The organism is Brevibacillus massiliensis, assembly GCF_000311785.1.
GTDB classification, from domain to species: Bacteria; Bacillota; Bacilli; order Brevibacillales; family Brevibacillaceae; genus Brevibacillus_C; species Brevibacillus_C massiliensis.
This window is the reverse complement of record NZ_HE978546.1, coordinates 115,343-156,146: the sequence shown is the minus strand read 5'-3', so window position 1 is coordinate 156,146 and position 40,804 is coordinate 115,343. Positions and strand designations below refer to the sequence as shown.

At 54.6% G+C, this 40,804-nt stretch carries 33 protein-coding genes and 6 pseudogenes (1 of these 39 only partly in view); 30 read left to right on the top strand and 9 right to left on the bottom strand.

Annotated elements, in window-relative coordinates; all coding sequences use genetic code 11:
* Window positions 1-125: 125 nt before the first annotated feature.
* From tnpC to HGBM_RS21120, 4 genes and pseudogenes are all read left to right on the top strand, one after another.
* Window positions 126-1,705 (top strand): annotated as a pseudogene (gene tnpC, locus HGBM_RS28210) (IS66 family transposase).
* A 589-nt stretch (window positions 1,706-2,294) separates the two neighbouring features.
* Window positions 2,295-4,436: a hydantoinase/oxoprolinase family protein gene (locus tag HGBM_RS21130; RefSeq protein WP_019123086.1), complete on the top strand. Its 2,142-nt coding sequence runs from the start codon at window positions 2,295-2,297 to the stop codon at window positions 4,434-4,436.
* A 46-nt stretch (window positions 4,437-4,482) separates the two neighbouring features.
* Window positions 4,483-6,762, top strand: coding sequence for a hydantoinase B/oxoprolinase family protein (locus HGBM_RS21125; protein WP_019123085.1), 2,280 nt, complete (start codon window positions 4,483-4,485; stop codon window positions 6,760-6,762).
* Window positions 6,763-6,790: 28 nt separating this feature from the next.
* Entirely contained in the window at window positions 6,791-7,297 is a 507-nt protein-coding gene (locus HGBM_RS21120) for an acetone carboxylase subunit gamma (RefSeq protein ID WP_019123084.1), read from the top strand.
* Window positions 7,298-7,349: 52 nt separating this feature from the next.
* On the opposite strand, the gene HGBM_RS21115 is transcribed toward HGBM_RS21120, so the two are convergent.
* The gene (locus HGBM_RS21115) at window positions 7,350-9,287 is read right to left on the bottom strand and encodes a sigma-54-dependent Fis family transcriptional regulator (RefSeq protein WP_026074572.1); all 1,938 of its coding nucleotides are present in this window, start codon (window positions 9,285-9,287) and stop codon (window positions 7,350-7,352) included.
* A 240-nt stretch (window positions 9,288-9,527) separates the two neighbouring features.
* Here HGBM_RS21115 and HGBM_RS31915 point away from each other — a divergent pair.
* Window positions 9,528-9,785, top strand: a pseudogene (locus HGBM_RS31915) (aspartate ammonia-lyase); the annotation flags it as partial.
* A gap of 129 nt (window positions 9,786-9,914) precedes the next feature.
* Here the strand turns inward: HGBM_RS31915 and HGBM_RS21110 are convergent.
* Window positions 9,915-10,505: a DJ-1/PfpI family protein gene (locus HGBM_RS21110; RefSeq protein WP_019123082.1), complete on the bottom strand. Its 591-nt coding sequence runs from the start codon at window positions 10,503-10,505 to the stop codon at window positions 9,915-9,917.
* A 146-nt stretch (window positions 10,506-10,651) separates the two neighbouring features.
* On the opposite strand from HGBM_RS21110, the gene HGBM_RS21105 reads away from it, so the two are divergent.
* Window positions 10,652-11,518 (top strand): LysR family transcriptional regulator, encoded by an 867-nt coding sequence (locus tag HGBM_RS21105; protein ID WP_026074571.1) that lies wholly within the window; start codon window positions 10,652-10,654, stop codon window positions 11,516-11,518.
* On the opposite strand, the pseudogene HGBM_RS31910 reads toward HGBM_RS21105, so the two are convergent.
* A pseudogene (locus tag HGBM_RS31910) lies at window positions 11,490-11,681 on the bottom strand (hypothetical protein); the annotation flags it as partial. The gene HGBM_RS21105 and the pseudogene HGBM_RS31910 overlap by 29 nt on opposite strands.
* 238 nt (window positions 11,682-11,919) lie before the next feature.
* Between HGBM_RS31910 and HGBM_RS21100 the strand changes: the two are divergent.
* From HGBM_RS21100 to HGBM_RS30510, 4 genes are all read left to right on the top strand, one after another.
* Complete coding sequence (locus HGBM_RS21100) at window positions 11,920-13,080, top strand: iron-containing alcohol dehydrogenase (RefSeq protein WP_019123080.1); 1,161 nt, start codon at window positions 11,920-11,922, stop codon at window positions 13,078-13,080.
* A gap of 166 nt (window positions 13,081-13,246) precedes the next feature.
* Window positions 13,247-14,050 (top strand): phospholipase D-like domain-containing protein, encoded by an 804-nt coding sequence (locus tag HGBM_RS21095; RefSeq protein ID WP_019123079.1) that lies wholly within the window; start codon window positions 13,247-13,249, stop codon window positions 14,048-14,050.
* Between the two features lie 149 nt (window positions 14,051-14,199).
* On the top strand, window positions 14,200-15,426 hold the full coding sequence (locus HGBM_RS28205) for a helix-turn-helix domain-containing protein (protein ID WP_161605080.1): 1,227 nt from the start codon (window positions 14,200-14,202) through the stop codon (window positions 15,424-15,426).
* Window positions 15,344-15,709 (top strand): ABC transporter substrate-binding protein, encoded by a 366-nt coding sequence (locus HGBM_RS30510; RefSeq protein WP_161605079.1) that lies wholly within the window; start codon window positions 15,344-15,346, stop codon window positions 15,707-15,709. Before HGBM_RS28205 ends, HGBM_RS30510 begins: the two co-directional genes overlap by 83 nt.
* 135 nt (window positions 15,710-15,844) lie before the next feature.
* Here HGBM_RS30510 and HGBM_RS21085 read toward each other — a convergent pair whose 3' ends face one another.
* Window positions 15,845-16,528, bottom strand: a complete 684-nt coding sequence (locus HGBM_RS21085; protein ID WP_019123077.1) for a TerC family protein — start codon at window positions 16,526-16,528, stop codon at window positions 15,845-15,847.
* A 438-nt stretch (window positions 16,529-16,966) separates the two neighbouring features.
* Between HGBM_RS21085 and HGBM_RS21080 the strand changes: the two genes are divergently transcribed.
* From HGBM_RS21080 to HGBM_RS21015, 13 genes and pseudogenes are all read left to right on the top strand, one after another.
* A complete protein-coding gene (locus HGBM_RS21080) occupies window positions 16,967-17,263 on the top strand; it encodes a TFIIB-type zinc ribbon-containing protein (protein ID WP_019123076.1) in 297 nt (98 codons plus the stop codon).
* Between the two features lie 595 nt (window positions 17,264-17,858).
* Window positions 17,859-18,542 (top strand): annotated as a pseudogene (locus HGBM_RS28200) (methionine ABC transporter ATP-binding protein); the annotation flags it as partial.
* 82 nt (window positions 18,543-18,624) lie between these two features.
* Window positions 18,625-19,287 (top strand): methionine ABC transporter permease, encoded by a 663-nt coding sequence (locus HGBM_RS21065; protein ID WP_019123073.1) that lies wholly within the window; start codon window positions 18,625-18,627, stop codon window positions 19,285-19,287.
* Window positions 19,288-19,297: 10 nt separating this feature from the next.
* Window positions 19,298-20,116: a MetQ/NlpA family ABC transporter substrate-binding protein gene (locus HGBM_RS21060; RefSeq protein ID WP_019123072.1), complete on the top strand. Its 819-nt coding sequence runs from the start codon at window positions 19,298-19,300 to the stop codon at window positions 20,114-20,116.
* 51 nt (window positions 20,117-20,167) lie between these two features.
* A complete protein-coding gene (locus HGBM_RS21055) occupies window positions 20,168-21,652 on the top strand; it encodes a 4-hydroxyphenylacetate 3-hydroxylase family protein (protein ID WP_019123071.1) in 1,485 nt (494 codons plus the stop codon).
* On the top strand, window positions 21,624-23,063 hold the full coding sequence (locus HGBM_RS21050; protein ID WP_019123070.1) for a 4-hydroxyphenylacetate 3-hydroxylase family protein: 1,440 nt from the start codon (window positions 21,624-21,626) through the stop codon (window positions 23,061-23,063). Before HGBM_RS21055 ends, HGBM_RS21050 begins: the two co-directional genes overlap by 29 nt.
* A gap of 6 nt (window positions 23,064-23,069) precedes the next feature.
* Window positions 23,070-24,140, top strand: coding sequence for an LLM class flavin-dependent oxidoreductase (locus tag HGBM_RS21045; RefSeq protein WP_019123069.1), 1,071 nt, complete (start codon window positions 23,070-23,072; stop codon window positions 24,138-24,140).
* A gap of 16 nt (window positions 24,141-24,156) precedes the next feature.
* Window positions 24,157-25,233 carry an LLM class flavin-dependent oxidoreductase gene (locus HGBM_RS21040; RefSeq protein ID WP_019123068.1) on the top strand — a complete coding sequence of 359 codons (1,077 nt, stop codon included), beginning with the start codon at window positions 24,157-24,159 and terminating at the stop codon, window positions 25,231-25,233.
* Between the two features lie 188 nt (window positions 25,234-25,421).
* Entirely contained in the window at window positions 25,422-26,441 is a 1,020-nt protein-coding gene (locus HGBM_RS21035) for a sulfonate ABC transporter substrate-binding protein (RefSeq protein ID WP_019123067.1), read from the top strand.
* Window positions 26,442-26,521: 80 nt separating this feature from the next.
* Window positions 26,522-27,133: pseudogene (locus HGBM_RS28195) on the top strand (LLM class flavin-dependent oxidoreductase); the annotation flags it as partial.
* A complete protein-coding gene (ssuE, locus tag HGBM_RS21025; protein WP_026074570.1) occupies window positions 27,027-27,563 on the top strand; it encodes an NADPH-dependent FMN reductase in 537 nt (178 codons plus the stop codon). The pseudogene HGBM_RS28195 and the gene ssuE, both read left to right, overlap by 107 nt.
* A gap of 5 nt (window positions 27,564-27,568) precedes the next feature.
* Window positions 27,569-28,324 carry an ABC transporter permease subunit gene (locus HGBM_RS21020; RefSeq protein WP_019123064.1) on the top strand — a complete coding sequence of 252 codons (756 nt, stop codon included), beginning with the start codon at window positions 27,569-27,571 and terminating at the stop codon, window positions 28,322-28,324.
* A 23-nt stretch (window positions 28,325-28,347) separates the two neighbouring features.
* Complete coding sequence (locus HGBM_RS21015; RefSeq protein ID WP_019123063.1) at window positions 28,348-29,124, top strand: ATP-binding cassette domain-containing protein; 777 nt, start codon at window positions 28,348-28,350, stop codon at window positions 29,122-29,124.
* A gap of 81 nt (window positions 29,125-29,205) precedes the next feature.
* Here HGBM_RS21015 and HGBM_RS21010 read toward each other — a convergent pair whose 3' ends face one another.
* Both HGBM_RS21010 and adh read right to left on the bottom strand, forming a co-directional pair.
* Complete coding sequence (locus HGBM_RS21010) at window positions 29,206-29,583, bottom strand: DUF779 domain-containing protein (protein WP_019123062.1); 378 nt, start codon at window positions 29,581-29,583, stop codon at window positions 29,206-29,208.
* Between the two features lie 8 nt (window positions 29,584-29,591).
* Window positions 29,592-31,111, bottom strand: a pseudogene (gene adh / locus HGBM_RS28190) (aldehyde dehydrogenase).
* Between the two features lie 205 nt (window positions 31,112-31,316).
* Between adh and HGBM_RS28185 the strand changes: the two are divergent.
* Entirely contained in the window at window positions 31,317-32,801 is a 1,485-nt protein-coding gene (locus HGBM_RS28185; protein ID WP_019123059.1) for a sigma-54-dependent Fis family transcriptional regulator, read from the top strand.
* A gap of 55 nt (window positions 32,802-32,856) precedes the next feature.
* Complete coding sequence (locus HGBM_RS31905) at window positions 32,857-33,087, top strand: helix-turn-helix domain-containing protein (RefSeq protein ID WP_019123058.1); 231 nt, start codon at window positions 32,857-32,859, stop codon at window positions 33,085-33,087.
* A gap of 4 nt (window positions 33,088-33,091) precedes the next feature.
* Here HGBM_RS31905 and HGBM_RS20995 read toward each other — a convergent pair whose 3' ends face one another.
* The 3 genes from HGBM_RS20995 to HGBM_RS20985 are packed head-to-tail and all read right to left on the bottom strand — an operon-like array spanning window position 33,092 to window position 36,981.
* Window positions 33,092-34,543, bottom strand: coding sequence for a sigma-54-dependent transcriptional regulator (locus HGBM_RS20995; RefSeq protein WP_019123057.1), 1,452 nt, complete (start codon window positions 34,541-34,543; stop codon window positions 33,092-33,094).
* Window positions 34,512-35,822: a sensor histidine kinase gene (locus HGBM_RS20990; protein WP_019123056.1), complete on the bottom strand. Its 1,311-nt coding sequence runs from the start codon at window positions 35,820-35,822 to the stop codon at window positions 34,512-34,514. The genes HGBM_RS20995 and HGBM_RS20990 overlap by 32 nt, the downstream gene beginning before the upstream one ends.
* Window positions 35,823-35,832: 10 nt before the next feature.
* Complete coding sequence (locus HGBM_RS20985; RefSeq protein ID WP_019123055.1) at window positions 35,833-36,981, bottom strand: iron-containing alcohol dehydrogenase; 1,149 nt, start codon at window positions 36,979-36,981, stop codon at window positions 35,833-35,835.
* 221 nt (window positions 36,982-37,202) lie between these two features.
* On the opposite strand from HGBM_RS20985, the gene adhP reads away from it, so the two are divergent.
* The 5 genes from adhP to cysT form a co-directional block, all read left to right on the top strand.
* Window positions 37,203-38,216 carry an alcohol dehydrogenase AdhP gene (gene adhP / locus HGBM_RS20975; protein WP_019123053.1) on the top strand — a complete coding sequence of 338 codons (1,014 nt, stop codon included), beginning with the start codon at window positions 37,203-37,205 and terminating at the stop codon, window positions 38,214-38,216.
* Window positions 38,217-38,543: 327 nt separating this feature from the next.
* A complete protein-coding gene (locus HGBM_RS20970) occupies window positions 38,544-39,002 on the top strand; it encodes an RrF2 family transcriptional regulator (RefSeq protein WP_019123052.1) in 459 nt (152 codons plus the stop codon).
* Complete coding sequence (locus HGBM_RS20965) at window positions 38,977-39,177, top strand: YezD family protein (protein WP_019123051.1); 201 nt, start codon at window positions 38,977-38,979, stop codon at window positions 39,175-39,177. The genes HGBM_RS20970 and HGBM_RS20965 overlap by 26 nt, the downstream gene beginning before the upstream one ends.
* Before the next feature lie 97 nt (window positions 39,178-39,274).
* Entirely contained in the window at window positions 39,275-40,339 is a 1,065-nt protein-coding gene (locus HGBM_RS20960) for a sulfate ABC transporter substrate-binding protein (protein WP_019123050.1), read from the top strand.
* A gap of 62 nt (window positions 40,340-40,401) precedes the next feature.
* On the top strand, window positions 40,402-40,804 hold the 5' portion of the coding sequence (gene cysT / locus HGBM_RS20955) for a sulfate ABC transporter permease subunit CysT (protein WP_019123049.1). The gene runs 434 nt beyond the window's last position; 403 of the gene's 837 nt are visible here — the first part of the coding sequence; it begins with the start codon at window positions 40,402-40,404; its stop codon lies off the right edge, out of view.

Sequence of the window (40,804 nt, the reverse complement as noted above, 5' to 3'; positions counted from 1 at the left end):
TCAGGCACATCCAGAGGTGACCGCCCGAACGGTGATTTGAATCGATTTGAATCCATTCCCTAGATTGCCACACTTTTTTCCATTGGAACACAGGAATTCCAACCTTGTTTTGGAATCAATGAGCTATGAAAAAAACAGCGGAAAAGAAGACCCCCGATACAATTGAACATCTGCAGGAGTGGTGCCTCACGTTGGAGCAGCAAGTCGCTGAACTCGCAGCGAAAGTGAAATGGTATGAAGAGCAGTTCCGCCTCAGCCAGCAGAAAAAATTCGGCGCATCCAGCGAACGCACGCATCCCGAGCAGCTCCAGTTGTTTTAATGAAGCGGAGACTGAGGCCGATCCCGTACAGGAAGAGCCTACGATGGAAACCGTAACCTACCATCGTAAGAAACAACGCGGACAGCGCAAGGCTATGATCGAAGATCTTCCGGTTGAAACGATCGAATACCATCTGCCCGTTGCACAGCAGGTTTGCCCGTGCTGCAACGGCGCTTTGCATGCCATGAGTACAGAGATTCGCCAGGAACTGAACATCATCCCGGCCCGAAGTCAAAGTCGTCAAGCATGTGCGCCATGTCTACAGCTGCCGCCAGTGTGAGCGAGAAGCGCTTGAGACACCGATCATTACAGCTTCGATGCCAAAACCGGTGGCTCCGGGAAGTCTGGCTTCGCCTTCGATGCTCGCCTACATCATGAGTCAGAAGTATGTGGATGCCATGCCGCTGTATCGCCAGGAAAAGCAGTTTGCTCGTCTCGGAGTCACGTTATCCCGGCAGACGCTGGCGAATTGGATGATCCATGGTGCGAACCGTTGGCTTCAGCTCCTCTATGATCGGATGCATACGCATCTGCTCGCCATGGACATCCTGCACGCCGATGAAACACCTCTGCAGGTGCTGCGGGAGCCGGGCCGCTCGGCAGGGACAACATCGTACCTGTGGTTGTACCGCACGGGGCGGGAAGGTCCGGCCATCGTCCTGTACGATTACCAGAAAACGCGGGGCGGTGAGCACCCGCGCAACTTCCTGTCCGGGTTTCACGGGTATCTGCACGTGGATGGTTACCCGGGTTACCATAAGGTAACCGGTGCAACGCTCGTTGGATGCTGGGCGCACGCGAGGCGCAAGTTCGATGAAGCGCTAAAGGCACTGTCGGACGACAAGCAGAAGGCCACCGTCACCACCCGTGAGGGCCTCGACTTCTGTAACCGCTTGTTTGCCATTGAGCGTGACATCAAGGATGCCCCGCCCGAAGAACGTCTGAAAGTCCGAACAGAGCGCAGTCGCCCCGTGTTGGATGCTTTTTTGTCATGGCTTCGTACCCAGCGATCTCGTGTTTTACCAAAAAGCACGCTGGGAAAAGCGATTGCCTATTGTCTGAACCAATGGGAAAAACTTGAAGCGTTTTTGAAGGACGGGCGGCTGGAACTGGACAATAATCGGAGCGAGCGCTCCATCAAGCCGTTTGTGATCGGTCGAAAGAACTGGCTGTTCAGCAACACACCGCGAGGTGCCAAAGCGAGCGCGACCATCTACAGCATCATCGAAACGGCGCAGGAGAACGGTTTGAACCCGTTTGCATATCTCACGTGGTTGTTTGAAGAGCTTCCTCAGCTGACAGATCCGATAGATCCCGGGGCGCTGGACAAACTACTCCCTTGGTCGAATTCACTGCCGTCAAACTGCCGGATCGTCCAATCATAGATTACCTGAGTCCCTACCGGATCCATAGGTGGGGACTATTTTACGCTTACCGAGAATCAATGGGTGTTACCGGACGATTTTCTTGCCGTTTCGCGGCAGCTCGCTGCTATGATTCCTTGGTGGCGTGCAGGTACGGGGGCATTGCTAGTGTACATGTCCTACGATCAAGAATGACTGCTCGAGTTGTGTGCGGAGCTGAAATGTTAACGTGAGAACGGTTATGTAATGAAATCTTTGGAGATCCGTGGCGGGAACAAAGATTTGCGTGGGATTAATACCATCAGAAAGGGGCGTTTTCGTCCCTTTCAAACTGTCGACAAAGTACCTGTCGGCAGTTTTTATTTTGCTACATGAATGTTGCCTGGGCCAAGTCAACGTTTTCACCGGTGTAGTGCTACAATTGTAGCGAATCGATACAATCATTCTCCCAAAAAAGAGGAAGAGGCCTTGCTGAAATCCTCGTTGAGCAATGCATTCAGGCAATCGAGGTCGGCGGTAAGTGGCTGGCATCGTTTGTGCTTATATGTAGATGCAGCAAGAGCCGTTTCTCTTGTGAAAAAATATCGATTGAAGGGAGATGATTCACTACATGGCAAGCGTAAATGCGCAAATTCTGGCTATCGACGCCGGAGGCACCATGACTGACACCTTCATCATCAACGACAAAGGGGATTTTGTGGTTGGCAAAGCACAATCCACACCTGATGATGAATCAATCGGCCTCCTGAACTCGGCGCACGATGCCCTTTCCTACTGGGAGACCACGGTGGAAGAGGCTTTTCCCCATCTGGCGGCGGGTGTTTATTCTGGAACGGCGATGCTGAATCGCTTGGTTTCCAGGAAAGGTCGCCGAGTCGGGCTGATTGTCAACAAGGGTATGGAAGATTTTCACCGCATGGGAAGAGCGATCCAGGCGTATCTCGGGTACTCGTATTCGGACCGTCTGCATCTGAATACACACCGGTACGATCCTCCGCTGGTGCCGAGAAACTTGACACGAGGGGTTACAGAACGGGTCGATTTGTTTGGAAATGTGGTGATTCCGCTTTATGAACATGAAGTGGAACAAACTGTAGTCGATCTCTTGGATCAGCAGGTGGAGGCGATCGTCATCAGTTTCCTCCATTCCTACAGGTATCCTGCCCATGAGCGCAAAGTTCGCGACATGGCAAAGGAGATTATGAAAAAAAGAGGTATGGAGGTACCGGTTTTCGCTTCGGTTGACTACTATCCACTGCGTAAAGAGTCGCACCGGACCAATACCACCATTATCGAGGCATATGCGGCCGACCCATCCCGAGAAACACTATCGAAGATTGACAAGCGGATCAAGGAAAAAGGGGCCAAATTCGACTTGCGGGTTATGGCCAGCCATGGCGGCACCATCAGCTTCCAGGCGAATGAATTGGCACGGACGCTGGTGTCGGGTCCGATAGGCGGAGTTGTCGGGGCCAAATATTTGGGAGAGCACCTGGGAATACGGAATATCGCTTGTTCGGACATTGGGGGTACCAGTTTTGACATGGCTTTGATCACGCAGGGGGATTTGAGTATTAATACCAGTCCGGACATGGCCCGCCTGGTATTGTCTCTGCCGTTAGTCGCGATGGATACGGTAGGGGCCGGAGCCGGCAGCTTTGTCCGGATTGACCCCAACTTCAAGTCGATCACACTGGGACCTGACAGCGCCGGATACCGAGTAGGGGCATGCAATCCGGCGGGCTGCATTGAAACCGTAACCGTATCTGACTGCCACGTTGTGCTGGGACTGATCAATCCTGACAATTTCCTGGGAGGGGAGGTAAAACTGTATCCGGAGAGAGCCTATCGGGCGATCAAGGAACAAGTTGCCGATCCGCTGGGGCTGACGGTGGAGGACGCTGCCTACGGGGTGATCGATCTTTTGGAGTCACAGCTTCGAAATTACCTGGAGTCGATGATCCTCGGCAAGGGCTATTCGCCGTCCCAGTACGTTTGTTTCTCATACGGCGGGGGCGGGCCGCTTCATACCGCCGGCTACACCAAAGGACTCGGATTCGAAAATATTCTCGTACCGGCCTGGGCTGCAGGATTTTCCGCCTTCGGATGCGGGGCTGCCGATTTCGAATACCGCTATGACAAAACGCTTGACATTAATGTAAGCGCATTCCAACAAGAGCAGGAAACATCGTCCGCGATCAGCGAGCTGCAGCAATCATGGCAAGAACTGATGGAGAAAGTGGCCGACGAGTTCGAGAAGAACAATTTTCCACGCGCCCAAGTCAAATTCCGATTCTACTTCCGAATGCAGTATCAGGGACAATTAAACGATCTGGAAATCGAATCCCCGATCCACTCGTTGCGCACGGTACAGGATTGGAAGGAACTAGTTGAAGCCTTTGAAGAAACGTATGGCCGCGTGTATGCGAAAGCTGCTCGCTCTCCCGAGCTTGGCTATTCGGTGACCGGGGCGATTGTTCGAGGAATCGTTGAAGTGCCCAAGCCGAAAATTCCGGAAGAGCCGCTGAGCGGTGAAAAACCTCCGGCGGAGGCGCATTTGGGCGTCCGGCCAGTGTATTGGAAAGGGAAGTGGACAACGGCAGACATCTGGGAAATGGAAAAATTGAAAGCGGGGAACCGTATTAAAGGGTTTGCCATTGTCGAATCGTCCGCTACCACGTTTGTGATTCCGCCGGGTTATGAGACATACCTGGATCGCCATCGTATTTTCCATCTAAAGGAACCCAGGTAGTGGAAACAGTTCGCCGAGTTTTGAGAAAAGGGAGGAGGGATTGAAAATGGCAAACGCACAGACGGAAAAAGAAATTCAAAACAGAAACCGCCGTTCTATCGGCTTTCAAGGAAAAACGCTGAAACAAATGAGAGAGGAAATCGATCGGCTCAGCCGGGAGACTGGTCATTACGCCGGATTAGAGGAATTGCCATTCAAGAAATCGGAGCCGATTCGCTACGAGAAAATTTTTGCAAAGCTGCGCGGCGGTGTGGTCCATGCCCGTGAGACGGCCAAGCGGGTGGCCGCATCCCCAATCGTCGAACAAGAAGGGGAATTGTGTTTTACCTTGTACACGCCGGAAGCGGATTCCATCGTAACCTCCACGGGCATAATCATTCACGTGGGAACGATGGGTGCTGCGATCAAGTTCATGATCCAAAACGACTACGAAGAAAACCCGGGAATCGAACCGGGAGACATCTTTTGCAACAACGACTGCCAGATTGGGAATGTCCATCCTTGCGACGTACACACGATCGTACCGATCTTCTACGAAGATGAACTGGTAGGCTGGGTGGGCGGTGTTACCCATGTGATCGATGTGGGCGCGACGGCTCCCGGCAGCATGACGGTCGGGCCAGTGACTCGATACGATGACGGATATCAAGTGGCCTGCCGAAAAATCGGCAAAAACGACCAATTGCTAAAGGATTGGCTGATTGAGAGCCAGCGTTCCGTCCGTACCACCAAATACTGGCTGTTGGATGAACGGACTCGTGTCGCCGGTTGCCATATGATTCGTGACCTGGTGTTACAGATCATCAAAGAGGAAGGCATTGAGACATATCGACAGTTTATCCGGGAAGTGATTGAGGATGGCCGCCGGGGGTTTATCAACCAGCTGAAGTCGATGACCATTCCCGGTACCTATCGCGGCGTTTCGTTCGTTGACGTTCCCTATAAAAATCTGGATGTGCCGCCGTATGCACGCGTGAACACCATCATGCACGCCCCGTCCGAAATGACGATTTACGGGGACGGAAAATTGGAAATCGACTTTGAAGGGGCTAACCGCTGGGGCTGGCACAGCTATAACGCGACGACTGTCTCGATTACCAGCGGAATCTGGGTGATGCTCTCTCAGACCTTGATCCCGAACGACCGGGTCAACGACGGAGCCTACTATGCGAGTAGGTTTGGATTGCCTTACGGTTCCTGGCTGAACCCCGACGATATCCGCACCGCCCACAGTTACGCCTGGCACTTCCTCGTATCCGCTTGGAGCCCGCTATGGCGGTCATTGAGTCGAACTTATTTTGCCCGTGGCTATCTGGAAGAAGTGAACGCAGGGAACGCGAACACCAGCAACTGGCTGCAGGGTGGCGGGTACAACCAGTTCAATGAAAACCATGCGGTGAACAGCTTTGAATCGGCAGCCGAAGGCGTCGGTGCAAGCGCTGTCAAGGATGGTATCGATCATGCTGCTGCGGTGTGGAACCCCGAAGGGGATATGGGAGATATGGAAATTTGGGAGCTGGCCGAACCGCTCTTATACCTCGGACGTTCGATCAAGCCGAATACGGGCGGATACGGCAAATACCGGGGAGGCAACGGGTACGAAACATTACGGATGGTGTGGGGAGCCAAGGACTGGACGATGTTCTTCATGGGCAATGGCTACATGAGCAGCGATTGCGGCTTGATGGGGGGCTATCCGGCCGCATCGGGGTATCGCTTTGAAGCACATGGCACCAATCTCAAAGAATTGATCGAAGAGAAACTGCCTTTGCCGTTGGGCGGAGATCAAGATCCCGCTAATCCGCGATATGAAAAACTGATCAAAGCGAGAGAAATCAAGCGTGACAAGCAAGCGATCACAACCGAGGAGATTTTCGAGAATTACGACTTGTATCTGAATTACCTGCGGGGTGGCCCTGGTTTTGGCGATCCGCTCGAGCGTAAGGCGAAAGCGGTCGAAGCCGACCTCAACGAAGGCCATTTGTTGCCAGCTTATGCGGAAAAAGTGTACGGTGCTGTTATTGCGCAGGATCAAAACGGCCGTTGGGTGATCGATGAAGCGAAGACCGAACAACGCCGAGCCGAAATTAGAAAAGAGCGGATCCACCGAGGCAAGCCCACGCGTGACTGGATGAAGCAGGAACGGGAGAAGATTTTGCACAAAGAGGCGGCCATTCAAGTTCGTCACATGTATGCAAGCAGCTTTGCCTTGAGTGAAAAATTCACCAAACATTTTTGTAATTTCTGGGATCTGCCGAAAGATTGGATCATCAAGGAAAGTGAATTGGGAATACCGGTATTTGGAGCCCACAAGCAAATCCAATAAAGAGACGAGAGGCAAGGAGGTTGAACCAATGGCCAAATACGACAAGCGGACGGTTGAAGAACTGATTGACGGCACGATCGATTTTCACAAACTGAAAGAGATGCTCTCCAGTTTTAAAGATTCCGATCGGTTTGACACCTATCTCGGTATATTACAGGAGCGGGTGCAGTGGAAGGAGCGGATTCTCCTCCCGGCCGGCTTGCACTTGTACATCGTGCTGAAAGAAAACGGCGACCGCATCGTAAAGTGCGATTGCGGACATGAATTCTGCGACTACCGGGACAACTGGAAACTGCATGCCCTGATTTACGTCAGGGATACGGCAGAGAAACTGGAGGAACTCTATCCCAAACTGTTGGCTCCTGATCCGGAATGGCAGGTGATTCGGGAATATTACTGCCCGTCCTGCGGGGGGCAGTTGGAGGTGGAAAACGTCACTCCCTGGTACCCGGTCATCAAAGACTTCGAGCCCGACATTGACGCGTTTTACGAAGAATGGCTCGGACGTCCGGTGCCGCAACCGAACATGGGGTAGCGCCAACAGACAAAAAGCGATGGTCTGTTTCAGATCATCGCTTTTTGTGTGCCTACATTACACCAATGTTGTACTTTTTTAGTTTTCTGTACAGTGTTGAGCGTGCGATGTTGCAGCGCCGCGCCATTTCCGACAGGTTTCCCTTTGTTTCCTGGAATAATTGCGTGAGCAGCCGTTTCTCTTCCTGTTCCAAGGGTGTCATCGATCGGTTGGTCACGTTTGACCGGAGCAAATAACTGGGTAAATCCGACAATTGAATGCGTTCCCGGTCGGCAAACAGGACAGCGTGCTCGACCGCGTTTTCCAGTTCCCGGATGTTTCCCGGCCAATGGTAGTCGCGCAGGAAAGCCAACACGTCATCCTCTGTGGTTGTCACTCGCTTGCCGTGTTTTTCCGCAAAGTTTTGTACAAAGTGGTTGTACAACCGGAGGACATCATCGCCTCGTTCCCGCAGCGGCGGAAGCGCAAGTTGTACCACATTCAGCCGGAAATAAAGATCGGAGCGGAATTTTCCTGCCTGGACGAGTTGCTCCAGATTTTGATTCGTAGCAGCAATGATGCGTACATCGACAGGAATCGGTTTGGACGAACCAAGGCGGACGATCTCATTTTCCTGCAATACACGCAGCAGGTAAACTTGCAGATCTAACGGCATTTCCGCGATTTCATCGAGAAATAACGTTCCGCCATCCGCTTCTTCGAATTTTCCTCTTTTTCCGTTAGGATTTCCTCCCGTAAAGGTACCGGCCTCGTATCCGAATATTTCGCTTGCGATCAATTCTTTTGGAATGGCCCCGCAGTTAATCGCGAGGAATTCCCTCCGATGGCGTGGGCTTGCCCAGTGGATTGCCCGTGCGAAACGTTCTTTTCCGGTACCGCTTTCTCCCGTGAGTAAAATCGGGACATTGCTTGCGGCTACCACTTGACTCTTGGACAAGATGTTTTTCAATGCTTTTGATTCGCCAATGATGTGAGTCCAATGATCGGCTGGTATCGGTGAGGTTGACGATACAGGAGACGGTTTATGGAAATGCAGTAAGAAACCGACCCTTTTCCGTTCTTTGAATACACTCCCAATCGAAACTTTCAATTGCCGCGAAGGAAGATACATTTCGGATTGCGTATCGCCGAGGCTTGACAAGGCAATTTTCAGAGGCTCCATTTCAGGAAGGGACCAAAGCATTCGCCTCTTTTCCAACTGCAAAAGGGACAAGGCTTTGGGGGTTGCCTCAACCACTTGTAACGCCTCGTCCAGCAGCACAATCGGCTCATGGTACCGGTTATGCGTTACCTGATTGAAACGTGCTTGCAGATGATGAAGCGTTTCCCGGGCGGTTTCCTGAAATCGCTGCTCGATTGATTTGGCGGTCATGACTGCAGTTCCCAGGGAATGGGGTTGGGCAAGATCGGAGGGGCCGGTTAAATCAATCACTCCCAACAACTGTCCGGACAACGGATCATGTATCGGGGCGGCTGAACAGATCCAGGGATGGGCTCCTTGACAAAAATGCTCGTAAGAAAAAATCTGGATCGGTTGCTTTTCCGCGATGGCGGTCCCAATCGCGTTAGTCCCGGCAGATATCTCGCTCCAGTCAGCACCGATCACGAAGTTCATGAGTTCTGCTTTTTGTAATATCCGGCGTTCTCCATGCAGGTGAAGAATCCTTCCTTTACTGTCGCAGAGGGTGATGAGATAAAGGGTGCCTTCGATTTGCCTGGCCAAATCTTGCAGGATGGAGCGCGAAAGGTGGTAAAGGTGAGACTGCTTGTGCCAGTCTACCAATTGATCGTCAGTTATTACGATGGGTGCTTGCTTTTGGTGAGGATTGACGCCTATCTCTTGACAGCGCTTCCACGATCGGTATACATGCAACCTCATTTGTTGCGGATCGTGCTTTTCAAAAACAAAGCGATTCCACATGTCCTCAAGCATCTCCATCTTTTTTTGAATATGGTTGATTGAGTGAATAGCTATATGTAGATTAGCCATAACTCCCCCCCAAAAAAGGCGATATTTCATGCAATAGCCGACTTTATATATTATACCAAAATTTATTAGCGCTGCATTAATTATTTCTAATGATTCTTAAATATCACAATTTTCAGTATAAAACGGTCCGCTGCACAAAAAAATCCTTTACACGGGTAAGGCCAGGTAGTTTCCTGTCCAAAACCAATGATCACAAATCTCATTGGCAATGGGATTGCAACAACTGCTGTTGCTAATGTCTTCACCGAATACTGTTTGAGCGGTATTGAAGCAAATGAAGACAAGCTTGCCAATGATGTGGAAAGAAGTGTAGGCATTATTACGGCAGTGAATCCGCATCTAGGTTATGAAGCTGATGCGCGAATAGCGAGGGAAGCAATTCTTAGTGGTCAATCTAATCCGTACGGGAATTATGCTTAAAACGGTGTCTTCATTTTAGATCCCTATGAAATGACTCTTCCCGGGATTGCAGGTGAAGCATTGTTATACAAAAAATAGGCTTCTTTAAAAGGAGCAGGGGCATCTCTTAGCTGTCTACGGCTGCCGGGATGCCCCGAACATAAAATACATTTTCCGATTGCTGTGCTGACGCAGCAGAGATCACCCGGCTTGGAAGGCTCAAGGGTGTTAGCGGATGAACCCCATGAGCCGTTTTACATGCTCTGTATTTTCACGGGAAGTAAGCGACTCCAGAAGCGCAAAAGCCACATCGAAGGCAGTAGAGGGGTTGTAAGAAGTAATGATATTTTTGTCTACAACGATCGGTTGATCGGCAATGACATTTGCGCCCATTTCAGCCAGCTGTCTCTGTCTGAGTTGGCCGTTCAGGTTGTATGTGGTAGCGTTTCTCCCGTTCAGAATGCCGCTTTTTCCAAGCGCCAGCGCACCGACGCAGATGGAGGCGATGACTTTTCCCTGGCGATTGAAGGCGCGGATAAATTCGAGGACATCTTCTCTGAACGCATCGTCGTAAAAGCCTGCGGTTTCGAACCCACCCGGCAAGGCCAAGGCGTCAAATTCATCTGCGTCCACTTCGTCAAGCACTTTTTCAGGAATCACGGTAAAATAAAACGTACAGGTCAGCTCTCTCCGGGTCCCTACCGTGACCAGTTCGGTTGAGCCGTCGCCCTCAGCTTTGTTCCAACCGATCACATCTGTAAATACACTCGCCTCGACGGCCTCAAAGCCATTTGGCAGCAGCAAGCAAACTTTTTTCATTTCGTCAACTCCCAGTCTTTTGCATTTTTTGCAGTACCGGTACTACAGAGATCATATGATAGAATGTACGTATTAGTAAAATTGAAAGTTCTGATCATGTACTTTGGAAAATCTAATCATAACCAAGTGAAGGGGAGGGAGTCCCAATCGACATTCGCCAATTTCAAACCTTTAAAACCGTTGTCGATGTAAACAGCTTTACGAAGGCTGCCCAAGCCCTTCAGTACTCCCAGGCCACCATTACTTCCCATATCCATCAGCTTGAAGCGGAACTGGGTGTTCCCTTGTTTGACCGGCTGGGAAAGAAAATTCAACTGACTGCAATTGGCCAGGAATTGTACCCCTATGTAGAAGATCTGTTGACCACGTATTCAAAAATCAAAAATTTGTCGGCAGTCGGCGAGATGGTGACCGGCGATATTCGCATCGGTGCTTCTGAAACCATGATGATCTGCAGGTTGGGCTCTGTTCTGTCGTCGTATAAACAAAATTATCCCAAGGTAAATATTTCCTGTATCGAAGACGATTGCGTCCATCTGCGAAGGCGGCTCCATTCGGGGGAATTGGATATTGCGATCGTGCTGGAACCGAAAGTGAATGACCCCAATTTGATTGCGGAGGTCTTTTCGGAGGAACCGCTCGTCTTTATCGGCGGAGTAAACCTGGACATTGCAAACATAGAAGAAGCAGACGGGGAGTGTATCATTTTCAGCGGCAAGGACTGCTCGCTGCGCCGTTATTTTGAGCGGTTTTTGCTGGATAAAGGGATTGATGCCTCGAACCATTTGGAGTTTTCCAGCATGGAAGCGATCAAACAGTGCGTGGCCAACGGATTGGGGATCAGTTTGGTGCCCGCAGTTCGCGCGGAGGCATTGCTCAGGGAGCAAAAGGTAAAAAAATTAGGCTGCCGGGACAAAGAACCGCTGTTTTTGGCCCAGATGGTCTACCATAAAATTAAATGGCTGTCCCCGGCGCATCGGAAATTTATCGAATACGTCTTGGCGGAACGGTAAACGGGCAATCCCCACCTCTTTGGCGGCAGCTGGGAAAGTGTTCCGGCGTTGGCATATGAAGCGGGGGAGGCACCAACCAGCCCTTTTCTTTGTTGATGCGCAGCAGTCTCGTTCCGTAAGCCGTTTTCGACATGTGGAAGCGGCCAAGCATCCTCCCGATATCCAAATTGTTGCGCAAACCACAGGGGCCGCCTGGCTGTTGAAGCGGCTCTCGGCTATCGTTTGCAAGTGGTTCGCGGGTTCTTACGGGAATTTTATCCATGTTTCGAAAAGCCGGGATGCATGAAACCGTGATCTTCATGAGTGAAATTGCAAAAAATTTGCGCTGTTTTTGTGGTATACCCCGATCCCAGCTTGTATGATGAAACTACACAAGCCAGTAAAAGTCGGGAGGAAATCAGATGAATTCATTTAGCTACGATTGTTCCACACGCATTGAGATGGGAATGGACAAAGCTCTCCAACTGCCGCAGCTGCTGCGCTCCTTGCAGACGGGCTCATCTGTCCTGCTGGTCAGCGACCCCGGTGTTATCCGAGCGGGATTGGTCGCTCCGATCCAGACTGCCTTGGAGGAGGCGGGGTTCAGCGTATCACTGTTTGCGTCGCTCAGCCAAAATCCGCGGGATACGGAATGCTTGGCGGGGGCGGCAGTGTTTCGTGACGCAGCGGCTGACATGGTGGTGTCCATCGGCGGGGGCAGCGCGATGGACACAGGGAAAACGATCGCGCTGTGCGGGCCAAATGGCGGGACCCCGGCCGATTACGCGGACGGCAGGCTTCCCTATGACAACATCGCTCCGATCATTTGCATTCCCACTACGGCCGGGACTGGCTCGGAAGTGACTCGCTCTGCCGTCATCACCGAGTCGTCCAGCCACCGGAAAATGACGCTCAAGCACGCTGCCCTGCGCCCAACGCTGGCTGTGCTCGATCCCGCCCTGACGTTCAGCGTTCCGCCTTCCGTCACCGCTGCCACCGGTGTCGACGCCTTGGTTCACGCGATCGAGGGGTATACCTGCAGGGTGACCAATCCGATCTCGCAAGCTCTCGGCGCCCGTGCAATGCAAAAGATCGTTTCCGCGCTTCCGGCTGCATATGCCGATGGCCGGAACGAAGCGGCCCGCTATGACATGCTGGAGGGCAGTCTGCTCGCCGGTCTCTGTTTTGGCTCTGCCGACGTAGCGGCTGTTCACTGTCTGGCGGAAGCGCTTGGCGGACTGTACGATACTCCGCACGGGGTCGCCAATTCGGTGTTCTTGCCGCATGTCCTTCGGTACAACGCCGCCGAAAACAAGCCGATGCACGCAAGGCTGGCGCGGTACATGGGTTTTGCCGGGGATTCCGACGGGGACGAGCTCGCGGTCGAAAAGCTGATTGACGGCATCGAAGCCTTCACGGACAGCCTGGGCATCCCCAAGCTGAAGGATCTGCCGGGCATCCGCGTAGAGGATTTTCCGAAAATCGTGGAACTCTCCCTGCGCAACGGTTCAACGCCAAGCAACGTGCGGACGGTTACGGCGGATGATTACCTGTTTATCCTTGAGCAGGCGTATCGCTCGTAAGAAACGTTTTATTCTGGAGTTGGCGGATGGTGTTGGTATAGGAATCAACCACCCAGATCAGTTCGTTCAGCCAGCGAAATATCCGCTGCATACGCCGGAGGATTTTCCTTTTTGTTGCCATGAGGTAAAATAGGAAAGTATGGATACAACGAAAGGGAAGACAACAATGAAAAAGTTTTTATGGTCGATCGTATTGCTGTGTACAGTCCTCATGTTTGGTTGTTCGGCGCTGGGGGAGCCAGCTTCCGTAACGAAAACGGCCGATAACAAAATCGAATGGGCGTTTACCCAGGCTAAGCAGCATCCGGAGAAGCTGCTGATTGACGTGATCAACTCGGCGCAAGCATCGTTGGATGTCGCGATCTACAGCCTGACTCACCCAGACGTCGTCGCCGCGATCCGGGACGCCAAAAAACGGGGTGTGAACGTTCGGGTCATCACCGACAAGCAGCAGCTGGGCGGGAAATCGCAAACATCGGCGCTCAAAATCCTCGGCAGCGCCGGAATCCCGACGAAGATCAACACCCACAACGGCTTGATGCACCTCAAAATGGTGGTCGCCGACCAGAAAATCGCCACGACCGGGTCGTTTAACTACTCGAAGGCGGCCAGTACGGTGAACGATGAAGTGCTCGTCGTATTGCGTGATGAGACTGTCGCGAAAGCCTTCTCCCAACAGTTTGAAAACATGTGGAACGACCAGGACGCGTTTGAATCGATCGAACTGCGGATTGCTCAGGATACGAGTGTGCCCAGTGCCAATGAGGCGGCGGCATCCGATGATGCGGAGGAAACAGCGGATGAAAAGCCGACTGCCGGCTGCCTCGTTCCGAAGATAAAAGGAAACAAGAATTCGAAAATCTATCATCTGCCTGGAAGCCCGTCATACGACCAAACGACAGCCAATGTCGAGTATTTTTGCACAGAAGAGGAGGCGCAAAAGGCGGGGTACAGAAAACCGAAGAATTGACAGAGGTCAGGTAAAGAATGGCTGTCCCGAAAGTAGTGTTTAACGATAACTGCTTTCGGGACAGCTTTTTTTCGCTCATACAGAAAGAACTCTGCTATATTGATGTCAATAATGAAAATCATTATCAATATTTGCGAGGTGACAAAACCATGACCTTGGACACAAACGGCCGGGTGACCGGAGAGGAAGTGCCCCCGTTCGATTTTAGCCGGTTAACGGGAAAGCTTTGGGATGTCGAAATCGTTGCCGGAAGCAGCGGTTTTCGATTGGAGCAGCAGCTGACCGATTCTTATGTCTGTCTTGTTCTTCTGGGCGGCGATGGGAAGCTGCAGCGCGAATCAAAGGTCTGCCGCATGTATCCAGATACGGTTTACATCTGTCCGCCGCACAGCACGTTCGGCGTCTTCGCCGCAGGAAGCGACGATATTTCCCTGGCGATTGTCCGCTTGAGCCTGTTTGAGGAAGCCGATTCGAGCCGGACAAAGCTGCAAGCCGTCCAAGCGGGCGAATTGCTGCCGCCTGATGGCGAATGTCAGGTCGCCCCCGCTGGCAGACTGGCTGCACTGTGCCGTTTGATGCACCAGCACAGTCAAAGCGGCGACCCGCTCATCCGCTGGCGCGGACAGCTTCACTGTCTGGAATTTCTTCATGAGATAGCGGCTGCTGCCCGTCACAAGCCGGGTAAAGATACGCGCCATGGGCTTGAACGAGCGAAAAACTACCTGGAGGAGCACTTTGCCGACCATCTGACGGTCGAGCGGTTGGCTGCGATTACCGGGATTAGTCCCAAATACTTTGCCGATTTGTTCAAAAAAACGTACGGTGTGAGCGCACTTGACCTTTTGACGCAGATCAGACTGACCAAGGCGAAGAAGCTGATGCTTCGCTCGAATCGATTGATGCGGGATATTGCACACGAAGTGGGCTACCGTGACGAATTTTACTTCAGCCGCAAGTTTAAAAAGGAATTTGGATTGCCGCCGTCGGCATACATGAAGAAGCGGCAGCACAAGGTTGCTGTCTACGGTTCGGCAGCGCTGATCGGGTATTTGCTGCCGCTTCATGTCATCCCTTATGCGGCGCCGCTTCACCCGAAATGGTCGGGTTACTATTACGATCAACTCGGCACAGAAATTCCCGTGCAGCTCAACGCTTACCGCCAAAATTACCACAAAGCGGAAAACCTGGACAAGCTGTCCGAAGCCCGCCCTGAGCTGATCCTTTGTCCAGCAGGATTGGAGGCGTGGGCAGCTTGGGGCGATCGGAAAATTGTACGAGATGCCGGGAGACCATTTGGGATGGAAGCGGCAGTTACGAGAGGTTGCCGCGTTCCTGGGCGAAGAAGCGGAAGCGGAACGCTGGATTTCCGCATTTGAGTGCAAGGCGGCGGCAGCACGAGCGAACTTTCAGCCTCTGTTCAGCCGGACGACAGTGTTGACGTTGCGCCTGTACCATGGACAGTTTTTTGCCCACTGCAACCTTGGCATACAGGAGGTGCTTTACCGGTCGCTGGGCCTAAGGTCGTCCTATCCGCAGAAAGCAGCCCCGTTCAACCTTCCGCTTGCACTGGAGCAGCTGGATGCAAGCAGTGCTGATCATATCTTGCTGCTTGTCTGCAAGGAAGCGAAGACGCTGGAAGGTCAATCTGACTTTTCGTAGACGAGGAAGTTGGTCGGGGTACTGCATGTCGAACATGCTTCTTTGCTGATTCAAATCATACTCAACTGCAAAAATCGGGAATCTGCCGAAGCTTGCCGTGAAGACTTCGGCAGATCCACCTGTGAGCCGCAGATCTCAGAGCGATTTTTCCAGTTCCTCATTCCGCCGATTTTTCAATCTGCCGCAGAGGAGGACACCGGCAATTACGGCAAGACTTAAACCCCATTTGAGCAGCGGATTTTCCGCGAAGAAGCCTTTTAAAAACGGTTCATCGACAATCATCTTCGAGGAGGTCCAGGCCAATACTCCCGCCCCGATATACATAATCGAGGGATAACGCTCGACCCATTTCAATATGACTGTGCTGCCCCAGATGACGATTGGCACGCTGACGAGCAGTCCCAAGAGTACCAGCAAAAACTCCCCGTGGGCCGCCCCGGCGATCGCCAGCACATTGTCCAAGCCCATCACCGTATCCGCGATCATGATCGTCTGGATCGCTACCCACAAGCTTGCCCCTGCCGCGACATTTCCATGCTCTTTTTTCTCGACCAACAGCTTGTATGCGATCCAGATGAGCAGCAGTCCTCCGAGCAGCAGCAGCCCGGGGATCATCAACAGCCAGACGACGGCCAAGGTCAACAGTGAACGAATGGCAATCGCGCCAACGGTTCCCCAGACAATCACCTTTTTTTGCTGTGCTTTTGGCAAATTGCGGGCGGCCAGTCCAATGACGATGGCATTATCGCCCGCCAAAACGAGGTCGATCACGACGATTGCAAGCAGTGCAGACCAAAAATCCGGTGAGAAGAAATCCATCAATAAACACTCCCTTTACTTGTAGTAGAAAACTCGTATGAATTCCCCGATACTGCCGTGACAACCCCCCCTAAACATCAAAATGACCTTTACCTCAATCGGGTAAAGGTCTTGTAAACAAGAAAACCTTTACCCCTGCGGTAAAGGTCTCGCTAACAACTTGTGTCGTTGCCAACAAAGCCGAGGATAGAATCCCGGAATGACGACTTTGCTGTACAGCTACTCCCCTTTAAAGGAATATTTCGTGCTTGTATTTTCATATTAATCGCACGTTTCTTTGAAGTCAAGAGGTTCCTTTCAGGTAAGCAGCCGTACAGTCAGGGATGATGTTAGCCGCCAAAATTCCGATATTTGTAAATGAAATCTTTGAAACGAATGCAGTCCTCTTTCGTAGTACATATAAATCGATTCTTATTTGAGACGACAGGAGGGCTTCTGATGAAGTGTCCGGTTTGCAACGATGTTCGCATGCGGGAAGTGGAAAAGGAGGGCGTGCTGATCGATGTATGTCCTGACTGCAAGGGAGTATGGCTGGATCGCGGGGAGCTGGAAAAGCTGATGTCGGACGTTCGCCAGGAACGCCGGGAATATAGCGAATGGTACCAGGAACGCAGCCGCCATTCCGCCGATCCGTACCGCGGTGACCGCCACTACGATTCCAAGCATGATTCGCCGTACTACAAACACAAGAAGAAGAAGAGCGTGTTGGACAGGTTGGGAGATTTGTTCGATTAGGAGCCACCAAGAGGCGGGATTCCGCCTCTTTTTGTTAGACGACCATTCTAATCTGGTGGAATAAAAGGGAACCCATGTTTGTTTTGAGGGATAACAAAACGTTTCATATCTGCATTATGAAAGGGCATCGCTTATTCCCCTATTGTAAACAGATGTGTCAAAACGCCAAGCATGTATCTAACACCACCAATTTTTATATCCGGCAAGTATACACCGTGGATCTCGATCCCCTGGCCCCTTATGAAAAAGGAACCACACATCGGTTCTCCGGAAAACGGATCAAACGCGGCTTACTCAGCTTCGATTTCACCGAGACAGACATCGCTATCGGATCCATTCACGTGACCGACGAAGGGCAGCGAGCTAATGTCATCCCCAAAATTTTAATTCTTACTTGACAGGTCAGAATAATCGGATTAAACTCAATCATAACCATCATTCCCATTCGTTCCGCTTGACTCAAGAGAAAAAGTGAATGTCCAACCGGACGACCGGAGGCTTCCTCTTCTGCAGCGATGCAGCTTGAAGGATGCCTTTTTCTTTTTCGTCGCACGTGTGGAAATGAGTGAAAAAAACAGAAAGGAGATCCGTTTCCATGATTCGCTTGGAGAATGTCGAGAAGACGTATCAAAGCCCTGAACACGGTGCGTTTCAAGCTTTGGCGCCAATCAGCCTGGAGATAGAGGAAGGAGATATTTTCGGGATTATTGGCTACAGCGGTGCCGGAAAGTCTACTTTGCTGCGAATCATCAATCTGTTGGAACAGCCTACGAACGGAAAGGTGATCGTGGCAGGGAGAGATCTGACCATCCTTTCGCCAAAGGCGCTGCGAGCGGCGAGGCACTCCATCGGCATGATCTTTCAACAATTTTGCCTGTTCAGCAATCGAACGGTTGCCGAGAATGTGGAATTTGCTTTGGAAATATCGGGGATTGAAAAAAAAGACCGGCAAAAGCGGGTGAAAGAGCTGCTGGAGTTGGTTGGGCTTCAAGATAAATCGTCCAGCTATCCGTCCAAGCTGAGCGGAGGGCAAAAACAGCGGGTCGCAATCGCGCGGGCCTTGGCGAACCGGCCGCGAATCCTGCTTTGCGATGAACCTACCTCCGCCCTCGACCCCCAGACGACGCAGTCTGTCCTCTCTCTGCTGCAGGAGATCAACCGGACGCTCCAGGTGACGATCGTAGTGGTCACGCATGAGATGGACGTCGTCAAACAAATTTGCAATAAGGTGGCCGTGCTGGAAAATGGGCGTCTCGTCGAGGAATTGTCGCTCACCCATGCCAAGGGAGCACCTGCCTCCAATCTCGGCAGACTGCTGTTTCAACCCAAAAACGAATGGCTGCTTGCCCGGGAGGTCGCCAGTGTTTGAGAATCTGCTCGCGCTTGTACCGGAATTCGGGATGGCGATCTGGCAAACCTTCACGATGGTTGGCATCTCTGCCGCGGCTGCGCTGCTGTTTGGAACGCCGTTGGGGGTGCTGCTGTTTCTCACCGGAAAGGGGCAAATCCTGGAGCGAAAACACCTGCATCAGACGATCAACTACGTGGTAAATACGGTCCGTTCCCTGCCGTTTATCATCTTACTGGTAGCGATTATCCCGCTGACCCGCGTGATCAATGGCACTACGATTGGGCCAATAGCGGCGTCGGTCCCGCTCTCCATCGCCGCGATTCCGTTTTTTTCGCGGCTGGTCGAGCAAGCCCTGCGAGAGATTCCCAAGGGAGTGATAGAGGCGGCCGTTGCGATGGGCGCCTCCCCGCTGGGGCTGATCTGGAAAGTCCTGCTCAATGAAGCGCGGGCCAGCATCGTTTCCGCTTTGACGGTCACGTCCATCAGCCTGCTCTCCTATTCGGCGATGGCGGGGACCGTGGGCGGCGGGGGGATCGGCGATTTGGCGATTCGCTTCGGCTATTATCGCTTCCAGACGGAAGTCATGATCGCAACTGTTGTCCTGCTGATTCTGCTCGTACAAATCATTCAATTCACGGGAAATCACTTTGCCCGGCTTTTGGATAAGCGATAGGGGGAGTTTCATGAAAAAGCGTCCACTGTTCATCGCGTTTGCCGCTATGATGATGCTTTCTGCCCTGCTGTCAGGGTGCGGCAGCGTCACCTCTTCCGGGCCTGAGAAACAGGAAATCAAGATCGGCGCGACAGCAGGCCCGTACAGCGACCAGCTGAAAAAAGGCATCAAACCCTTGCTGGAGAAAAAAGGCTACAAGGTGACGATCGTCGAGTTTAACGACTACATTCAACCGAATACGGCGCTGATCAGCGGCTCCATTGATGCCAATGTGTTTCAAAACACTACGTATTTAGAAAATTTTACAAAAGAATATCAAGCCGATTTGACCGGAGTCATCCCCATTCCGACGGTTCCCATGGGGCTTTATTCCAAGAAACACCGCTCTTTGGATGAACTGACGGAAGGGATGCGCATCTCCCTGCCAAATGACCCGACCAACCAAGCAAGGGCACTGGGCATGCTGCAGACATTCGGCCTGATCAAGCTGAAGGCGGACGCTGACGTACTCCACGCTTCTGAACAAGACATTGCAGAAAACCCGAAAAAGCTGGAGATACTCCCGCTGGAGGCAGCCCAGCTGCCGCGCTCACTGGATGACGTCGACTTTTCCCTGGTCAACGGGAACTTCGCGCTGGCGTCGGGATGGAAGTTGAGCGAGGCGATCAAACTGGAACAAACCCCGAAAAACTACATCATCGTCTTGACCGTGAAAACTGCGGATAAGGATCAGCCATTTGTAAGCGATTTGGTAGAGGCGTACAAGTCAAAAGAGTTCGAGGAATTGATCGACAAGGAGTTCCAGGGTTTTATCAAGCCCGAGTACTGACCGGTCTCGACAGGGGTAAGCTTTCACTGCATGAAAAAGGGGGAATGTGAAATGGCCGCGCTAGGGCAGCGATTCAGGGATAGTTTACAGGATGGGCGAACAGTTTGGCTGGATGGCGAAAAAGTGGAGAACGTATCGCAGCACCCTGCCTTTCAAGGGACACTGCAAACCTTGACAGCCCTCTTTGCAACGCTGGAGGACAATGTGCTCCGCGAACATGTAGGATTTAGAAGCCCGGTTACAGGGGAGTACGTTCACAACGCCTTTCTGGTTCCTGCCTCCCTCGAGGATTTGCAAAGGCGGACAGCCGCTTTTGCCTGCTGGACCAAAAAGACGCACGGTGTGATGAGCCGGCTCTCCGAATATGCCCGTTCTTTGGTGACAGGCTGGTATGCCGCCCGGGAAAGATATCAGGTTTTTGATCCGCAGTTTGCCGAAAAAATCGTTCGCTACTACGAACAAGCCCGCGATCAGCACCGCTTTGTGACGACCGCGCTGTTGGATCCGCAAATTGACCGCTCAAAAGGGCCTTCGGAACAGAAAGACCCGGATGCCGTTCTTCGGATCGTGAGAAAAACAGAAGATGGGGTTGTTCTGCGAGGGGCGAAAATGATTGCGACGGCGGGTCCGTACACACACGACTTTTTGGTTTATCCGTTCCACCGGATCGCCGATGGGGATCTGGCACATGCCCATATGATGATCGTGCCCGCCAATACGCCCGGCCTTCACATCATCTGTCGCGAATCCTTTGCTGCCGATCGCCGGGAAGTCTATCCGCTCAGCTCCCGATATGAAGAAATGGATGCGGTGCTGCTGTTCGACGATGCCCTGGTTCCGTGGGAACGCGTCTTCCTGCACGACAATCCGCAGGCGGTGTGGCAGCTGCGCATGGATGAAACAGCCAATGGGCTGGCCTACCACACGACTGTGGTGCGCCTCCTGGCGAAGCTGGAATTTGTGGCAGGGGTCGCCTTTGCCGTTGCGGAAGCGATCGGAGCCGATCATCACCTGCACGTCCAGGAAAAACTGGGAGAGTTGGTCATTCAGCTGGAAACCGTCAAAGCCCTGCTGATCGCATCGGAAGCGGGAGGCAAAGCGGATGTGTACGGCACATTCGTCCCCGATCCGACCCCGATCGAGACAGCGAGAAACCTGGGGCCCAGGTATTATCCGCGGGCGATTGAAATTCTGCAGCAAATCGGAGCGGGAGGCTTTATGCAGGTGCCTTCGAACGGGGAGCGGCTGCAGGCGGAACTGGGCGGCTTGCTGCAAAAATACTACCGCGGCGCAAAAATAGACGCGGAAGGCCGGATTGCCTTGTTCAAACTGGCTTGGGACTTGATCGGCAGCCCGCTGGGATCCCGGCATGAGCTTTACGAGCGGTTCTACCTGGGGGATCCGGTCAGAACGTACGCTGCCCAATATCAGAACTGCGACAAGGAGCGGCTTCAATCCCGTTTGCGCGATTTCTGGAACCTGGCCGCAGGGAAGGAGGCGAAGGAATATGACAGCAAGTCAGCGGTATCTCTCTAGGCTTCGGGACGGGCGAAGCGTCTGGCTGCAGGGGAAGATCGTTGAGGATCTACCCAGCCACCCGGCGTTTGCCGGAACGATTCAGACGATTTGTGCATTGCTGGCTTTGCAGGACGATCCCGCCTCCCAGCCGTCTCTGACTTTTTCGCCCCCCGATACGGGCAAGCCTGCCAACCTTGCCTATCTGGTTCCCGGCAGCAAAGAAGAGGTGCTGCAAAAGGAGACCGCATACCGGATATGGTCGGAAAAAACTTTTGGCATGATGAGCCGGCTGTCCGACTATTCGAGGTCACTCTTGACCGGATGGTACGCCAGCCGCCATGTATTAGGGGGGAGCGACGGCAAGTTTGCCGACAAAATCGACCGGTATTATCGGCTAAGCCGGGATCAGGATTTGTTCTCCACAACCGCGTTGCACGATCCGCAGGTAGACCGGTCGAAATTGTCTTCCCAATTTGATGATCCCCACACCCATCTGCGCATTGTGCGGGAGACAGAGGACGGGATCATCGTGCGGGGGGCGAAGATGATTGCGACCGGGGCTCCGTATTACGATGAAATTTTTGTCTATCCGTTTCATCGGCGCCCGCAGTCAGAAGCCCGGTATGCGACGATGTTCGCCGTCCCTGTCGCCACAAAAGGGGTGCACATTGTCTGCAGGGAGTCTTTTGCTTCCGAGAACGCAGAGGATCACCCGCTCAGCTCAAGATTTGACGAAATGGATGCGGTTGTCGTCTTTGACGATGCCTTGATCCCGTGGGAGCGGGTTTTTATCAAAGACGATCCGGAGGCGATCTGGAGGCTGAGACAAGATCCCGTCGCCGTCGCCTTGAGCCAGCAGCCGACAGTGGTCCGGCTGCTCCAGAAACTGGAATTCGTCGCGGCCATCGGCCACGAATTGGCCTGTACGATCGGCGCCCGGCAATACTTGCACGTTCAGGAAAAACTGGGGGAGCTGATCATCCAGGCAGAGACGATCAGGGCCCTGCTGCTGGCCGCCCGCGAACGTGCAAAGCCAAATCAATACGGAGTGTGGCTGCCCGCCGTCGAACCTTTGACGACCGCCCGGAATTTGGGCTCCCGCTATTATCCCCGTGCGCTTGAAATCATCCAGCAGATCGGAGCGGGAGGATTTCTGCAGGTTCCCTCTGCTCTCGCGGAACTGAACGGGCCGATCGGACCGTTTATCCAAAAGTACTACCGCGGCGCCGAGGTACAGGCAGAAACCCGCCTGAAACTGTTCAAGCTGGCTTGGGATTTGATCGGCAGTCCCCTTGCTTCCCGCCATGAGCTGTATGAGCGGTTTTACTCCGGCGACCCGGTGCGCACGTACGCGAGCCAGTATGCGGGTTACGACAGGCAAGAGTTGATTCAGACTGTTTGGGAATTGGCAAAATCAGACGCGAGGTGATCCTGTATGGCGATTCATTTTTCCTGGTTTGTTCCGACCAATGGAGACGGGGAGTACATCGGACTTGCCCGGCCAGAGCGCGAGGCCACTCTCGACTACCTCGGCAAGGTTGCCCAGGCGGCCGAAGCAGCGGGTTTTTCCGGCATTCTCATCCCCGTAGGGGCCCCCTTTTTGGATTCGTGGATGGTTGCGTCGGCGATCTGCCAGTGCACGTCGAAGATTTCTCCGCTGGTGGCTTTTCGCCCGGGTTTTGTCGCGCCCACTCTGGCGGCAAAAATGGCGGCAACACTGGATCAATTCAGCGGGGGAAGGCTCTGGGTCAACGTGGTGACGGGCGGTTCTCCGTCAGAACAAGGGCAGGATGGGGATTTTCTGGAGCATGACCGGCGTTATCAGCGCACGGACGAATTTTTAACGATCGTCAGAAAGCTGTGGCAGGAGTCGTCGGTCAGCTTCGAGGGAGAGTTTTTTTCCGTAAGGAATGCTGCCCTCTACCCTTCCAATTATCAGCGAAGACAGCTTCCCGTCTACTTTGGCGGTTCCTCTGAAGCTGCCAAAGAAGTCGCCGCCAAACATGCTGACGTCTATTTGCAATGGGGAGAACCGGTGGAAGAAGTTCGGCGGCAAATCAACGATGTCAAGCGAAGAGCGGCTGCTTACAGCAGACAGCTGGAATTCGGCGTACGGATACACGTGATTGTGCGGGAAGGGGAGGAGGAGGCGTGGGCTGCTGCCAATCGCCTGATCAGCCGGATCGATCCGGTCGTCGAACAGCGGATGCAAGACTATTACCGAAGGGCAGATTCAGTGGCGCAGCAGCGGATGTCCCAATTGCTGGAGGGTGCAATGCGCTTTGGCAAGCACAAATGGGCCGGGATCGGCAGGGTGCGAAAAGGGGCCGGCACGGCAGTGGTCGGAACGCCGGAGCAGGTGAAAGAAGGATTGATGGAATACGTCGATGCCGGGGTGAATCACTTTATCCTGTCAGGTTTTCCGCATCTCGAAGAAGCGGAGCGGGTAGGGAATTTGGTACTGCCCCTGTTCTCGGATGACAGGGCGGGAGTGCTGTACTCGTGATGGAGGAGAGAAGCCGATGAGTGTGAAAGTAGCCATATGGGGTTCCAATATTTCCGGGGGATTTTTGCGTTCGACGGCAGATCAGGCCAAAGACGGCAGCTTTGCCTATAACCTGCGCCTGGCACAGCTGGCCGATCGGCTGGGAGTCGACGCGATTCTCTTCCCCACCCGCTATCTGGGAGGCTTGGGCGGCAGCGATGCGGCGGGCGGACAGCTGGACTCCTTGACGATTGTAGGCGCCCTGGCGGCACATACCAGGCAGGTTCACTTTATTTCGGCGGTGCTGCCGGCTTTTGTCCCTCCGGTTACATTGGCGAAAATGGGAGCGACCTTGGAACAGATCACATCCGGCCGCTGGCACGTCAATTTGGTCAGCGGCTGGTTTCAAGAGGAACAGGAGATGTTTGGCATCCCCTGGATCAGCCATTCCGAACGGTATCGTCGTTCGGAGGAGTATCTACAGGTGGTGAAAGGACTTTGGCAAAAAGAGGAATTTTCCTTTGAAGGCGAGCACTACCAGATACGTGGCGGAAAGATGCGGCCAACTCCCGTACAGAAACCGTACCCTGCTATTTTTCAGGGCGGAAATTCCCAGGAAGCACAGGAAATGGCGGGGAAATTTTCGGACTGGTACTTTATGAACGGAGCTTCGATTGAAGAACTGAGGCCGCAGATGGAGCGCGTAAGCGAGATTGCTTCCAGGCATCATCGGCGGGTCCGGTTTGCTGTCAACGCCTTCGTCATTGCCCGCGAGACAGAAAAAGAAGCGCAAGAAGAATTCCGCTACATCGTGGATCATGCCGATGTGACGGCGATCAACAAATTTAAAAACTATGCCAGGGGTGCTGCGGGCATGTGGTCGCGGGCCGCCTCCATCAGCGATTTTGTCGCCAACAACGAGGGCTTTCGGACCGGCTTGATCGGTTCGTACCAGCAGGTGAGAGACAAAATCCGGGAGCTGCAGTTGGCAGGCGTTGAGATGATTTTAACGGCGTTTCGCTATCCGGTCGATGAGCTGCCGCTGTTTTTCGAACATGTGCTGCAGAAAAAATTGGGCGCCGAATCTTGTAACGCCCAGGAAAAACGGGCATAGACTTTAGCGTAGTCGACCTGTTCCTGCTGTTTTTTTTCGGCTGAAACTCGACTGTTTTGGTCAGGATTCAAAACGGCAGGAAACAGGTTGAAAACTGAAAATAGCTGATCAGACAACTGAAGGCTCCTTGCCGCTTGCCCGGGTGCAGGCGTGTCGGGAGTCTGCATTGCGAAAGGAGTAGAAGAGCAATGTCAGGCAACAGGAAAACAAACAAGCGGTGGAAGGAGACGGGGATGCCGTTCCTTTTGCTCGCCGCCTTCATCCTGCTGTCCGCCTTCCTCACAGGCTGTTCCGAAGGCAGCGGCAGTGCCCAGGCGAAGGCCGAAGCCAAAACGAAAGCCGACAAGGTCCTGCGGATTGGCTATCAGAAGGGAGATCCGCTCAACATCGTAAAAGAGCGGGGGAATCTGGAAAAAAGATTGCAAGAGTTGGGTTACGCCGTCACCTGGAATGTATTTCCGGCGGGTCCGCCGCTCCTTGAAGCATTGAGCTCGGGAAATCTCGACGTGGGCCGGACTGGCGATTCTCCGCCGGTATTTGCCCAGGCAGCAGGTTCTCCGCTGGTCTACGTCGGGGCTGGCCATTCCAAAGCCAAAGGCTCAGCGGTCCTCGTCAAAAAGGATTCCGCCATCCACACGATCGCCGATCTAAAAGGCAAATCGATTGGACTTGCGAAGGGGTCCAGCTCGCACTACCTGCTCGTCAAGGCACTGGAGAGCGCCAATCTGACGTACGAAGATGTCACCCTGTCGTTTTTGGCCCCGGCGGATGCCCGGATCGCCTTTGAACAAGGCAAGGTAGACGCCTGGGTGGTCTGGGATCCCTACTTCGCCGACATTGAAAATACCGGACAGGTGCGGGTGCTGACCGACGGCCAAGGACTTGCGGACGACCGCGATTTCTACCTCGCATCAGATGTCTTCGCCAGGGAGCATGGCGACATTGTCAAAGTGCTGCTTGAGGAAGTGGAGGAGTCGAGCAGGTGGGCCAATGAAAATCCCAAAGAAGTCGCCAAGCTGCTCGCTCCCCTGCTGAAAATTGACGTTGCTGCACTGGAGAAAGCGGCGGCGCGCAGAACCTACGGTTTGGAAGAATTGGATGACGCGATGGTAAAAGGGCAGCAGGAGATTGCGGATACCTTCTATGCCTTAAAACTGATACCGAAGAAAATTTCCGTCGCGGATGCGGTTTTTCATCCGGCGAAATAAAAGAAAGGGGAAGCGTTATGGAAGTGCTTTGGTTTCTGCCTACACACGGGGATGGGCGTTACTTGGGAACATCAATCGGAGGGCGGGCCGTTCGGTTCGGCATCCGGCTGCACGTGATTGTGAGGGAAACCGAGCGGGAAGCGTGGGAAGCGGCAGACCAATTAATCAAGCACCTCGATGACGAGACAATCCGCTCGGCACAAAAATCGCTCGCCAACTACGATTCAGAAGGCCAAAAACGGATGCTGCAGCTGCACAGCGGCAATCGAAGCGATTTGGAAATATCGCCCAACCTCTGGGCGGGGATCGGGCTGGTCAGGGGAGGGGCCGGGACCGCGCTGGTAGGTGATCCCGAGACGGTAGCCGCCCGGATAGAAGAGTATGCGGAACTGGGAATCGAGAGCTTTATCTTGTCCGGCTACCCGCACTTGGAGGAAGCGTATCGGGTCGCCGAGCTGCTGTTCCCCCGTTTGGACCTGGCAAACCAGGCGAAGCCGCCTATCACCCCCTCTGGCGAAGTGATCGGCCACTTCAGCTTTCCTGTACAACCGGCGAGTCAATCTGTCGCAGCAGGGGGTGTCGGCAATGCCTGGAATCGTCATTCTATCGGGAAGCATCTCCGCTTCGTCGCGTATCAACGGCGTGTTGGACTACGACGGGAAAGTGTTGAGCGAAGCCGGGCTGCAGGTTGATTTCGTCAACGTCCGCGATCTTCCTCCGGAAGATTTGCTGTCCGCCCGATTTGACAGTACCGCCATTGTCCAGGCAAATCGCTTGATTGAGCAGGCCGATGCCGTTGTGGTAGCTACGCCTGTTTACAAAGCATCATACACAGGCGTGTTGAAGGCGTATCTCGACCTGCTGCCGCAAAAAGGGCTTGCCGACAAAGTGATTCTTCCCCTGGCCGTTGGCAGAACCCTGTCCCATCTGTTGATGCTTGATTACGCGCTGAAGCCGGTGCTGGCAGCGCTCGGTGCCGAACATGTCTTGAGCGGTGTGTATGCCGTGGATTCGCAGATCCAAAGAGACGATCCGCAAGGGGTTGTCATCAGCGAGGAGATTGTGCAGCGCTTGGATCGATCCCTGGACAAATTGATTCAACTTGCAGGCAAAGACAGGTGATCGCTTTGAGAGCCTCGTTTAAAAAGCTGTCCGCAAAAACCTTGATTCCGTGGAGTATTCCGCTTCTGTTCATCCTGTGCTGGCAGCTGTTTGGCTTGTCCCCGACTCCCGTTCAAGTGCTGGCCGCGTCTGTTCAATTGATCGAAAGCGGAGAATTGGCGGAATACATCGGCGTTAGCGCCAGGCGGGCGGCGATCGGTTTCGCCGTCGGCGGGAGCATCGGTTTTCTGCTTGGATTGGGCAACGGCTTGTTTCCGATCGCAGAAAAGCTGCTGGATACACCTGTGCAGATGATCAGAACGATTCCTCACCTGGCCCTAATCCCTCTCGTGATCTTCTGGTTCGGAATTGGCGAGACGGGCAAGCTGTTTCTCGTCGCTTTAGGCGTGCTGTTTCCGGTTTATGTCAATACCTTTCACGGGATTCGCACGGTTGATCCCGGCCTGATCGAAATGGGGAGGGTGTACGGCCTGCGCGGCGCAAAGCTGTTTTGGAAGGTGATTTTTCCGGGGGCCCTGCCCTCGATACTGGTTGGCGTACGCTATGCGCTCGGGGTGATGTGGATCTCCCTGATCGTGGCGGAGACGATTGCATCCGACTCCGGGATTGGCTATATGGCGACCAATGCCCGTGAATTCATGCAGATGGACGTCGTCCTGCTCAGCATCCTGCTGTATGCGCTGCTGGGCAAACTGTCTGATGTCATCGCCAGGCTGCTGGAAAGAAGATGCTTGCGCTGGCATCCCGGCTACAATGACTGATCCCACAAGCGAGAGGTGATGGTATGAAAAGAGGCCGCTCGGGCATTTGCCTCGATGTACAGGGGGTCGGCAAAGCGTTTGGCAGCACCCGTGTGTTACAGGGGCTTCAATTGATGATTCCCCCCGGAGAGTTTGTCGCCGTTGTCGGGCGAAGCGGCTGCGGCAAAAGCACCTTGCTGCGGCTGATATCCGGTCTGGACCAGCCGAGTGAAGGGAAGATTTTGCTGGATAACCAACCGGTTACCGGTGTTCACGCTGATGTCCGGATGATGTTCCAGGAGGCCAGACTGCTTCCCTGGCAGAGAGTGATTGACAATGTGCAGATCGGTATCAAGTCAGAATCACGGATAAGTGCCGAGGAGGTCTTGCAGCTTGTCGGTCTTGCCGACCGGGCCGCCGAATGGCCCCGTGTTTTATCGGGAGGGCAGCGGCAGCGGGTTGCGCTGGCCAGGGCTTTGGCAGGGGAGCCAAGGCTGCTCCTGCTTGATGAACCATTGGGTGCGCTGGACGCGCTGACCCGGATTGAAATGCAGCAGTTGATAGAAGAGCTGTGGCTGGAACAGAAATTTTCCGCCATTTTGGTGACGCATGATGTGAGTGAAGCCGTAACACTGGCAGATCGCGTGATCGTACTGGAAAAAGGGAGGGTTGCGCTGGACCTTCCTATCAGTCTCCCCAGGCCGCGCGCAAGAGATCACGGTTTTGCCCATTTTGAGAGAGTCATTTTAGACAAAGTGATGGCACGGGGAACGGAGGGTGTGGCGATCGTCAAGCAGCGAGCCTACAGTTACTCCGTCTAGCAGCGCTGCCCTGGAATAAGGCAAAAAAAGCCGGATCCTGCACACTGCGCAGAAATCCGGCTTTCTTCCTAAATCTCTACTCTACGTGTTTTTCCACTCCTCCTGAAGCTGTTCGTACTCTTCTGGTTGAAAGACCCGGGAACGGGTCAAAAAGCGCAGTCCCTCCGGACCTTCCAGGGAAAACATTCCGCCGCGGCCTTCGACCACATCGATCACGAGCTGCGTATGCTTCCAGTACTCATACTGGGCCCGGCTCATATAGAACGGGCAGCCGCCGATTTCTCCCAGACAGACGTCACTGTCGCCCACCATAAATTCACCCAAGGGAAAGCACATCGGCGAGCTGCCGTCACAGCAGCCTCCGGATTGGTGAAACATCAGCGGGCCGTGTTTTTCTTTCAGGCGTTCGATCAGCTGCAGGGCCGCTTCTGTGGCCAACACCTTTTCTACCTGGGCCATGGCATCCTCTAGAAGAAGCCCAATGCGTCCGGGCTGTAGCTGACGAGCAGGTTTTTGGTCTGCTGGTAGTGATCCAGCATCATCTTATGGGTTTCTCTGCCGATCCCGGAGACCTTGTACCCGCCGAACGCGGCATGGGCAGGGTAAGCGTGGTAGCAGTTCGTCCAGACGCGGCCGGCTTGAATGCTTCTGCCCATCCGGAACGCCGTGCTGCCGTCCCTGGTCCATACGCCCGCACCAAGGCCGTAGAGCGTGTCGTTCGCGATCGCCAGCGCCTCTTCTTGCGTGGAGAAGGTCGTAACGGCGACGACCGGCCCGAAGATCTCTTCCTGGAAGATCCGCATGTTGTTCTTGCCTTCGAAGACGGTAGGCTGGATGTACAAGCCTTGTTCCAACTCTCCGGGAAGCACAGTCCGTTCCCCGCCGGCTAGCACTTTCGCGCCTTCCTGCTTGCCGATTTCGATGTAGGACAAGATTTTATCAACTTGCTCGGTGGAGGCTTGCGCACCGATCATCGTCTCGGTATCCAGCGGATTTCCCTGCTTGATTTGTTTTACCCGGGCCAGGGCGTTTCCATAAACTGGTCGTAGATCGACTCCTGGATCAGCGCCCGGGACGGACATGTGCACACTTCGCCTTGATTGAGGGCGAACATGACGAATCCCTCGATCGCTTTGTTGAGGAAGGCGTCGTCTTTGGCGAATACGTCCTCAAAGAATATGTTGGGAGATTTTCCGCCCAGCTCGAGGGTGACCGGGATGATGTTCTGGGAAGCGTACTGCATGATCAGACGCCCTGTAGTCGTCTCGCCCGTAAAGGCGATCTTGGCGATGCGGCTGCTGGAGGCGAGCGGTTTGCCGGCTTCCAAGCCAAACCCGTTGACGATGTTGAGGACGCCCGGGGGCAGCAGGTCAGCGATCAGCTCGACGAAGACGAGCACCGAGGCCGGGGTTTGTTCCGCCGGTTTCAGTACGACGCAGTTTCCTGCCGCCAGAGCGGGAGCCAGCTTCCAGGTCGCCATCAGTAGCGGGAAGTTCCAGGGGATGATTTGCCCGACGACGCCGAGCGGCTCGTGGAAGTGGTAGGCCACCGTATCGTTGTCGATCTGCGACAGCGTTCCTTCCTGCGCCCGGATACACCCGGCAAAGTAGCGGAAGTGATCGATGGCCAGCGGGAGGTCGGCGGCCAGGGCTTCGCGGATGGGTTTTCCGTTATCCCATGTTTCGGCGACGGCGAGCATCTCCAGGTTGGCTTCCATGCGGTCGGCGATTTGCAGCAGGATCCGGGAGCGTTCCGCCGCGGACGTTCGTCCCCAGGCGTCTTTTGCCGCGTGGGCGGCGTCGAGTGCGGCCTCGATATCTTCTGCCGTGGAGCGGGGAATTTCGCAGAAAACAGCCCCGTTCACCGGGGAAATGTTCTCAAAGAACTCGCCTTTTACCGGCGGAACCCACTTTCCGCCAATAAAGTTGTCGTACCGCTTTTTAAAAGTGACTTTAGACCCGGCCTGACCCGGTTGTGCGTAGATCATGGACATACCTCCTCATCGTGTTTAGACATGTGTCATTGCAAGGAGGGTGCCAATGCCGCCGATGCTGTCATTCCTGGGCCGCATGTGAGATTTTATTACGCAGCTGTTCCATAATGGAGCAGTCGGGTGAACCGGAATGGAACATTTAAAATATTCTCACTTATATAGTAATATGTGGAGAGGAAGAGGAAAGGAGGCTGCTTTCTTGCCATATCAGGATCCCCTTTCAGAGCCGACCGACTACATCGAACAATCCTGGAAGAGATGTCGGGACATCGGCTTGAAGCAGAGTGAAAAAGCGGATGACCAGCTGCTGACCGGCACCTCGATCAAGGAATTGCAAAGCCGGTACGATTTCTTGTTTCCGCATGCGGAAGCTGTCTTTGAAAAGCTGTATCCGCTGATTATCCAATCCGGCAGTGTCGTATTTTTGACGGACCCGGAAGGAACAATCCTCTACGCCAGCGGCGACGCGGCTTTCGCCTCACGGGCGGCGCGCGTGCAGCTTCAGGTAGGAGCCAACTGGCATGAAACCAAAAAAGGCACGAATGCCATCGGGGTGGCGATTGAAGAAAAGAGGCCTGCGCTGGTCAAAGGAAGCCAACATTTTTTCCGCGAAAACCACTTTCTCACCTGCGCTTCCGCTCCCATCTTCGATCGCGCCGGCGAGCTGCTGGGGGTCGTCAATATCAGCGGCCTCAAGGAGACCTTTCATCCAGTGCTTGCAAGTGCTGCTTCCCTGGCGGCGGACGTCTTCCAAAACCGCATGCTGGTCCAGGAGATGAGGGCAGAGCATTTGATCACGCTGCAGCAGCTGGAGACGATCAGAGAGCGCCACCCCTTGCCGCTTTTAACGCTGGACGGCGACCGCCGGATAACAGGGGCCAACCCGTCGGCGATGAGGCTGCTCGGCAATTGCCTGGGAGCAGAACTGCCGTCTGATCACAACTTCCAGATCATCACGCTCAAAGACGACACCCATAAGCTGTACCGCTCTGTCGCGATTAAAGAAAGTCCCGCGACTTCCGCGAGCAGTCGGCAGCCGCCGCTCTATACATTTTCCGATATCTTCGGTTCTTGCCCGGCGATCGTACAGGTAAAGGAATTGGCGAAAAAAGCCTCCTGCAGCCAGCTTCCGGTCCTTTTGACCGGGGAAAGCGGAACGGGAAAGGAGCTGTTTGCCCAGGCGATACATACACAGAGCGAACGCGGGCCATTTGTTGCCGTCAACTGCAGCGCGATTCCCGATACGCTGATCGAAAGCGAGCTGTTTGGCTACGAAAAAGGCGCTTTTACCGGGGCCAACAGGGAGGGCGGCATCGGCAAATTTCAGGCGGCGGACGGCGGCACGCTGTTCCTCGATGAGATTGGCGACATGTCGGTGCGGGCCCAGGCGGCACTGCTGCGCGTCCTGCAGGAAAAAACCGTCACCCCCGTCGGCAGCGTCAAATCGAGAAGAGTAGATGTCCGCATCATCGCCGCTACTCATCGGAATTTGTTTGAGGAGGTCCAGGCGGGTCGTTTTCGCGCCGACCTGTTTTACCGCTTGAAAGGGATCACCATACATCTGCCTGCGCTGCGCCAGCGAAAGGACATCCGGCAGTTGGCGGAGCACCTGCTGCAAAAACATGCCGAACAGCCCAAAACCTTGTCGCCCGCGGCACTCCAGCTGCTGGAGCGCCATCCATAATATCCGCGAGCTTCTCTCCGTCCTGCTGCAAGCGTCGTTTCTCGCCGAGGGGGGAGTGATCGAAGCGGAACATATCGTCGTCGACACTCCCTGGGATCGGCAGGAAGAGGGAACGTTTTCCCTTCGCGAGAACGAACGAAAAACAATCGAAGAGGTATTGCAGGAGACGAACGGCAATATTGCCCGCGCCGCCAGCCTGCTGAACATCGGCCGGAATACGCTCTATCGCAAAATCAGGGGATACGGGATCCAGTATAAGAAATCCCCCGGCAGAATGCAGCAGTAGCGCTTCACGCCTTTTCATTGAGAAAGTAGCGGATCGTCCGCTTGCTGATGTTCCATGTTTCGCTCAGCAGCTGCCTGTCACCTTTCGTCTTTGCCAACCCCTGTTCGATTGCCTTTCGTCCGACTTCCGCCTCCAGCAATTTGACTCGTTTGACCGCATAATCAAAATCAAATTCTTCCACCGGGCCCATGTTTCCGATAATCGCCTCGACAAACCGCTCACACTCCCGGTCGATGCGATCGCAGACGGCGGCAGCTTCGGCTTTGGCCCCGGCTGCGCTGCCGCCTGCTGCCGGGGTCTGGCTGGCAATCTGCGGGGGAAGATGCTCTGGACGGAGCACTTCACATTCGTGGATGGCAATGGCCTGGTTTAATACGTTGATCAGCTGCCTGACGTTTCCCGGCCATTCGTAGGACTGCAACAGGGCCAGCGCCGCCGGATCGATCCGGCACGAAGAGCCGAATCGCTTTTCCAGGTATGAATGAGCGATCAACGGAATGTCGCCGGCTCTCTCCCGCAGCGGAGGAATCGTCAGTTTTACCCCTTCGAGGCGGTAGAGCAGATCCTGGCGAAACCGCTTCGCGGTAACTTCTTGTTCGAGCGCCCGGTTGGTGGCGGAGAGAAAGCGGATATTGGCCTTGGCTACGTGCTCGCCGCCCACCTTCATGTATTCGCCCGTCTCCAAAGCCCGAAGCAGCTTTACCTGAATGGAGGGGGGAGCTTCGCCGATCTCGTCGAGGAACAGGGTGCCGTTATTGGCCAATTCAAAGAAGCCTTTACGCGGCTTGAGGGCCCCGGTAAAAGCCCCCCGTTCATATCCGAACAGCTCACTCTCCAGCAGGGTCTCGGGGACCGCCCCGCAGTTGAGCGCGACGAACGGATACTGGGCCCGCAGGCTGGATCCGTGCAGGTAGCGGGCCAACAGCTCCTTGCCGGTGCCTGTCTCCCCTTCGATCAGCACGTTGATCGCCTTTTTGGCCAACTTGCGGGCGACGCTGATCAACTTTTCCATCGGTCCGCCGGGGGCGTACACGATGCCGTAGTGGGCTGCCTCGCGGGACAGTTCATCCGCCAGCTTCAAAGGTTCGTCCAGGACGGAGTCGATCACGCCCTCCAGGCTGTCCAGGTCGTCAAACGGCTTTTCCAGGTAGTCCCTGGCCCCTCTCTGGATCGCGGTGACGGCAGATTTGATCGTGCTGTAGCCGGTCATGATCAGGACGCCGCAGGAGGGATATGCCGATTTTATCCGGGTCAACAGGTCGAGTCCGTTGGCGTCGGGCAGCTTCAGATCGATCAGGGCGGCATCGAAGCTTGCGTGCCTCTCGGCTACCAGCCTGTCTACTTCCCTTCCCGAGTTGGCGGCTGTGACATCGCAGTTTTTCTGCTTGAGAAAATAGGTGAAAAAAGACGTGACTTCTTGTTCGTCATCCACAACCAGCACGTGGTTCCTCGCCATCTGCATCCTCCTTTGGCTTTTTCAATGGCAAAAGCAGGGTAAACTTGCTGTAGCGGTTCCGTTCACTTTCGGCAAACAGCCTGCCGCCGTGCGACTCGGTGATCCCCAGACTGACAGACAAGCCAAGTCCCGTTCCCTTGGCGCTCTCCTTGGTCGTAAAGAAGGGTTGAAAGATCTGCGGAAGATGCTCCGGTTGGATGCCGGCGCCGTTATCGCGGATCGACAGTCCGACCCAGGCAGCTTCTTCCTCAAGCAGAAAGGTTTCGATGATGATCTGCGGATGCTCACGCCCGTTCAGCGCATCCCTCGCGTTTAACAGCAGGTTGATCAGCACCTGTTCAATCTGGTGGCGGCTGCCGTGGAACGAGAGAGCGGACGATGACCGCTTTTGCTGGATCTCAATCCCGGAAACCGCCAGCTGGTAGCCGATCAGTCCCAGGACATCGTCGATCAGGTCGTTCAACGCCAGGCATTCAAAAGCGTATTCCTCTTGTCGCGAAAAGGTCAGCAGGTTCTGGATGATCTTTTTGCAGCGCACCCCGCATTGGTAGATGTCCTTCATCAATGGGTGAAGCGTCCCTGAAGCGGCTTCCCGCATCAGGAACTGGGCGTTGCCGAGAATGGCGGTAAGCGGGCTGTTCAATTCATGGGCGATTCCCGCTGCCATCTCTCCGATGGCGGCCATTTTGGCCGACTGGACAAGCTGGGCTTCGAGCCCTACCTTTTCGCACACATCCTGGAACAGAATGATATTCTCGATCGCTACGCCGACGTGCTCGGCGATCAGCCTGAACAAGGCGACTTCCTCCGCATCTGCTTTCTGCTTGCCATGGTGCAGCAGGGTGAGAAAACCCAACACCTGATTGAGGTGGCTGCGCAGGGAGATGGATGTGAAGCGGTGAGCGGGGAAGGCGGCCTGCATCACGTTCTCCAGCTGGTCAAGCCCCAGGGCAGGGGGATGCTTGACGGGCTTGACCAGCGTTTGGCAGCGCCACTCCGACTGCTCCAGGGTCGAGATGTAGGAGGAGAGCGTAGAGCCTTTCACCAGCGTGAGTGCAAACGAGTCGAATGGAATCAATAGCGACAACTGGGCCGCGATGTAGCTGCTCACCTCCTGCCAGGATGCGCTTATCTGTATCTTGGTCAGCTGATTGATGACCTCAAGCTGTTTGTTCTTCTTTTTCATCTCCTCGATCAGAAATGCCAGCTCGGCGTAATACGTCTTTCGCGAAGAGTGAATCCCGGTCAGTTTTTGCAGGATTTCTTGTTTCGGCAGCATCGGCATCCTCCTAGAGCGCTTTGTGGAAAATGCTGATCACGTCCTGGACGGTCATGTCCCGCGGATTGGTCGCCATGCAGACGTCGAGCACGGCGTGGGAGCTGAGCAGGTCGATGTGCTCCGGAAGCAGGCCGAGCGATGCCAGAGACTCCGGTATATCCAGATCTCGCGCCAAGTCCTTCACTGCTTTCAGCGCCAGGCGGGACGAGTCGTGCAGGCTTAGACCGGCTGTGTTCTCGCCGAGCGCTTCGGCGATATTCTTGTAGCGTTCGGGAGCGGCGATGTAATTGTACTCCAGCACGTAGGGGAGCAGGATCGCGTTTACCTCTCCGTGGGGCAGGTCGAGCAGCCCGCCCAATTGGTGGGACATGGCGTGGACCGCGCCCAGGATGGCGTTGGAAAAAGCGATGCCGGCCTGCAAGCTTGCCATCGCCATCGCCTGTTTGGCCTCGGCATTGTACTGGCTGGCGGCGGACGGCCGCAGATACTGGGAGATGAGCCGCATCGCCTGCAGGGACAACACCTCTGTGAGCGGCGTCGCTGCCAGGGAGATGTACGATTCGATGGCGTGGGTCAGCGCGTCCATTCCCGTGTTGGCTGTCAGCCGCTTGTCTTTTGTGGTGAGCGTCTGCGGGTCGATAATCGCGATGTCGGGGATGAGCGATTTGGAGATGATCGTCATTTTCACTTTCCGTGCGGTATCGCCGATGATGGAAAATTGCGATATTTCCGAACCGGCTCCCGCCGTTGTCGGCACCATCACCATCGGAGGCAGGGGCCGGGTGATTTTGTCCACGCCCTCATACTGGTGGATGCTCCCGCCGTTTGTCCCGAGCAGCGCGATCGCCTTGGTCGCGTCGATCGCGCTGCCCCCGCCGACTCCCAGGATGGCATTGCATCCGCAATCGCGGTATGCGACGACACCCGCGTGGACTTCGTAATCCTTGGGATTGGGCGTCACTTCCGTCCACAGGCTGTAATCCAGGCCGCTTGCTTTCAGGTAATGGATGACCTGTTCTACCCACCCGGCGTTGACCACTCCCGGGTCGCTGACCAGAAAGACGCGCGTCGCTCCCAACCTGACGAGACTTTCGCCGGTCTGGGAGATCGCCTGCTGCCCGAAGATGATTTCAGGCGTCATAAACTTGGACATCTGCATGCCACATCCTCCTTTCCCTCCCCCATGTATTTCGACAAAATGGGGGCGTTCCCCTACAGGTGACAAAAGATTGGCCCGCGGCCGAAAATTTGTCACGCGGGCCGAAATCTCGTCCGGCAACTCGGAGGTTTTATTGAAACATTCAGTCTTTTGCTTTTGGTATGAAGCTTGCTTAGACATGGGCAAACGGTTTTTTTATTTTTCATGAGGGAGGAAGTATGATGAGAGCAGCAGTTGTCAATCAGTTTAAACAAAAACTGGAAGTGAAGGAGGTACCCGTACCGGAGGCAGGTCCCGGCCAGGTGCTGGTCAGGATCAAGACCTGCGGCGTCTGTCATACCGACCTGCATGCCGCCCACGGGGATTGGCCGGTCAAGCCCAAGCTGCCTTTGATCCCCGGTCACGAAGGGGTCGGCGTGGTGGAAAAGCTGGGCGAAGGAGTCACCTCGCTCAAGATCGGGGACCGCGTCGGGATTCCCTGGCTGTACTCCGCCTGCGGGGAGTGCGAGCATTGTTTAAGCGGCTGGGAAACCTTGTGCAAGCAGCAGCTCAACGGCGGCTATTCGGTGGACGGCGGATATGCGGAATACTGCGTGGCGCCAGCCGCGTATGTAGCCAAAATACCTGACGGAATCGGCGACGTCGAGGCAGCTCCGATCTTGTGTGCAGGGGTGACGACGTACAAGGCATTGAAGGTAGCCAACGTCAAGCCAGGGGAGTGGGTCGCCATCTACGGGATCGGCGGTTTGGGCCACGTGGCGCTGCAGTACGCCAAAGCGATGGGTTACAACGTGATTGCTGTCGATATCCACGACGAAAAATTGGCGCTGGCCAAGGACCTCGGCGCCGATCTGACCGTCAACAGCAGTGCCCAGGATCCAGCCGCGTTCATCCAGGAGCAGGTCGGCGGGGCGCATGCGGCTGTCAGCGTGGCGGTAACGAAAAAGGCTTTTGAGCAGGCGTACCAATCCGTGAGGCGTGGAGGTTCCCTCGTGGTCGTCGGCCTGCCCAACGCCGAATTGCCCATCCCGATTTTTGACACCGTGTTGAACGGAGTGACAGTGAGAGGATCGATTGTCGGCACGAGAAAAGACATGCAGGAAGCGCTTGATTTTGCCGCCCGCGGAAAGGTGAGGGCGATGATCGAGACACAGCCGCTCGAAAAGATCAACGAAGTGTTTGAACGGATGGAAAAAGGTCAGATCAACGGACGCGTCGTCCTGACGTTGCAGTAATGTTTTGCAAGCGTTCTCATTGTTCAGAGCCGGACACAGGCTGCCCGAACACGGCAGTTTGTGTCCGGCTTTTTTTAAACCGGCAGCAGGGGAAGAAAAGACAGCTCGGCAGCGGGAACAAAATTGGAGTGGTTGAATATCTTGGGGTTAGACCGGAGGGCAAATGCTGATGTTCCCGCAGAAGACACGCAAAGAGGCAAGTTTGGAAAATAGAAATAATTCATACTTGACACGTAGGAATAGTCGGCATTAAACTCATCCTTATAACACCTAACGTGCAAATGTCGACTAATACACTCAACATTATCGAGATTGGGGGGAGCTTGCGTGAAAGTGTCGAGCAGAGGCGAATACGCCTTGCGTGCTCTCTTGGTGTTGGGCCAAAGCGGCAGCAGAATCCTTTCTGTCGGGGAAGTGGCCGAGAAGACGCTCGTGCCGGTCAGTTACCTCGAACAAATCCTGCTCCAGCTCAAAGTACTCGGGTATGTGAAAAGCAAGCGGGGCGTTCAGGGCGGATATGCCCTGCTGCTGCCGCCGGAGCAAATCAACATCGGCGAAGTGATCCGCAAGCTGGAAGGGCCGTTGGCACCGATGAGCTGTGCCAGCGTCACCGCCTATGAACCCTGTCAGCTCGAGGCGGACTGTCTGTTAAAGCCGCTCTGGACGCTGGTGCGGGACACGGTTGCCCACGTGCTTGACCAGACCTCGTTGGCCGATTTGTTGGAGCAAAGAATCCGTTTGAAGGATGGAGGGGATTACTATGTCACAGTCCGATCAAACCCTTGATGAAGAGTCGCTCGGCCGGATTGTCCGCGCCCTTCAGGGACTGGAGTACGGGTCCGTCCAAATTGTCGTACACGACTCGAAAATCACGCAGATCGAGAGAACGGAAAAACATCGCTTTCCGCTGGAAAAAACCAGCTCCGTCTACAGTCACGACAGCAAGCCGAAAAGAAAATAACCAGCCGATCGGTCAACCGAAGGCCCCCCGCAAGTCCTGTCAAAGCGAAAGCGGCAGGACAGGGGGCCTTTTATTATTTTCAAAGGAGAGAGGAACCATGTTGGTCAGAACATCTTGGCTGAAGCTTGCCCTGACAGGCGGATTGCTTGTAGGGCTTGCAGGCTGCCAAAACGCAGGGGGCCCGGCTCCGGGCGGCGAGCAGACGGCTTCCGCCCAAGGGGGGAAGGCAGCCGTTGAGATTTTGAACGTATCGTACGACCCGACACGCGAGCTGTATCAGGATGTGAACAACCGTTTTGCCGCTTACTGGGAGCAGAAGACGGGCCAACCTGTCACGGTGAAACAGTCGCACGGCGGGTCGGGCAAACAGGCCCGCTCTGTGATCGACGGGTTGGAGGCGGATGTGGTGACGCTGGCGCTCGCTTACGACATCGACGCCATCGCCGAAAAAGGGCTGCTTCCGCAGGATTGGCAGCAGCGCCTGGAATACAACAGCTCACCGTATACTTCGACGATTGTCTTTCTCGTGCGGAAAGGAAATCCCAAGGGCATCCGGGACTGGGATGACCTGATCAAACCGAGCGTGTCCGTCATCACCCCCAACCCCAAATCCTCCGGCGGGGCAAGGTGGAACTACCTGGCGGCCTGGGGATACGCCCTGGAGAAAAACGGCGGAGACGAGGCAAAGGCGAAAGAATTTGTAACCCAGCTGTACAAGAACGTGCCAGTGCTGGATTCGGGCGCGCGCGGCTCGACTACGACGTTTGTCGAAAGAGGCATCGGCGATGTGCTGATCGCCTGGGAAAACGAAGCGTTCCTGGCGGTAAACGAGCTTGGCCAAGACAAGTTTGAAATCGTCGCCCCGTCGCTCAGCATCCTGGCCGAACCGCCTGTCTCCGTCGTCGATACGTTCGCGGACAAACACGGTACGCGAGAGGTGGCCGAAGCTTATCTGAAGTTCCTGTACACGGAAGAAGGGCAGGAGTTGGCGGCGAAACACTACTACCGGCCGCGGTCGGAGACGGTGGCGAAGAAGTACGAAAGCCAGTTTCCGGCACTGAAGTTGTTTACGATCGACGAAGTGTTCGGTGGGTGGAAAAACGCTCACCAGGTCCACTTTGCCGACGGCGGCGTGTTTGACCAGATCTACCAGCCGCACTAGCCTGCTAGCGCAGTGCGATCCTTCCGGGCCGACTCTTGAAAGATGCGAAAGGAGTGTCCATCATGGCAAAGCGTATCAAGCCGCGCGGCATCCTGCCCGGCTTCGGATTGACGATGGGCTATACGCTTGTCTATCTCTGCTTGATCGTATTCATTCCCCTGTCCCTGCTGTTTCTCAAGGCCGCCAGCCTGAGCCCGGGCCAGTGGTGGGAGATCATCTCGAACCCTCGCGTACTTGCCGCTTTCCGCCTCAGCTTTGCCGCCGCCCTGCTGGCTGGCGTGATCAATACGGTGTTCGGCCTGCTGGTCGGCTGGGTGCTGACGCGTTATTCCTTTCCCGGGAAACGACTGGTAGACGGGTTGGTCGATCTGCCGTTTGCCCTGCCGACAGCGGTCGCCGGCATCGTCCTGACGGCGGTCTATGCACCGGGCGGCTGGATTGGCCGGTATCTTGAGGCGCTTGGGG

Excerpts from the sequence above, each read along its gene's own strand:
- HGBM_RS20990 (WP_019123056.1), bottom strand. The coding sequence starts at position 35,822 with ATGCTGCCGAAACAAGAAATCCTGCAAAAACTGACCGGGATTCACTCT.
- HGBM_RS21100 (WP_019123080.1), top strand. The coding sequence starts at position 11,920 with ATGAATTCATTTAGCTACGATTGTTCCACACGCATTGAGATGGGAATG.
- HGBM_RS20965 (WP_019123051.1), top strand. The coding sequence starts at position 38,977 with ATGTCACAGTCCGATCAAACCCTTGATGAAGAGTCGCTCGGCCGGATT.
- adhP (WP_019123053.1), top strand. The coding sequence starts at position 37,203 with ATGAGAGCAGCAGTTGTCAATCAGTTTAAACAAAAACTGGAAGTGAAG.
- HGBM_RS21110 (WP_019123082.1), bottom strand. The coding sequence starts at position 10,505 with ATGAAAAAAGTTTGCTTGCTGCTGCCAAATGGCTTTGAGGCCGTCGAG.
- HGBM_RS21060 (WP_019123072.1), top strand. The coding sequence starts at position 19,298 with ATGAAAAAGCGTCCACTGTTCATCGCGTTTGCCGCTATGATGATGCTT.
- HGBM_RS21055 (WP_019123071.1), top strand. The coding sequence starts at position 20,168 with ATGGCCGCGCTAGGGCAGCGATTCAGGGATAGTTTACAGGATGGGCGA.
- HGBM_RS21115 (WP_026074572.1), bottom strand. The coding sequence starts at position 9,287 with ATGGCTAATCTACATATAGCTATTCACTCAATCAACCATATTCAAAAA.
- HGBM_RS21120 (WP_019123084.1), top strand. The coding sequence starts at position 6,791 with ATGGCCAAATACGACAAGCGGACGGTTGAAGAACTGATTGACGGCACG.
- HGBM_RS21080 (WP_019123076.1), top strand. The coding sequence starts at position 16,967 with ATGAAGTGTCCGGTTTGCAACGATGTTCGCATGCGGGAAGTGGAAAAG.
- HGBM_RS20995 (WP_019123057.1), bottom strand. The coding sequence starts at position 34,543 with ATGGCGAGGAACCACGTGCTGGTTGTGGATGACGAACAAGAAGTCACG.
- ssuE (WP_026074570.1), top strand. The coding sequence starts at position 27,027 with ATGCCTGGAATCGTCATTCTATCGGGAAGCATCTCCGCTTCGTCGCGT.
- HGBM_RS21040 (WP_019123068.1), top strand. The coding sequence starts at position 24,157 with ATGAGTGTGAAAGTAGCCATATGGGGTTCCAATATTTCCGGGGGATTT.
- HGBM_RS20985 (WP_019123055.1), bottom strand. The coding sequence starts at position 36,981 with ATGCAGATGTCCAAGTTTATGACGCCTGAAATCATCTTCGGGCAGCAG.
- HGBM_RS21085 (WP_019123077.1), bottom strand. The coding sequence starts at position 16,528 with ATGGATTTCTTCTCACCGGATTTTTGGTCTGCACTGCTTGCAATCGTC.
- HGBM_RS21010 (WP_019123062.1), bottom strand. The coding sequence starts at position 29,583 with ATGGCCCAGGTAGAAAAGGTGTTGGCCACAGAAGCGGCCCTGCAGCTG.
- HGBM_RS21015 (WP_019123063.1), top strand. The coding sequence starts at position 28,348 with ATGAAAAGAGGCCGCTCGGGCATTTGCCTCGATGTACAGGGGGTCGGC.
- HGBM_RS21050 (WP_019123070.1), top strand. The coding sequence starts at position 21,624 with ATGACAGCAAGTCAGCGGTATCTCTCTAGGCTTCGGGACGGGCGAAGC.
- HGBM_RS28205 (WP_161605080.1), top strand. The coding sequence starts at position 14,200 with ATGACCTTGGACACAAACGGCCGGGTGACCGGAGAGGAAGTGCCCCCG.
- HGBM_RS21035 (WP_019123067.1), top strand. The coding sequence starts at position 25,422 with ATGTCAGGCAACAGGAAAACAAACAAGCGGTGGAAGGAGACGGGGATG.
- HGBM_RS21125 (WP_019123085.1), top strand. The coding sequence starts at position 4,483 with ATGGCAAACGCACAGACGGAAAAAGAAATTCAAAACAGAAACCGCCGT.
- HGBM_RS20960 (WP_019123050.1), top strand. The coding sequence starts at position 39,275 with ATGTTGGTCAGAACATCTTGGCTGAAGCTTGCCCTGACAGGCGGATTG.
- HGBM_RS21095 (WP_019123079.1), top strand. The coding sequence starts at position 13,247 with ATGAAAAAGTTTTTATGGTCGATCGTATTGCTGTGTACAGTCCTCATG.
- HGBM_RS21130 (WP_019123086.1), top strand. The coding sequence starts at position 2,295 with ATGGCAAGCGTAAATGCGCAAATTCTGGCTATCGACGCCGGAGGCACC.
- HGBM_RS21045 (WP_019123069.1), top strand. The coding sequence starts at position 23,070 with ATGGCGATTCATTTTTCCTGGTTTGTTCCGACCAATGGAGACGGGGAG.